Genomic DNA, 44052 nt, shown 5'->3' with positions numbered 1-44052 from the left:
ACCACCAACTTCCTGAAGGACGTGGACATCTCGACCTTCCAGGGCGCGCAGAAGGCGTTGAGCATCATCGACAACGCGCTGACCTCGGTGAACTCCTCGCGTGCGGACATGGGTGCGATCCAGAACCGCTTCACCTCCACCATCGCCAACCTGAGCTCCACCTCGGAGAACCTGTCGGCCTCGCGCAGCCGCATCCGCGACACCGACTACGCCAAGGAAACCGCCGAGCTGACCCGCACGCAGATCCTGCAGCAGGCCGGCACCGCGATGCTGGCCCAGGCCAAGCAGGCGCCGCAGAGCGTGCTGAGCCTGCTCCAGGGCTAAGCGCGGCGAGACGCAACGCACCACCAGGGCCCCTCCGCAAGGAGGGGCTTTTTTTTGACGCATGCGGAGCCGGCACAGGATTTGCATCACCACCGGAGCCGCACTGGCGCGCGGACGACGCTCAAGAAGCGTTCCCGCACGCCGATACTCCCCTCAGCCGCTGGCGCACTGCGTGCCGGCCACCTCAAGGACCGCCACCATGTCCACCACTGGAATCGGCTCAGGCCTGGACATTCCCAGCTTCGTCGCCAAACTGGTGGCGAAGGAACGCCAGCCGCAGGAAGACCGGATCAACCGCGACGGTACCGCCTCCAGCGCGCAACTGTCGTCCTTGAGCACGATCAAGAGCGCGCTGTCCAACCTGCAGACGGCGATGAGCACGGTGTCCGACAGCGCCGACAAGGGCGCCTACAAGGCGACCATCGACGACGGCGCCGGCTATACCGCCACCGTGACCTCCAGCGCCAACGCCGGCAGGTACGGCATCGAGGTGGTGAAACTGGCGCAGTCCCAGAAACTGACCTCGTCGGCCTATGCCAGCGGCGCCGTCGTCGGTGGCGGCACCCTGACCATCGCCTACGGCAGCACCACGCTCAACATCAACGTCGATGCCGGCAGCAAGCTCAGCGACGTGGCGGCCTTCATCAACAAGGCCGCCAACGGTGCCGGCGTGACCGCCAGCGTGGTCACCGCCGACGATGGCGACCATCTGGTGCTCAACGCGGTCGACACCGGCACCAAGGGCGCCCTGACCATCACCACGTCCGGCGGCGACGGCGGCCTGGCCAAGCTCACCTACCCGCCCGGCAACAACGGCGGGCTGACCCAGACCATCGCCGCCGCCGACGCGGTGGTGAAGGTGGACGGCTTCCAGCGCACCTCCAGCAGCAACACCATCGCCGATCTGGTACCCGGCGTGGCGATCAATCTCACCAAGGCGGTGGCCGGCACCAGCTTCAATCTCAACATCACCAACGACAACACCCCGCTTAAGGCCAATCTGACTGCCCTGGTCAGCGCCTACAACTCCGCCAACAGCGTGCTCAAGTCGTCCAGCGCCTACGACGCCACCAACAAGAAGGCCTCGCCGATGACCGGCGATGCGATGGTGCGCGGCCTGCAGCAGTCGCTGCGCCGGCTGGTCAGCGACAACGTGAGCGGCCTGATGGCGATGGGCGTGACCATCGACAAGGACGGGGTGATGAGCTTCGACAGCGCCAAGTTCGACACCGCGGCGGCCGCCGATCCGTCGGCGGCCAAGACCCTGCTCGGCAACAACGGCAGTTTCGGTACCGGCATGAGCACGCTGCTGAAGAGCAACCTGGACAGCACCAGCGGCACCCTGACCCAGCGCACCAACTCGCTCAACAAGCACATCTCCGACCTGACCGACCAGCTCAGCGATCTCGACAAGCGCATGCAGACCCTGACCGATCAGTACACCGCACGCTTCACCGCAATGAACCAGTTGGTCACCCAGATGCAGGGCGTGAGCGACAGCCTGACCAAGCAGTTCAGCTGACGCGCGCGCGGCCGCGCGACTCAAGTCGAGACGCGTGGCGGCCGATAGAAAGAGTATCGACAGTCATTACGGATTGGCCGCAGCAACCGCAGCGTCGCCGCTCACCGGCGCGGCGCGGAGGCCAGCCGATCCACCCGAGGAGTTTTCCATGTACGGTTCCAGCCGCCAGTACGCCGAGCAATATCGCAAGATGGGCATTTCCACCAGCGTCACCGATGCCGATCCGCACAAGCTGGTCGCCATGCTGTTCGCCGGCGCCTGCCAGCGCATCCGTCAGGCCCAGGCCTGTCTCGCGCAGGGCGACCAGGCACGCAAGGGCAAGGCGATCGGCGAGGCCTGCGCCATCGTCGGCCATCTCAACGGCTCGCTCGACCACGAGGCCGGCGGCGAGATCGCCGGCAATCTGTCGGCGCTCTACGACTACGTGATGCACCGGCTGACCGAAGCCAACCTGCACAACGACGACGCCGCGCTGACCGAAGCGCTGGAACTGCTCAGCGAGATCGACGCGGCCTGGGCCGCCATTCCCGCGCAGCAGCGCGAACTGGCCACGGCGAACGCGTCGTGAGCATCCAGCTCGCCGACCTGCACAACGACCTGCACGAGTTGCGCGAGGTCCTGCGTGGCGACGACTACGCGCTGGCCCAGGCCATGGTCGCCGACCACGCGCGGCACCTGCAGGCGTATCTGCAACAGGACGGCGCCGACCGCTCGCGCGAGGCGTTGAAGCCGTTGCTGGCCCTGCAGCAGGCGGTGACCGCGCAGATGCGCATGGAGCGCGACCATGCCGCGGCCTGGCTGCGCAGCAGCCGCCAGTCCAGCCACGCCGCGCGGCTCTACTCGCAGGCCGGACTGCTGGGATGAACACCGGCTCGGACGGCGCGGCGCAGCACCCGGCCGACGCCGAGCTGTTCCACGACACCCTCAGTTGCGAACTGGCGCTGCCGGCGGATTTCCGCCTGGGCAACGGCGCCGGCCGGCTCGCTGCCGGCGAAGCGCTGTTGCGCAGCCTGGCGCAGATCGAGGATCTGCGTGGCGAGGATGGCAGCGACGACCGCAGCGAGTCCACCGCGCAGACCCAGCGGATGGAGGCCAAGCTCGACCTGATGCTGGTGCTGCTGGGCCGGCTGGCCCGCCAGCACGAGGATGCCCTGCCGCTGCGGCCGCTGTGCTGGTCGCGCCGGGGCGTGCGGCTGGAGCTGGGCGCGCGCTCGGGCGCCGCGGCCGGCGCCGCCGGCCTGCTGCGCCTGCAGCCCTCGGACTGGCTCCCGGACCACCTGGAACTGCCGGTGCGGGTGCTGGCCGAGGCCGCCACCGCGGGCGTCGTGCAACTTTGGCTACGGTTCGAGACACAGCCGCCAGGCCTGCAAGAGGCCCTGGAACGCCACCTGTTCCGGCTGCACCGCCGGCAGATCGCCGACAGCCGGCGCGCGCGCTGAGCCAGCACACCGCCCCCCGGACCGCCGCGGCGAGGTTGGCGGCGGCGGGCGGCTCGGCTAATGTGCGGCTCTGAATAGAAGGACCTGCACCGTGCGAGTCATCATCGTCGACGATCACACCCTGGTACGCGCCGGCCTGAGCCGGCTGCTGCAGACATTTGCGGACGTCGACGTGGTCGCCGAGGCCAGCAACGCGCAACAGGCCGTGGACCTGGCCACCCTGCACCGCCCCGACCTGGTGCTGATGGATCTGTCCCTGCCGGGGCGCAGCGGCCTGGACGCGCTCACCGACGTGCTGCACAGCTCGCCCAAGACCCGGGTGGTGATGATGTCGATGCACGACGACCCGGTGCATGTGCGCGATGCGCTGGACCGCGGCGCCACCGGCTTCGTGGTCAAGGACGCCGCCCCGCTGGAGCTGGAGCTGGCGTTGCGCGCGGCCAGCGCCAACCAGGTGTTCCTGAGCCCGCAGATCTCCTCCAAGATGATCGCGCCGATGCTCGGCCGCGAGCGCCCGGTCGGCATCGCCGCACTGTCGCCGCGACAGCGCGAGATCCTGCGCCAGATCGGCCGCGGCCAGAGCAACAAGGAAATCGCCTCGGACCTGGGCATCAGCGTCAAGACCGTCGAGACCCACCGCGCGCGGATGATGGAATCGCTGGGCTGCCGCCGCGCCAACGATCTGGTTCTGCTGGCCGCACGCCATCAGGGCGAGCTGAGCTAAACTGGGGACGGCATCCCGACACGGGACATTGGCATGGCGCTTGCCTTAATCGGTCAGCAGGCGTGACGCTTCCGCCGGACCCCGTTGCATCAGGCATTTCGCCGTCGACTGTCCGGCGCCCACGCGCCGCATGTCGGGAAATCCCTGACACCCTGTCGGGAATTTGACTACCCTACTCAGGAACCCCCCGATTCTGTTACCGTCGGGCGACAAGCACTATGCGTTCCACGGGCGCCAGAGGGTTGGCGCCGAACCGAGGAAGTCCGCATGAAGCCGACCGTTTCCGCCCAACTGGGCCAGCAACTGCATCTGACCCCGCAACTGCTGCAGTCGATCCGGCTGCTGCAGCTCGATGGCATGCAACTGGAACTGGAAATCCGCCGCGCGCTGGAGACCAATCCGCTGCTCGAGCTGGAAGAGCCCGAGGGCGTGATCGAGCCGGTGGTCAAGCATGAGGACGCCGCGCTGGAAACCGCGGCATTCGACGAACTGCCCGAATCCTCGATGTGGGACATCCCGGCCGCCGGCTGGAACGACGGCGAAGACGACCGCATGCAGCGCATCGCCGCGGGCGAGTCCACCGATCCGCACCTGCGCGTGCTGCAGCGACTGGCCCTGGAACTGCCGGCGGCGGAACTGGCGGCGGCCGCGTTCTGGCTGGAACACTGCGACGATGCCGGCTACCTGGACGGCCCGCTCGACACCCTGCAGCAACTGGCCAGCGCCCGGCTGGGCCTGTCGGTGGCGCAGGCCGAAGCCGTCCGCCAGCGCCTGCTGCATGGCGACCCGGGTGGCCTCGGCGCCTGCGACCTGCGTGAGTGCCTGCAGGCGCAGCTGAGCGACCTGCCCGGCCGCGTGCCCGGCCGCCACCTGGCCGGGCGCATCCTCGCCGGCGACCTCGACCTGCTCGCCAGCCACGACTACGCCCTGCTCGGTCGCCAGCTCGACGCCGAGACCGACGACGTGCGCGAGGCGGTGCGGCTGATCCTGTCGCTGCAGCCGCGCCCCGGCGACAGCCTGCAGCCGCAGGATCTGGGCCATGTCCTGCCGGACGTGGTCGCCTGGCACGCCGACGGCACCTGGCGTGTCGCGCTGAACCCGGCCACCACCCACCGCGTCACCGTCAACCCGATGCACGAGCGCGCCCTGGCCGAGGCCGGCGACGCCGCGCAGCCGCTGCGCGAAATGCTGCAGGAAGCGCGCTGGCTGACCCGCGGCCTGTCGATGCGCTACGAGACCCTGCTGCGCACCACCCGCGCCATCGTCGAGCGCCAGTCGGCGTTCCTGGTCAAGGGCGAGGAAGCGATGGCGCCGCTGACCCTGAAGGAAGTGGCCGAGGCGATCGGCATGCACGAGTCGACCATTTCCCGCATCACCACCGGCAAGTACCTGCAGACCCCGCGCGGCACGTTCGAGCTGAAGCACTTCTTCGCCGTGCGCCTGGAAGGCGCGGCGGTGTCCGGCCAGGCGGTCCGCGCCATGGTCCGGCGCCTGATCGAATCCGAGCCGGCGGGGCGGCCGCTGGCCGACGAGGCCATCGCCGGGCTGCTGTCGCGACAGGGCGTGAACGTGGCAAGGCGCACTGTCGCCAAGTATCGTGAACAATTGGACATCGCTCCCGCACGCGAACGCCGCCGCGGCAGCAAACCGCTGCTGGCCCGTGCGGGCTAAGGAAAAACGACGCATATGAACAAACTGTCCGTGCTTCTGGTCGACGACCACGAAGGTTTCATCAACGCCGCCATGCGCCACTTCCGCAAGCTCGACTGGATGGAAGTGATCGGCAGCGCCGCCAATGGCCTGGAGGCCATCGAGCGGTCCGAGTCGTTGCGCCCGCAGGTGGTGCTGATGGACCTGGCCATGCCCGAGATGGGCGGTCTGCAGGCCACGCGCCTGATCAAGACCCAGGACCAGGCGCCCTACATCGTGATCGCCAGCCATTTCGACGATGCCGAGCACCGCGAGCACGCCATGCGCGCCGGTGCCGACAACTTCGTCAGCAAGCTGTCCTACATCCAGGAAGTGATGCCGATCCTGGAGGGACTTCGGACCGAAGGAGTGCCGGCATGAGCGAATCGCGGATCCTGGTGATCGATGACGACGCGGTGCGCGCCGAGCGGACCGTCAGCCTGCTCGAATTCATGGACCTCAACCCGCGTTGGGTCACCGACGTGGCCGACGTCCAACCCGGCCGGCATCGACAGACCGAGTGGATGGCGATCCTGGTCGGCGGGCTCGACGACCAGGACCAGGCCGATGCCTTCTTCGGCTGGGTGGCGCGCAGTTCGCTGCCGCCGCCGGTGCTGCTGCTCAACGGCGATGCGCAGGCCTTCGCGCAGCGCCATGGCCTGCACGAAGCCAACGTGTGGCAGCTGGAAGCGCCGCTGCGCCACGCGCAGTTGGAAACCCTGCTGCGCCGCGCCAGCCTCAAGCGCCTGGACGCCGAGCACCAGGCCGGTGCCGCGCAGGACAACGGCCCGACCGGTACCAGCGCGGCGGTGACCCGCCTGCGCCGGCTGATCGACCAGGTCGCCGCCTTCGACACCACCGTGCTGGTGCTGGGCGAGTCCGGCACCGGCAAGGAAGTGGTGGCGCGGGCGATCCACCAGCAGTCGCCGCGCCGCGACGGTCCGTTCGTGGCGATCAACTGCGGCGCAATCCCGCCGGATCTGCTGGAAAGCGAACTGTTCGGCCACGAAAAGGGTTCGTTCACCGGCGCGCTGAGCGCGCGCAAGGGCCGTTTCGAGATGGCCGAGGGTGGCACCCTGCTGCTCGACGAGATCGGCGACATGAGCCTGCCGATGCAGGTCAAGTTGTTGCGCGTCCTGCAGGAGCGCAGCTTCGAGCGGGTCGGCGGCAACGTGACCATCCGCTGCAACGTGCGGGTGATCGCCGCGACCCACCGCAACCTTGAAGAACGCATCGCCGGCAACCAGTTCCGCGAGGACCTGTTCTACCGGCTCAACGTGTTCCCGATCGAGATGCCGGCGCTGCGCGAACGCAGCGACGACCTGCCGGCGCTGGTGCACACCATCGCCGCGCAACTGGCGCGGACCGGGCGCGGCGAAGTGCGCTTCTCCGAAGAGGCCTTGCAGGCGCTGCGCAGCTACGAGTGGCCGGGCAACGTGCGCGAGCTGACCAATCTGGTCGAGCGCCTGGCGGTGCTGCACCCGGGCGGCCTGGTGCGGGTGCAGGACCTGCCGGCGCGCTATCGTGGCGACTTCGCCTCGTCCATCGACGTGTCGGCCCCGCCGGCGCCGATCGCAACGGATCCGCGGCGGGTGCCCAACGTGGTCGACCTGCACGTCGGCGGCAAGCCGGGGACGGACGCGGATGCGCCGGCCCAGGCCGCGGCGACGCTGCCGGAAAGCGGCCTGGACCTGCGCGGGCACATGGCCAACATTGAGCTGGCGCTGATCAACGAGGCGCTGGAGCGCACCCAGGGCGTGGTTGCGCATGCGGCGCAGCTGCTGGGCCTGCGGCGCACCACCCTGGTCGAGAAGCTGCGCAAGTACGGCATCGACCGCGACCAGACCGAACTGGCGAGCTGAGCCGGCGCACGGCGTCGGGTGCGGCCGCACCCGACGCGCCCCTTGTCCCTCGGAACGCCACGCCCTCTTCCCTCTCCTCGCCACCTACCGGCCCGACGCGGGCGCTGTCGCAGCGCGCGCTCGCGGCAAGCCAGGTTTCGCCTGCACCACATCCCGATCGGCACCGACGACAGTGGACAGGCACCTTTGGCATGTGGCTTGCTTCACGTTTCCACAGCACCGGGCGGCACGTTCCGCACCGGGGACTTCCACCCGTCGCCAGGCAGGTCCCATGTCCATCCCCGTCACCAGTCCGCTGCTGCCGCCCCTGGAGGCGTTCGTCCCCTACCTGGAGCAGATCTGGCGCAGCCGCATCCTGACCAACGGCGGCGACATGCACCGCGCACTGGAAAAGGCGCTGGCCGAGTATCTGGGGGTCAACCACCTGGCGCTGCTGACCAACGGCACCCTGGCGCTGCTGACCGCGCTGCAGGCGCTGCGCATCACCGGCGAGGTGATCACCACGCCATACTCGTTCGTCGCCACTGCGCATTCGCTGCTGTGGCGCGGCATCAAGCCGGTGTTCGTGGACATCGATCCGCAGACCATGAACCTGGATCCGCTCAAGATCGAGGCGGCGATCACCCCGCACACCACCGCGATCATGCCGGTGCACTGCTACGGCACGCCTTGCGACACCACCGCGATCGAGCGTATCGCCGATACCTACAACCTCAAGGTCATCTACGACGCCGCGCATGCGTTCGGGGTCAAGGACGCCGGCGGCTCGATCCTGCGCCACGGCGACCTCAGCGTGCTCAGCTTCCACGCCACCAAGGTGTTCAACACTTTCGAGGGCGGCGCCATCGTCTGCCCGGACGCCAAGACCTACCAGCGCATCAGCCGCCTGAAGAACTTCGGCTTCGTCGACGAGACCACGGTGGTGGCCACCGGCATCAACGGCAAGATGAGCGAGATCAACGCCGCCTTCGGGCTGCTGCAACTGCAGCACATCGACGACGCACTGGCGCAGCGCGGGGCGATCGACGCGCAGTACCGTCGGCGCCTGGCGCAGGTGCCGGGGATCCGCTGCCTGGCGCCGCGGGAACCGGGACTGTCCAACTACGCCTCGTTCCCGATCCTGGTCGAGGACGCCTTCCCGCTGGTGCGCGATGAACTGCACCGGCTGCTGCGCGGCCACGACATTCTGGTGCGCCGCTATTTCTATCCATTGATCAGCGACTTCCCGATGTACCGCGGCCTGCCCTCCTCCGCGCCGGCCGGCCTGCCGGTGGCCCGGCAGATGGCCGAGCGCGTGCTGTGCCTGCCGATCTTTCCCGGACTGGCGGTCGAGCAGGTGGACGCCATCGTCGACCTGATCGCCGCGGCGGGCGGCGTCATGCCCGCGTCCGATTCCCGTCGCACCCTGGTCCCTCCCTCCTTCGCCCAACCCGTGGAACCCGCAGCATGAGCCAAGAGACGTTTATCGAGAATTTCCTGTCGGCCACGGATTTCCAGAATCCGGTCGAGGTGACCATGGACACGGTGTTGCGCGAGCTGCCCGAATGGGATTCGCTGGCCGCGCTGGGCGTGATCGTGATGTTCGACATGGAGTACGGCAAGACCATCACCGGCGAGCACCTGGCCGCCGTGGTCACCCTGGGCGATCTCTATCAGCTGACCGAGGCATAGCATGCCGACCTCCACGTTGCACAACGTGCGCTTCGCCGGCATGGCGACCTGCGTGCCCAGGCGCGTCGTCTCCAACCTCACCGATTGCCGGCCGCAGATCCGCTCCGAGCGCGAGCGGCTGGTGCGCAACATCGGCATCCACACCCGGCGCATGGCCGCGGACTGGCAGTGCTTTTCCGATCTGGCCTTCGACGCGGCGCAGGTGCTGCTGGAGCGCCTGCAGTGGCAGCGCGAGGAGGTCGATGCGCTGATCGTGGTCACCCAGTCGCCGGACTATCCGATCCCGGCCACGGCGATCATCCTGCAGGACCGCCTGGGCCTGTCGCACGCCACGGTGGCGTTCGACGTCAACCTGGGCTGCTCGGCCTACCCGTTCGGCATCAACCTGCTCGGCTCGATGATCGCCGCCGGCGCGGTCAAGAAAGGCCTGCTGCTGGTGGGCGACCGCAGCGCCACCTTCGACGATCCGATCTTCTCCGATTCCGGCACCGCCACCGCGCTGGAGTTCAGTGCCGACGCGGCGCCGATGCATTTCGACCTCAACAGCGACGGCAGCGGCTATCGCGCGATCATCCTGCCGGTCGGCGGCCATCGCGAGCCGGTCGGGGTGCAGCACCTGATCCCGTATCGCGCCGACGAGAACGACCACTGGCACCGTGGCGTGGACCTGCAGCTGGACGGCGTGGCGGTGCTGAGCTTCTCCACCCAGCGGGTGCCGCCGGCGGTGCAGAAGCTGCTCGACTACAGCGGCGTGTCCAAGGACGAAATCGACTACTTCGTGTTCCACCAGGCCAACCGGATGATCAACGAGACCATCCGCAAGAAGCTCGGCCTGCCGCCGGAAAAGGTGCCCTCCACCCTGCACGATTTCGGCAACACCAGCGGCGCCTCGCTGCCGGTGACCATGACCGCGCGGATCAACAAGCAACTGGAAGAGAGCCGCAAGCGCGTGCTGCTGTGCGGCTTCGGCATCGGCCTGTCCTGGGGCACCTGTCTGGTCGATATCGACGGCGCGGTGTTCCCCGACCTGATCGAGTCCTGACGATGGCGCCTGTTGCAACGACCGATGCCTTCGGGCTGCAGGGCAAGACCATCCTGGTGACCGGTGCCTCTTCTGGCATCGGCGCCGCCGTGGCCGCGCTGTGCGCGCGCCTGGGCGCGACGCTGGTCCTCAACGGACGCGATGCGGAACGTCTGCAGGCGGTCGCCGCGGCGCTCCCTGGCGAGGGCCACCGCAGCGTCGTCGGCGACCTCACCGAGGACGCCACCCGCAGGGCCCTGCTGGAAGCGGCCGAGCGCTACCACGGCCTGGCCTCGTGCGCCGGCATCGCCGCGCTGGTGCCGTTCCGGATGGCCGCCGAGAAGCACCTGCAGCAGATGCTGTCGGTGAACTACCTGGCGCCGGTCATCCTGACCCAGCAGTTGCTGGCCAAGCGCCGGCTGCACGAGGGCGCCTCGCTGGTCTACGTCTCGGCGCTGACCGCGCGCGCGGCGCCGCAGGCCAGCGCCGGCTACGCCGGGTCCAAGGCCGCGCTGGAGGCCGCGGTACGCTCCTTCGCGCTGGAACAGGCCCGGCACCGCATCCGCGCCAACTGCATCGCTCCAGGCTACGTCGACACGCCGATGCTGAGCAGGCTCGGCAGCACCGCGGACATGGACGACAAGATCGCGCTGACCCCGCTGGGCCGCATCGACCCGGCCGACGTCGCCAATGGCGCGGTCTACCTGTTGTCCGACGCCAGCCGCTGGATCACCCGCAGCACCCTGACTATCGACGGCGGGCTGTCCCTGCCGATCCGCCTATGAGCCCGGAGACCCCCATGTCCGTTGCGGAAACGCCCGCCGCGCTGCTGCAGACGCTGTACGGCGTGCACGGCAAGCGCATCCTGGTGACTGGCGCCTCCAAAGGTATCGGCGAGGCGGTCGCCAAGGCCTGCGCCTGCGCCGGCGCACGCCTGCTCGTCGCCGGTCGCGACCTGCCGCGGCTGCAGGCCCTGCTCGACGCCTTGCCGGGCGACGACCACCGCCTGTTCTCCGGCGACCTGTGCGACGCCGCCACCGTGCAGCGCCTGGCCGCCGAGAGCGGGCCGCTGGACGGCGTGGTGCACAGCGCCGGCATCCGCGGCCTGTCGCCGATGAAGCTGGTCAGCGAGCGTTTCCTCACCGAGGTGATGACGATCAACTACGTGGCGCCGACGATGCTGACCCGCCACCTGCTCGCGCGGCAGGCGCTGCGCCCCGGCGGCTCCATCGTGTTCCTCGCCTCGATCGCCGCGCTGACCGGCACCGTCGGCGTCGGCCCCTACGCCGGCTCCAAGGCGGCGCTGATCGGCATGCTGCGGCCGTTGGCGCTGGAACTGGCGCGGCGCCAGATCCGCGCCAACGCACTGTGCCCCGGCCTGGTCGAGACCACCCTGATCAACGAGGACAAGGCCTGGTTCGAGGAGAGCCGCAAGCGCTATCCGCTGGGCATCGGCGACCCCGAGGACGTGGCCCTGGCCTGCCTGTATTTCCTCTCCGACGCCAGCAGCAAGGTCACCGGCCAGGCCTTCAGCATGGACGGCGGCGTGGAGTTCGCATGAGCGCTGCGCCACCGCAACATGTGCTGATCGTCGGGGCCGGCGGCTTCGGCCGCGGCATCGCGGCGATGGCCTGCAACGACGATCCCGGCTACGGCCAGGCCTGGGACATCAAGGGTTTCCTGGACAGCCGCAGCGCGCTCGGCGCCGGCCTGCGCTGGCCGCTGCTCGGCGACCCGGACACCTACCAGCCGGTGCCCGGCGACCTGTTCGTCTGCGCGCTCGGCGATCCGGCCGCGCGCCGCCGCTACAGCCAGCCGCTGCTGGCGCGCGGCGCCGACTTCATGGTGCTGCGCCCGCGCCTGCGCGAGGCCTCGGAGACCCCGATCGGGCGCGGCAGCCTGTTCGAGGTCGGCGTGTCGATCGGCGCCGACAGCCGCATCGGCGAGTTCGTCACCATCCTCGCCACCACCATCGTCGGCCACGACGTGGTGATCGGCGACTATGTGCAGATCGGCAACTTCGTGTTCGTCGGCGGCGGCGCGCGCATCGGCCACGATGTGGTCATCCACCCGCATGCCACCATCCTGCCCGGCATCGCGATCGGCGACGGCGCGGTGATCGGCGCCGGCAGCGTGGTGGTCAAGGACGTGCCGCCCAACGTCACCGTCGCCGGAAATCCGGCACGCACCATCTTCAGCCGTTGACCCCGCACCCAGGACGCCGTTCCGCATGACCCGCCACGCCCTCGACGCCGAGCACTACATCAGCCCGCACAGCCTGCGCCTGGAACAACAGCGCCTGTTCGGCACACTGTGGATCTTCGCCGGCTTCGCCTCGATGGTGCGCGAGCGCAATCAGTTCTTCGCCAGGCAGATTGCCGGGGTGCCGGTGCTGGTGCAGCGCACCGAGGCCGGCATCCGCGCCTTCCTCAACCAGTGTCCGCACCGGCAATCGGCGATCCAGACCGAATCGCACGGCAAGCGCCCGCTGGTGTGCCCGTACCACGCCTGGTCGTTCGGCGCCGAGGGCGAGCTGCGCGGGCTGCCCAACTCCGGTCTGTACCAGTTCACTGCCGAGGAGAAGGCCGGCATCTGCCTGACCAGGCTGCATGTGCAGCAGGTCGGCGAACTGCTGTTCGTGAACATGGCCGAGCACCCGCTGCCGCTGGAGGAGCAGTTCGAGACGGCCTTCCTGGAGGATCTGCGCGCGGCGGCATCGCACGTGGATTCGCAGCTGATCTACAGCTGCCACCGGGTGCGCTACAACTGGAAGCTCAATATGGAGAACGTGAAGGATTACAACCATATCCCGTTCATCCATCCCAAGACCTTCAACCCGTTGATGACCGCCGCGCCCAAGCCCTCGGCGCATGTCGAGCGCTCCGCCGAGGTGCCCTCGGTAGTGGAACAACTGCTGCAGGGCGGCGCGCCGGTCCCGCTGCAGGCGCTGAGCTTCCCCGCCAAGGCCGAGATCGCGGTGCAGGATCACTGGTATCGGCCACTGTGCGAGCGCTACGGCGAGGACTCGGCGTTCTACAACTGGTTCCTGTATCCGAACGTGAACTTCTACAGCGTGCGCGGCGACTCCTTCGTGCTGCAGCAATACGACCCGGTCTCGCCGCACGAGACCGATTACCACCTGTGGGTCGCCACCGCCCGGCGGAAAAGCGAGCGGACCGATTTCACCGCCCTGTTGAGCACGCTGATGCGCATCGAGCACCAGGTGATCGCCGAGGACACGGCGGTGCTGGAACGCCTGCAGGCTGGTTTCGGCCCCCATTCGCGCTCCTTCATGCATGGCGACTATGAGACCGAGCTGGTGCGCCAGCACCTGTGGTACCGCGCCAATGTGCTGGAGCAACCGGCATGAAGACGCTGGTGTTGATCGGCCAGGGCCATGCGCTGGAGCAGGCGCAACGCACCGCGCAGGCCTGCGGCCTGGCGCACGTGGGCATCGCCCTGGAGTCGCCTGACCGCTACAACTTCGACCTGGGCGCCCTGCACGCCAGCCATGCGCCCGCCGCGACCGACGTGTTTGTCGCGATGGACGAGCGCGCAGTCAACCAGTCGCGGCACAAGCTGCTCGCCGACGTGCGCCTGGCGGGCTACGGCAGCGTCGATCTGGTGTGGCCGCAGTCGCATGTCGACGACGGCGTGCGCCTGCTCGGCAACGTACACGTCGGACCCGGCTGCAACCTCGCGGCCGGCAGCAGCATCGGCGCCGGCAGCTGGCTGGAACGGCAGGTGATCGTCGAACAGGACGTCCGTGTCGGCGCCTGCGTCACCCTGCATGCCGGCGTCCACCTCGGCCGCGGCACCCAGATCGGCCAGGGCAGCACCCTGGGCGGCGGCAGCATGACCCGCAGCGACGCGAGGATCGGCCGGCACTGCGAATGGCTGCTGCCCGGCACCGTGCCGGACCTGCTACCGGACCGCTGCTTCTACGACGCGCTGATGCCTGGCGGCGCCCGCATCCTGCGTTGATGCAGGCGCGCGCCAACGCGCGAGTCGCGGTGCCGTTCAACGATACGTTCCGCCAGTGACGGAAGTGGCGTCACTGTGCCGACGTCTCCGACTCACTTTGCCAAAAACGGCGCCACGTGCGACAGAACGCCGGGCTGGGATGCATGCACGCTTCCGGCGCAACGGGCTTCGCTAGGATCGCTCGCGGGCGGCAATCGCCGCGCGGCCTGATCGCGTTACCACGCGACATGCCCCTCGTATCCGTCTTTCCAGCATTCGCGCGCCTCCTATGGCGTGCCCTTTCGAGTGGACCCATGACCGACCACCTGGCCGCGCGTCAGCGCGAAGCCGACTTGATCGATGCCTGCAAGCGCGCCGGCGGCGCAATCTTCCTGGCCCCCAGTTCCAGTCTCGGCGGTCTGTACGCGGCCCGCGCCGCCGCGCTGTTGGCCGAGCGCATCCCTGGCATCCGCATCGTCGCCCTGGACGATGTGTTTCACGAACGCCGCATCACCGATGCGGGCTTCGACGACGTGCGCCCGACAGCGACCTTCCTGCGCGACCCGGACCTGGCCGGGTTGCCCACGATCAACTGCGCCTACATGCCGACCGCATGGCTGCACTTCGACCAACTGCAGCGCCTGGGCAGCGGTCGCCGTGTCGATCTGCCGCAGTTGATGTACGCCCTGGACATTCCCCTGGTGTATCAGAGCGGACAGGTGACGCGGGAACAGACGCTCGCGCACGCCGCGCAGTTCGACGCCATGCGCGGTCGATTCGCCGACGCACTGAGCGTGCGTACGCTGGACGCGATCCTGCAGATGCGCATGGACGGCGAACGGCGGCCGCTGCTGGACGTCCTGTGCCCGATGGAGCAGGAGTACTACTCGGTGTATTCGGCGCTGGAGCATCCGCTGCGGATCGGCGCGGACGAACGCTATGTGGACATCGGCGCCTATCGCGGCGACACGGTCAAGAAGTTCCGCGCGGCATCGCGCCACCGCTACGCCGCCATCCATGCTTTCGAGCCGGATCCGGAGAACTTCGCCGCCCTGCAGCAAGGGCTGGCAGACGATGACGGCCGCACGACCCTGTACAACGCCGCCGTCAGCGATGTCGCCGGGCCGGTGGCGTTCGACGCACGGGGCACCATGGGCAGCCGGATCGACGGCAGCGGCGCCGCGCGCGTGGACGGCGTGCGCCTGGACGATCTGATCGAAGAGGTCAGTGTCCTGAAGATGGATGTGGAAGGCGCCGAGGCCAGGGTGCTGCGCGGCGGCGCGGCGCTGATCGGGCGCTGCCGGCCGCGCATGGCCATCACCTGCTACCACCATGCGCTCGACCTGCTGGACATCGTCGCCGAACTCGACCGCATCATGCCGGGGGCAACGCTACGGCTGCGGCACTACGCCATGTACTACTTCGACAGCGTGCTCTACGTGGAGTGAGGCGCAGCGGCATCTGCTGCGCCACCGTTCTGCTCGGGTCACGACGCAGTTGCGGCCCTTGGGGCGTCGCCTGCGTCCAGGCGATCCGGCACAGACCGGCATGCTTGTTGCATCTGCGATGGATCGGGCGCAGCGTGCGCTCCGCTCCCCTTCCGCAACGGTCCATCGTTCATGCCCCACCCGCCCCTGGTCAGCGTGGTCATGCCGGCCTACAAGCTGCGCTACTTCGAGCAGGCGCTCGACAGCGTGCTGGCCCAGACCTATCCGGCGCTGGAACTGGTCATCTGCGACGACAACCCCACCGAGGCGATCGCCGAGGTGGTGGAACGCCGCGCCGCGATGGCCCCGTTCCCGATCCGCTACCACCGCAATCCTGAGCGCTACGGCGAACTCGGCAGCACCGCGCGCGCCATCGCCCTGGCCCAGGGCGAGTACGTGAAGTTCCTGCACGACGACGACGTGCTGGCGCCGGACTGCGTCGCCGCGCTGGTCGCGGCGATGCAGAGTACACCGGACGTCCTGCTGGCGTCCTCACGCCGCCAGCGCATCGACAGCCACGGCGCGCCGCTGGAGGACATCCCGGCCACCGCCTTCCCGTTCGCCGGCGACGTGCTGCTGGACGGGCCGGAGCTGCTGTCGTTCCTGGCCGACCACACCATCAACTTCGTCGGCGAGCCCAGCTGCGTGCTGTGCCGGCGCAGCGACCTGCTGGAGATCGGCGACGAGCTGATGACGCTGGCCGGCAAGGTCATCAACTGGGTCGGCGACCTGGCGCTGTACGCCAAGCTGCTGCACCGCGGCCACCTGGCGCTGCTGGCAAAGCCCTTGACCCGGTTCCGGGTATCGGAAGAGCAATACAGCCAGGCAGGCCGCGACCAGCCTGGCATCGGCGACCAGGGGCATGCCAACTTCCGCCAGGGCGTGCGCGCCATGGGCTGGTACCGCGGCGATGGCGACGTCCGCCAGGTCACGGTGACGCCGCTGGGCGGCGGCCCCGGCACGCCGGTGGACCTGCTGCAGGCGATCCAGGACGCCTACGCGCGGGTCTGCGTACAGGCGACGCTGCGCGACTGGCAGGCGCGGCGGACGATGACGCCCGCGCAACGCGACCTCCTCGACGCGCGCCTGGACGCCCTCGGCGGCGCGCCGCGGCTCGCCGTGCTGGTCGACGCACGCGGCGCCGACCGTGCCGCGCTGGACGCCACGCTGGACAGCCTGCTGCTGGAGGGCACGCCGTTCGCGCAGGTGCAGGCGCTGGTGCTGGGCGACGCCTCCCTCCCCGCGTGGCCCGACCCGCGGGTCCGGATCCTGCCACCGCTGCCGGCCGCGGCCGATGCCGTGGCGCTGTCCGCCGCGCTGGATGCCTCGCCGGCAAGCGACTGGTGTCTGCGCGTGGTCGCGGGCACCCGGTTCTACGCCGGCGGCCTGCTGCGGCTGCTGCTGGAACTGGCGCAGCAACCGCAGTGCAACGCACTGTATGCGGACGAATGGCTGGCCGTGGACGCGGACACCCTGGCGCCGCTGCTGCGGCCCGACCCGGACCTGGACCTGCTGCTGGGCAATCCGCTGGCCACCGCCGGGCACTGGGTGTTCCGCCGCGCCGCGGTGCAGGCGCTGGGCGGCTTCGATCAGGCCTACGACGGCGCCAGCGAACTGGACCTGATCCTGCGCCTGTTCCTGCGCGACGGCGGCGACGGCATCGCACACCTGCCCGAGCCATTGCTGGTCGCCACGCCGGCCAGCGCCGAGGCCGACGGCCCGGCGCGCCAGCGCGCGATCGCCGCGCACCTGCAGGCCCGCGGCTATCCGCAGGCCACGGTCGAGCCGTTGCCGGGCGGCCTGTTCCGCATCGACTACGGCCACCCCGCGCAACCGCCGGTCTCGATCGTGCTGCTGGCACAGGACAATCTGCCGGCGTTGCAGCGCGCGGTGGTCAGCCTGCTCGAACAGACCGCCTACCCCGCCTATGAATTGCTGCTGGTGGACAACGCCAGCCAGGCGCCGGAGATCACCGCGTGGATGCAGGCCGTGGCCGAGCTGGGCAACGGCCGCATCCGCGTGTTCGCGCTGGAACAGCGGGTCTGCCAGGCCGAGGCGCACAACCTCGCCGCCACCCAGGCGCAGGGCGAGTACCTGCTGTTCCTGGATGCCGACAGCGCCGCGGTGCAGGACGGCTGGCTGCACGCGCTGATGAACCACGCGCAGCGGCCCGAAGTCGGCATCGTCGGCGCCAAGGGCGTGTCCGCCGACGGCCGCATCACCCATGCCGGCCTGCTGCCGGGCCTGCTGGCCGGCGCAGGCCACGCCTTCGCCGGCGAGGCGATGGCGCAGCCGGGCTACATGGGCCGGCTGCAGGTGGCACACCGCTACAGCGCGGTGTCGGCGCATTGCCTGCTGGTGCGGCGGGCGCTGTTCGAACACCTGTCCGGCTTCGACGCGGCCGGCTTCGCCGCCGGCGGCGCCGACGTGGACCTGTGCCTGCGCGCCGCGGCGACAGGCGCCTGGACCGTGTGGACGCCGCAGGCGCTGCTGCAACCAGCCTCGGCCACGCGCAGCGAGGCGGCCGACGAGGCGCTGCTGCAGCGCTGGCTGCCGGCGATGGCGCAGGATCCGGCGTATTCGCCGAGCCTGGGCCTGGACCAGCCCGGCGGTTTCCAGTTGACCGAGTCCGAATTCTCCTGGCAGCCGCTGGTCTGGAAACCGCTGCCGCGGGTACTGGCCCATCCCGGCGACACCTTCGGCAGCGGCCAGTACCGGGTGATCCAGCCATTCCAGGCGCTGGCCGCGGCCGCGCAGATCGACGGCCTGTACTACGCGCGCCTGCTCGATCCGGTGGAGCTGCAGCGCATCGGCGCCGACGTGGTGGTGCTGCAGCGCCGGGTCGGCGACGCGGAACTGGCGCGGATGGAGCGCATGCGCCGGTTCGGCACTGCCTTCATGGTCTACGAGCTGGACGACTACCTGCCGAACCTGCCGCTGAAGAGCGCGCATCGCGAGCACATGCCCAAGGACGTGCTGCGCTCGCTGCGGCGCGCCGCCACGCTGGTGGACCGGGTCACCGTCTCCACGCCGGACCTTGCCGAGGCGCTGGCCGGCCTGCACGGCGACATCCGCGTGGTGCGCAACCGGCTGGAGCCGCAGCTGTGGGGCGCGCTGGCGCCGCCGGCGGCATCCGCCTCGGCCAAGCCACGGGTCGGCTGGGCCGGCGGGCTCAGCCACACCGGCGACCTGGAACTGATCGCCGACGTGGTGCAGGCGCTGGCCGGCGAGGTGCACTGGGTGTTCATGGGCCTGTGCCCTGAGCGGCTGCGCCGGCATGTGCACGAGGTGCACGCGGGCGTGGACTTCGCCCGCTATCCGCAGGCGCTGGCCGCACTGGGCCTGGACCTGGCGCTGGCGCCGCTGGAAGACAACCTGTTCAACCGCTGCAAGAGCAACCTGCGCCTGCTCGAGTACGGCGCCTGCGGCTATCCGGTGGTGGCCAGCGACCTGCCGCCCTACCGCGACGGCGGGTTGCCGGTCAGCCTGGTCAAGAACCGCTTTCGCGACTGGGTCAATGCGATCCGCGCGCACCTGGCCGATGCCGACGCGCGGGCCGCGGCCGGCACTGCCCTGCGCGCGACGGTGCAGCGCGACTGGTTGCTGCACGGCGCCAATCTGCAGGAGTGGCGGGCGGCCTGGCTGCCGGACTGAGTCGGTCCCCTCGCCGGCCTTGAGGTCGCCGCGCGGCGCCCGCGTCCGACCGTGACGCGGCGCACGGCGTCAACCTGCCGACACCTTGTCGGCGCGCGGTCCGTGCCGGCCGTGCCGCCGGCGCCAGGAACCCGTCACCGGGTGCCGGCCTTCCCCGCGCACGCCTGTCCGGAGGCTGCGCAACACGTGAGTGCCGTTTCGGCACACCGCTTGCATTGCATACGGGCAAGCCGTCTCCCGGCAGGGACTTCACCGTATGAGCGACTCCATCAGCTCCATTCTTTCGCAGATCCGCAGCTACCAGGGCCAGGTCGGCCAGGCGGCGCAGACGCGGGTGGGCGATGTCGGCCGCAGCAATGCGATCGAAGGCCTGGGCGGCAGCCAGGGCGTGCAGGGCCCGAGCTTCACCGAGACCCTGCGCAACGCGATCGGCGGCGTGAACGAGGCCCAGCAGAAGTCCGGCGACCTCGCCAAGGCCTTCGAACTGGGCGACCCCAGCGCCGACCTGGCCAAGGTGATGCTGGCCGCGCAACAGTCCCAGGTGGCGTTTCGCGCTACCGTGGAAGTCCGCAACCGACTCGTCCAGGCGTACCAGGACGTGATGAACATGCCGCTGTAAGGGTAGAAGACGATGGCGCTTGCGATCAGCAAAGACACATTCAACAGCGAAAAGGCCGGGGCCTGGTTCGACCGCCTGCAGAGCCTGCAGCTCACCCGGCGCATCGGCCTGATGGCGATGATCGCGGTGGCCGTGGCCGCCGGCCTGTTCGTGTTCTTCTGGTCGCAGAAGCCGGCCTACACTCCCCTGTACACCGGCCTGGACGAGAAGGGCACGGCCGAGGCCACCGACCTGCTGCGCACCGCGCAGATCCCGTTCAAGCTCGACCAGGCCACCGGCGCGATCACCGTGCCGGAGGACAAGCTGTACGACGCGCGGCTGAAGCTGGCCGGCGCCGGCCTGACCGACAACGGCAACATGGGCTTCGAAGTGATGGAAAAGGATCCCGGCTTCGGGGTCAGCCAGTTCGTGGAGAACGCGCGCTACCAGCACGCCCTGGAAACCGAACTGGCGCGCACCATCGCCAGCCTGCGCCCGGTGCGCGAGGCGCGGGTGCATCTGGCCATCCCCAAGCCGAGCGCGTTCACCCGCCAGCGCGAGGCCGCCAGCGCCTCGGTGGTGCTGGAACTGCGCGGCGGCACCACCCTGGAACGCAACCAGGTCGATGCGATCGTCAACATGGTCGCCTCCAGCATCCCCGACCTGGCGCCGGACCGCGTCACCGTGGTCGACCAGAGCGGGCGCATGCTGACCATCGCCGACCCCAACAGCGATGCCGCGCTCAACGCCGCCCAGTTCGATCAGGTGCGCCGCCAGGAAAGCGCCTACAACCAGCGCATCCGCGAACTGCTGGAGCCGATGACCGGCCCGGGCCGGGTCAACCCGGAAGTGAACGTGGACATGGACTTCTCGGTGGTCGAGGAAGCGCGCGAGCTGTACAACGGCGACCCGCCGAAGCTGCGCAGCGAGCAGGTCAGCGACAGCAGCACCAGCACCAGCGGCCCGCAGGGCGCGCCCGGCGCGACCAGCAACTCGCCGGGCAGCGCGCCGGGCCAGCCGGGCGCCACCGGTGCCCCGCCCGTCGCCGGCACCGGCACCCAGCAGGCCGCCGCCGCGACCCCGACCGAAAGCTCCAAGAGCGCCACCCGCAACTACGAGCTGGACCGCACCCTGCAGCACACCCGGCAGCCGGCCGGACGGATCAAGCGCGTCTCGGTGGCGGTGCTGGTGGACCACGTGATGCGTCCGGGCGCCAAGGGCAAGATGACCGAGCAGGCGCTCAGCGCCGCCGAGCTGACCCGCATCGAAGGCCTGGTCAAGCAGGCGGTGGGCTTCAACGCCGAGCGCGGCGACACCGTCTCGGTGATGAACGCCCCGTTCGTCCGCCAGGCCCCGGAAGCGGCCGACAAGCCCGGTTGGTGGGAAGATCCGCGGGTGATGAACGTCGCGCGCCTGGTGCTGGGTGCGGCGGTGGTGCTGGCGCTGCTGTTCGGCGTGCTGCGCCCGGCCCTGCGCCAGATCGCCGGTCCCGCGCCGGCCGCGTCGGTGGGCCACGACCGCGACGGCAACGAGCCGCGCGACGCCAAGCTGTCGATGCTCGACGACGACAACCCGCTGCTGCCGTCGCTGGGCGAGGACACCGCCAGCCTCAGCGGCGGCGCTGGCGGCAACCCCGCCATCGCCCTGCCCGACGCCTACGAGGAACGGTTGCGTCAGGCCCGTGAAGCGGTCAAACAGGATTCCAAGCGCGTGGCGCAGGTCGTGAAGGGATGGGTCGCCAGTGAAGCCTGATGCGAACGCAATGAATGGCACCCAGCGCGCCGCCGTGCTGCTGCTGTCGCTCGGCGAGGCCGACGCGGCCGAGGTGCTCAAGCACATGGACCCCAAGGAGGTGCAGAAGATCGGCATCGCCATGGCGACGCTGAGCGGCATCTCGCGCGACCAGGTCGAGAAGGTCATGGAGGAGTTCAACGCCGAGCTGGGCAGCAAGACCTCGCTGGGCGTGGGCGCCGACGACTACATCCGCAACGTGCTGGTGCAGGCGCTGGGCGCCGACAAGGCCGGCAGCCTGATCGACCGCATCCTACTGGGCCGCAACACCACCGGCCTGGACACCCTGAAGTGGATGGACCCGCGCTCCATTGCCGACCTGGTGCGCAACGAGCATCCGCAGATCATCGCCATCGTGATGGCGCACCTGGACAGCGACCAGGCCGCCGAGGCGCTGAAGCTGCTGCCCGAGCGCACCCGCGCCGACGTGCTGATGCGCATCGCCACCCTCGACGGCATCCCCCCGCACGCGCTCAACGAGCTCAACGAGATCATGGAGCGGCAGTTCTCCGGTAACCAGAACCTGAAGTCGTCCAACGTGGGCGGGGTCAAGGTCGCGGCCAACATCCTCAACTTCCTGGACAGCGGCTCGGACCAGGGCGTGCTGTCGGCGATCAGCAAGATCGACGCCGACCTGGGCAGCCGCATCCAGGACCTGATGTTCGTGTTCGACAACCTGGTGGAGCTGGACGACCGCGGCCTGCAGACCATGCTGCGCGAAGTCAGCGGCGACCGTCTCGGCCTGGCCCTGCGCGGCGCCGACATCAAGGTGCGCGACAAGATCACCAAGAACATGTCCCAGCGCGCCGCCGAGATCCTGCTGGAAGACATGGAAGCGCGCGGCCCGGTGCGCCTGTCCGACGTGGAAGCCGCGCAGAAGGAGATCCTGGCGATCGTGCGGCGCCTGGCCGACGAAGGCGTGATCAGCCTGGGCGGTAGCGGTGCGGAGGCCATGGTATGAACGGCAACGTGGTGCGCTGGCTGGCGCCGGAACTCAATGCCCCGTCCGCGCTGGCGGCGCTGCCCTACGAAGACGCGCTGCCGGACGAGCCGGTGCTGCGTCCGCCGAGCCTGGAGGAGATCCAGGCGATCGAGGCCGCGGCCCAGCACGAAGGCTTCGAACGCGGCCACGCCGAGGGCCTGGCCCAGGGCCAGGCCGAGATCCGCCGCCTCACCGCGCAGATCGAAGGCATCCTGGACAACTTCTCGCGGCCGCTGGCGCGGCTGGAGAACGAGGTGGTCGGCGCGCTCGGCGAGCTGGCCGTGCGCATCGCCGGCAGCCTGGTCGGCCGCGCCTACCAGGCCGACCCGGTGCTGCTGTCGGAACTGGTCGCCGAGGCGCTGGACGCGGTCGGCGGCGCGCGCCGCGACGTCGAGGTGCGCCTGCACCCGGACGACATCGCCGCGCTGACCCCGCTGCTGACGCTGATGGATCAGGGCATCCGGCTGGTGCCGGACCTGAGCCTGAGCCGCGGCGACCTGCGCGTGCACGCCGAATCGGTGCGCATCGACGGCACCCTCGAGGCGCGCCTGCGCGCGGCCCTCGAAACGGTGATGCGCAAGTCCGGAGCGGGCCTGTGAGCGCGCTGTCCGGCACCCACCCCGCCGACTGGCTGGATGCGCGCAACCTGCGCCTGGCCGGCCGCCTCGGCAAGCTCGATCTGGACGTGGCCGCCGGCCGCGGCCTGATCCGCGAAGGCATCCTGCGCCGCGCGGTCGGCCTGACCCTGGAAGCGGTCGGTTGCGAGGCGCCGATGGGCGCCACCTGCAAGGTCGAGGTCGACGGCGGCTGGGTCGACGCGGAAGTGGTCGGCTTCTCCGGCGACCGCACCTCGCTGATGCCCAGCGCCGAAACCCATGGCCTGCTGCCCAACGCACGGGTGGTGCCGCTGCACCGCCGCGGCGGCGTCGAAGTGGGCGAAGGCCTGCTCGGCCGGGTGATCGACTCGGACGGCGTGCCACTGGACGGCAAGGGCCCGATCCGCGCCGAAGGCTCGGTGGGCATGGCCGGCGTGTCGATCAACCCGCTGGCGCGCGAACCGATCACCACCCCGCTGGACGTCGGCGTGCGCGCGATCAACGCGCTGCTGCCGATCGGCCGCGGCCAGCGCGTGGGCCTGTTCGCCGGCTCCGGCGTCGGCAAGTCCACCCTGCTGGGCATGATGACCCGCTACACCGCCGCCGACGTGATCGTGGTCGGGCTGATCGGCGAACGCGGCCGCGAAGTGCGCGATTTCGTCGAGACCACCCTGGGCGAGGAAGGCCTGCGCCGCGCCGTGGTGGTCGCCGCCCCGGCCGACCGCCCGCCGCTGGCGCGCCTGCACGGCGCCTACCGCGCCACCGCCATCGCCGAATGGTTCCGCGACCAGGGCCTGAACGTGCTGCTGCTGATGGACTCGCTGACCCGCTTCGCCCAGGCCCAGCGCGAGATCGGCCTGTCGGTGGGCGAGCCGCCGACCACCCGCGGCTATCCGCCGTCGGTGTTCGCCAAGCTGCCGGCGCTGGTCGAACGCGCCGGCAATGGCGCCAAGGGCCGCGGCTCGATCACCGCCTTCTACACCGTGCTCACCGAAGGCGACGATCCGCAGGACCCGATCGCCGATGCCGCGCGCGCCATCCTCGACGGCCACATCCTGCTGTCGCGGCGCGTCGCCGACAGCGGCCTGTACCCGGCCATCGACGTCGAGTCCTCGGTCAGCCGCGTGGTCCAGGACATCGCCGACGAGCCGTGGCGGATGCGCATCCGCTCGCTGAAGCGGCTGGTGGCCGCGTACTCGGCCAACCGCGACCTGATCACCATCGGCGCCTACCAGCGCGGCAACGATCCGGCCGTGGACGAAGCGCTGGAGCGCTGGCCGGAGATCATGGAATTCCTCGGACAGGACGTCGCCAAAGCCGCAGATCTGCCCCACAGCCAGGCCGCCCTCAAGCGCCTGGTCGACCGCGAGAACTAAGCCATGATGCAATCGCAACGTCTCGATCCCCTGCTCCGCCGCGCCCAGCAGCACGAAGACGAGGTCGCGCGCGATCTCGCCGAGCGCCAGCGCGCCCTGGCCACCCACGAGTCGCGGCTGGAGGAACTGCGCCGCTACGCCGAGGAGTACGCCAACAGCCAGATGGCCGCGACCAGCCTGGCGCAACTGGCCAACCGCCGCGCCTTCCTGGACCGGCTGGAGAGCGCGGTGCAGCAGCAGTGCCAGACCGTGGACCGCAACCGCGAAAAGGTGGAGATGGAGCGCAGCCGGCTGCTGCTGGCCAGCCGCGACAAGCAGGTGCTGGAACAGCTCGCGGCCAGCTACCGCGCGCAGGAACGCAAGGTCGACGACCGCCGCAGCCAGCGCGAGATGGACGACCTGGGCGCGCGCCGCGCGCGCCTGGCGGCCACCGCCGACGAACACGATGACGGAGACGGACGATGAACAACGCGCTTTCCGCGCTGGGCGGCAGTGGCCGCGCCAGCCAGATCGGCGGCGGCAACGACACGCAGGGCACCGACCGCGCCGGCGGCAAGGACAAGGACTTCGCCAAGCTGCTCGGCGGCGGCGGCTCGGCGCGTACCACCGCGCCCAAGCCCGCCGCCCGCGAGACGCCCAAGCCGGCGCAGAACGCCGGCAAGGACCAGGCGGACAAGCGTCCGGCCGCCGCGGACGACACCGCCAGCGACCCCGCGCGCACCGCGCAGGCCGGCGACAAGGTCGCCCAGGACGCCGAGAAGAGCAGCACCGAGACCAAGGCCTCGGGCAGCGACAAGGGCAAGGCCAAGACCGAAGACAAGCACGAGGACGCCAAGCCCGACGACAGCGCCTGGCCGCCGGCCGGGCTGGCCGGCATCGGCCTGGGCCTGCTGCCGGCGATCGGCGCGGCGGTGCTGCCGGCGGCCACCGCGACCCCGCTGGGCGCAGCGGCCGGGCTGGCGGTCGGCGTCGCCGGCGCCGTGGCCAACGGCGTGGGCGCCCTGCTCGGCGGCGACGCCGCGGCCCAGACCGCGGCCGGCGCCACCGATCCGACTGCCGCCACCGCCGGCACTGCCGCGACGGCCGGCACCGCCCCGGCCTCCGCGGCCGGCGGCTTCGGCGCGATGCTGTTGGCGCAGGCCGGGTCCGCCGACAAGGCGAGCGGCGCCGACACCGCGGCGCCGTTGGCGGCGCTGGCCGCCATCGCCGCCGCGGCCGGCGGCAAGAGTGGCGAGAGCGGCGACGCCGCGCCCGCCGCCGATCCCAGCGCGATCGTGCCGACCGCGGCGGCGGCCCCGCTGCACGCCACGGCGCGGCTGGCCGATCCGCAGCCGTTCACCGGCTCGCCCACGCCGACCCCGAACCTGCACGGCAACCAGTTCGACGAGGAACTGGGCGCGCGCATCAGCTGGCTGGCCGACCAGAAGATCGGCCACGCCCACATCAAGCTCAATCCGGCCGAGCTCGGCCCGGTCGAAGTGCGCCTGCACATGGCCGGCGACCAGGTCAACGCCAGCTTCAGCAGCAACCAGGCCGACGTGCGCCAGGCCCTCGAGAACAGCCTGCCGCGCCTGCGCGACATGCTCGGCCAGCACGGCTTCCAGCTCGGCCAGGCCGACGTCGGCCAGCAGCAGCCGCAGCAACAGCAGGCCAATGCGCAGGGCACGCCGCAGGGCGGCGGCCGCAGCGGCGGCGAGCTCGCCGACGACCTGTCCGGCAGCGTCGGGATTCCGGCAGTGGTGTTGCGCCAACGCGGTCTGCTCGACGCCTACGCCTGACGATCCGGGGCGCGCCGCCGCCCCTTCACGGCGATCGAGGGAGTGGAACGGGTCTCGGCCTCGACGTTCGTCGGAAGGATACGGCGGGGTTGAGGCCCCTCCGCCGGGTCCGATCCCCTCTCCCACAACGGTCTCGGCCCGCGCCGGCATGGCGCGCGGCGGCGCCGTCAAACACCCGGCGCGCCAGGCGCGCGGTTTCGGCACGGCGATTGCATCCTCAGGGGCAGACCCCCTTCAGGAGCCCGCTCAGTGTCAGCCGCCGACAAATCCAAGAAAGACGCCAAGGACGCCCCGGAAGGCGGCAAGTCGAAGAAGAAGCTGCTGATCATCGTCGTCGCGGCGGTGCTGGTGCTGGGCGGCGGCGGTGCCGGCGCGTTCTTCTTCCTGAAGAAGCCCGAGGGCGGCCACGCCAAGGCCGAGGAAAAGACCGCCGAGATCCCCAAGCCGGCGCAGTACTTCGCGATGGACCCGGCGTTCGTGGTCAATCTCAACGGCGGCGCGGAAGACGGCCCGCATTACCTGCAGCTGGAAGTGCAGTTGATGACCCGCGACCCGGAAGAACTGAAGCTGATCACCGAGAACGCCCCGGCGATCCGTGCGCACCTGCTGATGCTGTTCTCGCAGGTGCAGGCGCAGGACATCGCCAACATCGATGGGCGCAAGAAGCTGCAGGCCGCGGCGCTGGCCGACGCGCAGAAGCTGATGACCGCCGAGACCGGCAAGAAGTGCGTGGAAGAACTCCTGTTCACCAGCTTCGTCACCCAGTAAAGGCGCTGCCGCGATGACCGACCTGCTCTCCCAAGACGAGATCGATGCCCTGCTGCACGGCGTCGACGCGGGCGTAGTGGACACCGAGCCGGCGCCGGCCGAGCCGGGCGAGGCGCGCAACTACGACTTCTCCAGCCAGGACCGGATCATCCGTGGGCGCATGCCGACCCTGGAGATGGTCAACGAGCGCTTCGCGCGCCTGTGGCGGATCGGCCTGTTCAACCTGATCCGGCGCTCGGCCGACCTGTCGGTGCGCGGCATCGACCTGATCAAGTTCAACGACTACATGCACTCGCTGTACGTGCCGAGCAACCTGAACCTGATCAAGTTCAAGCCGCTGCGCGGCACCGGCCTGATCGTGTTCGAGCCGACCCTGGTGTTCACCGTGGTCGACAACTTCTTCGGCGGCGACGGCCGCTACCCCACCCGCATCGAGGGCCGCGAGTTCACCCCCACCGAGATGCGGGTGATCCAACTGATGCTCAAGCAGACCTTCGCCGACCTGGCCGAAGCCTGGGCGCCGGTGATGGAGGTGGAGTTCGAGTACCTCAATTCCGAGGTCAACCCGCACTTCGCCAACATCGTCACCCCGCGCGAGTACGTGGTGGTCAGCCGCTTCCACGTGGAGCTGGAAGGCGGCGGCGGCGAGATCCACGTGACCCTGCCGTATTCGATGCTGGAGCCGATCCGCGAACTGCTCGACGCCGGCATCCAGAGCGACCGCGTGGACCGCGACGAGAGCTGGAACATCATGCTGCGCGAGCAGCTGTTCGGCTCGGAGGTGACCATTTCCAGCGTGCTGGCGCAGAAGCAGATGAGCCTGCGCGAGCTGACCCGGCTGAAGATCGGCGACGTGCTGCCGATCGACCTGCCCAAGCAGGTGCCGCTGTGCGTGGAGAACATCCCGGTGTTCACCGGCGAGTTCGGCATCTCGCACGGCCAGAACGCGGTGAAGATCACCGCCACCCATCCCCCCGGCGCGCTGCGCCGCCGCCCCGCTCCCCAGGAAGACCTGCCATGACCCAAACCGATCCCACCCAGCCGGCGCCGGCCCAGTTCGACAGCCTGCAGCCGGACGCCATGGCCGAGTCCAACGACCTGAACCTGGACGTGATCCTGGACGTGCCGGTGACGCTGTCGCTGGAAGTCGGCCGCAGCCGCATTCCGATCCGCAACCTGCTGCAGCTCAATCAGGGTTCGGTGGTGGAACTGGAGCGCGGCGCCGGCGAACCGCTGGACGTCTACGTCAACGGCACCCTGATCGCGCACGGCGAGGTGGTGACCATCAACGACCGCTTCGGCGTGCGCCTGACCGACGTGGTCAGCCCCAGCGAGCGCATCCGGAGACTGCGGTGAGCCTGCTGCTCGCCGTCGCCACGCAGACCGCCAAGCACGGCTCGGGCGTCGGCAACGCGGCGCCGTCGGCGCCCAGCCTGCTCGGCGCGGTGTTCGCGCTGCTGCTGGTGCTGGGCCTGATCCTGGCCATGGCCTGGGTGCTCAAGCGCCTGCCCGGCAGCGGCTTCCGCCCGGCGCAAGGCCTGCGCGTGGTCGCCAGCCTGGCGGTCGGCGCCAAGGAGCGGGTGGTGGTGGTCGAGGTCAACGGCGAACAGCTGCTGCTCGGCGTCTCGCCCGGCGGGGTACGCACCTTGCATCAGCTGCCCGAGCCGCTGCCGCAGGCGCCTGCGCCGACCCTGCCCTCGATCAAGCCGTTCAAGCAGCTTCCCGATTTCGCCCAGCTTCTGGCGCAGAAGCTGCGCAAGGACAAATGATCATGCCGTTTTTCTGGAACCGCAACGCCCGCCGGCTGCGCCTGCTGCTGATCCTGTTGACGCTGAGCCTGCTGCCCGCCTTTGCCTGGGCGCAGGCCGCGCAGGCGCCCGCCGCCACGCCGACCGCGCAGAATCCGCAGAACGCCGCGCCCACCCTGCCCTCGCTGCCGGAGGTCAACGTCGGCAAGATCGGCGCGCAGCCGGTGAGCCTGCCGCTGCAGACGCTGCTGCTGATGACGGCCATCACCCTGCTGCCGTCGCTGCTGCTGGTGCTGACCGCCTTCACCCGCATCACCATCGTGCTCGGCCTGCTGCGGCAGGCGCTGGGCACCGGGCAGACGCCGTCCAACCAGGTGCTGATGGGCCTGGCGCTGTTCCTGACCGCGTTGGTGATGATGCCGGTCTGGGAAAAGGCCTGGGGCCAGGGCATGAGCCCGTATCTCAACGGCCAGATCGATTTCCAGACGGCGTGGACGCTGACCACGCAGCCGCTGCGCGCGTTCATGCTGGCGCAGGTGCGCGAGACCGACCTGATGACCTTCGCCGGCATGGCCGGCAACGGCACCTACAGCGGCCCGGATGCGGTGCCGTTCCAGGTGCTGGTGGCCTCGTTCGTGACCAGCGAGCTGAAGACGGCGTTCGAGATCGGCTTTCTGATCTTCATCCCGTTCGTGATCATCGATCTGGTGGTGGCCAGCGTGCTGATGTCGATGGGCATGATGATGATGTCGCCGATGCTGATCTCGGCGCCGTTCAAGATTCTGCTGTTCGTGCTGGTCGATGGCTGGGTGCTGACGGTCGGCACGCTGGCCGCCAGTTTCAACGGGGTCTGAGGCCATGAGTCCGGAACTGGCGCTGACGGAGTTGCGTGGCGGGTTGATCACGGTGTTGTGGGTGGCGGGGCCGTTGTTGCTGGCGATGTTGGCGGTGGGTGTGGTGATCGGTGTGTTCCAGGCGGCGACGCAGCTCAATGAGCCGACCATTGCGTTCATCGCGAAGGTGGTGGCGTTGACGGCGATGTTGTTTGCGACGGGGAGTATGTTGCTGGCGCATCTGGTGGAGTACACGACGATGCTGTTTCAGCGTATTCCGCATTTGATTGGGTAGCGGGGATGGCTGCGCTTCGCCTCCTTGCTGCTGGGAGTCTTTTCTCGGTTGAAGAGCAACAGCTTTCGCCTGGCGGCGAGTCACTTTTCTTTGCTTGTGCAAAGAAAAGTAACCAAAAGAAAGCACACCCCGCCTTCGCGCCCGCTGCGCGGGTCCGCTCCGCTAGCGGGATTTTCGGACGGGGCATCCTGCCCCGGCCGAAAACGGCGCACATCCTTGTGCGCCGCCCCCCTGCGGGGGGTTTTGCCCGCCAGCTCCGCCGCTGCGGAGGGGACCCGGTGGATCAAGAGCAAAGCAGCAGCAAAAACAACAGCAACGGCAACGGCAACGGCAAAAGCTATAGCTGTGGCCATGGGAGCGTTGTCTTGTGTGCCCGTACTGTTTCCGTTGTTGTTCGCGAATGCGCTCGTCCGTCTTTGGCTGCAGACCGCTCGCGTTGCGCGGTCGGGGCTGGCCGTTCCTTCCTGCTGTCTGCCGGGGTCTCGGGTTGATGGATGCCGCCACGCAAATGGTCGTCGATGGGTCGCGGGCGTTCGCGATGATCGGGGCGGTGCTGTGGACGATGCTGCGGATCGGGGCGATGTTGACGGTGATGCCGATGGTCGGGAGCAAGGCGGTGCCGGGGCGGGTGCGGGTGATCCTGGCCGGGACGCTGGCGATTGCGCTGGCGCCGATCCTGCCGCCGGTGCCGGACTGGGACGGGTTCAATGCCGCGGTGGTGCTCAGCGTGGCGCGGGAGCTGGCGGTGGGGGCCAGCATGGGCTTCATGCTGCGGATGATCTTCGAGGCCGGGGCGATGGCCGGGGAACTGGTCTCGCAGAGCACCGGCCTGGGCTTCGCGCAGATGGCCGATCCGCTGCGCGGGGTCAACTCGCCGGTGATCGGCCAGTGGTTCTACCTGGCCTTCGGCATGATGTTCTTCACCGCCAACGGGCATCTGGCGGTGGTGTCGCTGCTGGTGGACAGCTACAAGGCGCTGCCGATCGGCACCGCGCTGCCCGATGCGCAGGCCATGGCCTCGGTGGCGCCGAACTTCTTCATGAGCATCATGCGCGGGGCGGTGACCCTGGCGCTGCCGGTCATGGTGGCGATGATGGCGGTGAACCTGGCCTTCGGCGCGCTGGCCAAGGCGGCGCCGTCGCTGAACCCGATCCAGCTCGGCCTGCCGGTGGCGGTGGTGCTGGGCCTGGCGCTGCTGGCGGTGCTGGTCGGTGAGATGGGGGCGCCGGTGCAGCGGCTGTTCGATGCCGCCTTCAATGCCGCGCGCGCGCTGACCGCCTAGCCGGCGCTCAAGCTGCGCCGCGACGCGGCCGATACCGACGGCAGGCTACCGTTGGCGGGCCAGGATGGGCGGCGGCAGCGCCGACCGTCCCGGATCCCGTCGATCGCCGCGGTCCGTCCTTCCTTCCATCGCTCGCCGTACGCCATGCCCTATCGCCTGCCAGCGCCCGCTCGTGCCTGCCATCGCCGTGTCCCACGGCGGTGCGGCGGCGGCTGAGCGCGCATGCGCACGGTCATGGGTCGATGCCTGTGGGGGCCGCTGTGGCTGCTGCTGTCGGCACTGACCTGCACCGGGGCGACACAGGCCCAGGTGATCCCGTTGCGGCACTATGCGCAGGACCAGGGCCTGCTCGGCCTGGCCGGCACCTGTCTGCTGCAGCGTCGCGACGGCAGCCTGCTGGTCTGCAGCGAAAGCGGCCTGTATGCCTTCGACGGCGACCAGTTCCAGCAAGTGAAGCTGCAGGGCCACGGCGGCCATTACATCTCCGATGCCGCCGAGGACGCCCAGCGGCGGCTGTGGGTGGCCACCTTCGATGCGATCTACGTGGACGATGGCTCGCCGGCCGGCTGGATGCCGCTGGAGCACGGCAGCCTGCCCTCGCATCGCCCGCTCAACCGCCCGCGCCTGGCCGCGCCGGCCTGGGGCACGGTGGTGCTGGACGACCGCCGCCTGTTGCGCGCGGTGCGCAAGGCCGATGCGAAGGGATGGGAACTGCAGCCCCTGTTCGATGCGGCGACGCTGGCGCGGCAACCGGAGCTGGCCGACATCCACGACCTGTTCGTCGTCGACGACACACTGTGGCTGGGCTGCGCCAAGGCCTTGTGCCGGATCGATGCCGACGGTCGCGCCACCCGCTACGACCAGGCCCAGGGCCTGCCCCCCGAATTCTGGCGCAATGCGGTGCGCGACCGCGACGGGAACCTGTGGGTCGTCGGCAGTCGCAAGGTGATGCGGCTGCAGGCCGGCGCGACGCGCTTCCAGGAGCAGACACCCCCCGGGCTGGACGGACCGGCCCTGGTGACCTGGCGCACGCCGATCCTGCTGGACCCGCAGCACCGGGTGCTGGTGCGGACCAACCAGGGCCTGGCGCGCTGGGAACAGGGGCGCTGGCGCAGTTTCGACCGTCGCAACGGCCTGCCCGAGGGCAGCATCGTCGCCATGCACTTCGACCAGGCCGGCGACCTGTGGCTGAGCATGGATGGCGAAGGCGTGCTGCGCTGGAACGGCTACGGCTGGATCGAGAACTGGGATGTGTCGCAGGGCATCAGCCGCGCGCCGACCTGGAGCATCCAGCGCACCCAGCGCGGCGACCTGCTGGTCGGTAACGAGGGCGGCGTCGACCGCCTGCGCGAGGATGGCCGCTTCCAGCGCTGGCCCAGCGACCACGGCACGCAGATGATCGGCCTGCAACGCGCCGCGGACGGCACGCTGTGGAGCATCGGCTCGGTCGGCGCGCTGCGCCGATACGACGCGCAGGGCCGGCTGCTGCGCGCCTACCCGCCGCTGGACGGCATCGCCAAACAGCTGTTCGTGGATGCGAGCGGCCGGGTGTGGATCCTCAGCAACCACGGGGTGTATCTGCTGGCGGCGGCCGACGCCGACGCGGTGCCGCAGAAGGTGCAGGCGCTGCCCGGTGGCGAGTATTCGGACATCCAGCAGCGTAGCGACGGCAGCGTGATGGCGGTGGGCATGACCGGCGTGTTCCGACTGCGTGGCGAGACCTGGACACCGATCCGGCTGGTCGTGGATGGTGCGCCGGCGCAACCCGTGCTCAGCAAGCTGCTGGTCCTGGACGATGGCCAGGCCTGGGCCAGCCTGTATGGCCCCGGGGCCTGGCAAGGGCGGCTCGACGGCGACACCCTGTACCTGCAGCCGGCCGATGCGCAGTTGAGCGGCCTGCAACTGTACAGCCTGCGCCGCACCCGCAACGGATGGATCTGGATCAGCCACAACCAGGGCGTGGACGTCTACGACGGACGCGCCTGGTCGCGGCTGACGCAGGCGCAGGGGCTGCTCTGGAACGACATGTCCGAATCGGCCTTCCTGGAAGACCACGACGGCTCGGTATGGCTGGGCAGCAGCCGTGGCGTCACCCATCTGCTGGATCCGGCGCGGCTGTTCCCGGCGCAGGCGCCAAGGCTGGCGCTCAAGGAGTTCAGCCGTGCCGGCGCCGCCATCGCCGCGGGCGCGCGCCTGCGCTGGAGCGAAGATCCGCTGCATATCGCGGTCGGCTCGCCGGACCTGTACGACGAGCGCAACCGCATCAGCTTCCGCTATCGCTTCGAGGGCGCACACACCCGCTGGCTGCACACGCCCAACTTCGAGTTCGAGCAACCGCCGCTGGCGCCGGGCCACTACGTGCTGGAGGTGCAGTTGCTGGACGCCTACCGGCGCAGCGCCTCGGCGCCGCTGCGGGTGGCGTTCTCGGTGGCGCCGGTGTGGTGGCGCAGCCAGCCGATGATCGCGCTGTACCTGGTGCTCGGCGGCGGCCTGGCGGTGGCCCTGCTGCACTGGCGCGAACGCCGCCTGCACCAGCGCCAGCACGAACTGGCCGAGCTGGTGGCGCGGCGCACCGAGGAGCTGGAACACGACAAGCGCGAACTGGAGATCGCCCGCGCCGCACTGGCGGTGAAGGCCTCGCACGACGCCCTCACCGGCCTGCTCAACCGCGCCGGCATCCTCGAGGCGCTGGCGGCGCAGATGCGCCGCAGCGACGCCGAGCAGACCCCGCTGGCAGTGGCGATGATCGACCTCGACCACTTCAAGCGGATCAACGACGAACACGGCCACCTGGTGGGCGACGCGGTGCTGATCGAGGTGGCGCGGCGCCTGGGCGCCAACCTGCGCGACGCCGACCTGGTCGGCCGCTACGGCGGCGAGGAACTGCTGGCCGTGCTGCCCGGCTTGCCGCCGAGCTGCGGCGAGCGGCTGCAGGCCCTGCGCGCCACCATCGCCGGGCAGCCGCTGCGCATCGGCGAGCGGCAGTTGGCGATCACCGCCTCGATCGGCGTGGCCTGGTATCGACCGGGCGAACCGCTGCAGCACCTGCTGGCGCGCGCCGACGCGGCGCTGTACCAGGCCAAGCGGCTGGGCCGCGACCGGGTCGAGCTGCAACTCGCCTAGCCACCGCCGCGGCCGAGAGGCGCGGCGGCAGCGCCCGGAATCCGGGCCAGGGACCGGCACGGTCCTTGCAGTGCGCAGGGTCGATCCTGGCCGAGCGCACCCCCGATGTCCGAGAGCGAAGAAGGCGCAGAGCGCACAGAACAGCCAACAGACAAACGTCTGCGCGAAGCCCGCGAACAGGGCAACATCCCGCATTCGCGCGAACTGGCGACGGCCGCGGTGTTCAGCGCCGGCGTCTTCGCCCTGATGGGCCTGTCCACCTCCATGGCCGCCGGTGCGGTGGCCTGGCTGAAACAGGCGCTGCGCCCGGACCTGTCGCTGCGCGAGCATCCGCAGGCGATGTTCGGCCATTTCGGCGACCTGCTGCTGAACCTGCTCTGGGTGGTGCTGCCGCTGGTCGGCATCTGCCTGGCGGCCAGCTTCGCCGCGCCGGTGCTGATGGGCACCCTGCGCTTCTCCGGCCAGGCGCTGATGCCCAAGTTCGACCGGCTCAACCCGATGAATGGGCTCAGCCGCATGTACGGCGCCGAGACCATCGTCGAACTGCTCAAGTCGATCCTGCGCATGGGCTTCGTCGGCGGCGCCGCGATGCTGTGCCTGTGGGGCAGCACCGACTTCCTGCGCGGCCTGCTGCTGCAGCCGCTGGAGCAGGCCATCGGCCACGGCCTGGGCTTCACGCTGAAGCTGCTGCTGTACACCGCCGGCGCGCTGGCGCTGCTGGCGGCGATCGACGCGCCCTATCAGAAGTGGAATTACATCCGCAAACTGAAGATGACCCGCGAGGAAGTGCGCCGGGAAATGAAGGAAAGCGACGGCAGCCCCGAGGTCAAGGGCCGCATCCGCCAGATGCAGATGCAGATGTCGCAGCGGCGGATGATGGAAGCCGTGCCCAAGGCCGACGTGGTGGTGGTCAACCCGACCCACTATGCGGTGGCGCTGAAGTACGAGAGCGGGCGCATGCGCGCCCCCACCGTGGTCGCCAAGGGCGTGGACGAGATCGCCTTCCGCATCCGCGAGGTCGGCGAGCAGCACCGCGTGGCGGTGATCTCGGCGCCGCCTTTGGCACGCGCCTTGTATAGGGAAGGCCAACTCGGCAAGGAAATTCCCGTGAGACTGTATTCCGCGGTGGCGCAGGTCCTCTCGTACGTCTACACGCTGCGCGCCTGGCGCAGCGGGCCGATGCCGCCGTTGCCGCCGCTGGAAGTGGATGAATTCGCCCCGGGGAGCCAGCCATGAGTCAGCCTGCCGCGCAGATGAACACGCGCAAAGTCATGGACATGATCAAGCACGGGCTCGGCGCCCCGGTGATCGTGTTGCTGATGCTGGCGATGGTCGTGGTGCCGCTGGCCGCACCGGTGCTGGACGCCCTGTTCACCTTCAACATCGCCATCTCGCTGATGGTGCTGCTGGCGGTGGTGTACGTGAAGCGGCCGCTGGAGTTCAGCATCTTCCCGATCGTGCTGCTGATGACCACGATGCTGCGCCTGGCGCTGAACGTGGCCTCCACCCGCGTGATCCTGATCAACGGCCAGGGCGGCCACGGCGCCGCCGGCAAGGTGATCGAGGCCTTCGGCGAATTCGTGATCGGCGGCAACTATGCGGTCGGCATCGTGGTGTTCGCGATCCTGACCATCATCAACTTCGTGGTCATCACCAAGGGCGCCGGGCGCGTGTCGGAAGTGACCGCACGCTTCATCCTCGACGCCATGCCCGGCAAACAGATGGCGATCGACGCCGACCTCAACGCCGGCCTGCTGACCCGCGAGGAAGCCAAGGCCCGCCGCGAGGAAGTGCGCGAGGAAGCGGACTTCTACGGTTCGATGGACGGCGCCAGCAAGTTCATCCGTGGCGACGCCATCGCCGGCATCCTGATCCTGTTCATCAACCTGATCGGCGGCATGGCCGTCGGCGTCCTGCAGCACGGCATGCCAGTGGCGCAGGCCGCCTCCACCTACACCCTGCTGTCGATCGGCGACGGCCTGGTCGCGCAGCTGCCGGCGCTGCTGGTGTCCTCGGCGGTGGCGATGCTGGTCACCCGCGCCTCGCGCTCGCAGGACATGGGCGCCTCGATGATGGGCCAGGTGTTCGGCCAGCATAAGGCGCTGGCGGTGGCCGCGGCGATCCTGGGCCTGGTCGGCCTGATCCCGGGCATGCCCAACGTCGCTTTCTTGACGCTGGCGCTGATCCTGGGCCTGCTGGCCTGGAAGATGTGGAAGCGCAGCCTGCTGCCGCCGCCGGCCGCGGCCGAGGCGGCACCACAGGCCGCGGCCGCCGCTCAGGCCAATGCCGAACTGGGCTGGGACGAACTGCGCCCGATCGACCCATTGGGCCTGGAGGTCGGCTACCGGTTGATCCCGCTGGTGGACAAGACCCAGGGCGGCGAGCTGATGGCGCGGATCAAGGGCGTGCGCCGCAAGCTGACCCAGGACATCGGTTTCCTGGTGCCGCCGGTGCACATCCGCGACAACCTGGAACTGCCGGCCAACGCCTACCGCCTGCTGGTGCACGGCGTGCCGGTGGCCACCGCCGACATCCACCCGGACCGCGAACTGGCGCTGGACCCGGGCGGCGCGCTCGGCAAGATCGACGGCATCCCCGGCAAGGACCCCGCGTTCGGCCTGGATGCGATCTGGATCCAGCCGCATCTGCGCGCCCAGGCCGAGACCATGGGCTATACCGTGGTCGACCCGGCCACGGTGATCGCCACCCACCTCTCGCACCTGATCCGCGAGCACGCCCCGGAACTGCTCGGCCACGAGGAAGTGCAGCAGCTGCTGGCGACCCTGGCCAAGAGCGCGCCCAAGCTGGTCGAGGACCTCACCCCCAAGGCGCTGCCGCTGTCGGTGGTGGTGCGGGTGCTGCAGAACCTGCTCATCGAGAAGATCCCGGTGCGGCAGTTGCGCAAGATCGTCGAGGCCCTGGTCGAGCACGCCCCGCAGAGTCAGGAACCCGGCGCGCTCACCGCCGCGGTGCGCAACGCCCTGGGCCGGTTCATCGTCCAGGAGATCGCCGGCATGGCCCCGGAACTGCCGGTGTTCACCCTGGCCCCGCAATTGGAACGCGTCTTGCAGGACTCTACCCAGGGCAACGGCGCGGCGCTGGAACCCGGACTGGCCGAACGCTTGCACCAAAGTCTGGCGGACTGCGTGAGCAAGCAGGAGGCGCGCAACGAACCGGCGGTGGTGCTGGTGCCGGCGCAGGTCCGCGCCGCCCTCGCCCGCCTGGTCCGCCACAGCGTCCCCGCGCTGTCGGTCCTGTCCTACAGCGAAGTGCCGGAGGACAAGCGGCTGAAGCTGGTGGGCACGATCAGTTGAGATGACGGGAAACGGGAACAGGGAATGGGGAATCGCACCCTTGCCCCGGCAGCGGAGAGAGCAATGAACACGATCACGAAAAACCGGACACGACACCGCGGCCCGCCACGTATCGGCACCGATCACGCATCCATTCCCCATTCCCCATTCCCCATTCCCGGCTCCCACCCATGAAGATCAAACGCTTTGTCGCCCCCGACATGCGCACCGCCTTCCGGATGGTGCGCGACGAGCACGGGCCGGATGCGGTGATCCTGTCCAACCGGCGTACCGACGAGGGCATCGAGATCGTGGCCGCCAGCAACTACGACGAGGCCCTGGTGCAGCGGGCGCTGGATGCGGTGCGCCCGGACGAGGCGCCGCGCGCCGCCGCGGCGAGCCAGGCGCCGGCCGCTGCGGCCCCGCGTGCCGCACGCGGCGACGCCGCCGCCAGCCCGGCGATGGCGATGATGGCCGCGATCAGCGAGCGCCGCGGCAGTGCCGCGCCGGCCGCCCCGGCCGCTTCCCCGGCACGGCCGCTGACCCAGCCGGCGGCGCTGGCCGCCTCGGCGATGCCCGCCGCGGCCGCCCCTGCTGCCGCCGCACGCCAGGCCGCCCCGGCCAAGGCCGCAGCGCCGGTCACCGGCCGCGCCGAGTTCAGCATCCCCGAGGACGTGTTCCGCAACGCCCCGATCAGCGTGCCCATGCCCAGTCCGTTCGCCGCCGCCACCGCGGCGCCGGCCGCCGAGGCCGTGCCGGCCTGGCGCGACGACGTGCCCGCGGTGGCGCTGACCCCGGTGGCGAGCCCGGCCCCGGCCGCGCCCGTCGCGACCGCCGATGCGCCGGCCGCTGCCGGGATCCCGGCGGCCGCGGCGCTGGCGGCAGTGCCGACCTTCCCCGCCCCGCAGAACGACGAACAATTGACGCAGCTGCGCGACGAACTGTCGCTGATGCGGCAGATGATCGAGCGCGAGATGAACCGCCTCACCGACGAGCGCCTGCGCGGCTCGCCGGTCCGCGCCCAGGCGCTGGAGCTGATGGACGACTACGGCTTCGACAGCGGCATCACCCGCGACGTGGTCATGCAGATCCCCGCCGACCTGGAGCTGCACCGCGGCCGCGGGCTGATGCTGGGCCTGCTGTCCAAGCGCCTGCCGATCGCCGCGCTGGACCCGCTCGAGGAAGGCGGCGTGATCGCCCTGATCGGCCCGACCGGCGCCGGCAAGACCACCACCATCGCCAAGCTGGCCTCGCGCTTCCTGGAGCGCCATGCCGCCCGCGACGTGGCCCTGGTCACCACCGACACCATCCGCGTCGGCGGCCGCGAACAGCTGCACAGCTACGGCCGCCAGCTCGGCATCGCCGTGCACGAGGCCGACAGCGACGCCGCGCTGCAGCAGCTGCTGGAGCGCCTGGCCGACTACAAGCTGGTGCTGATCGACACCGCCGGCATGGGCCAGCGCGACCGCGCCCTGGCCGCCCAGCTGCACTGGCTGCGCGCCTCGCGGGTGGTCCGATCCTTGCTGGTCCTCCCCGCCAACGCCCATTTCTCCGACCTGGACGAGGTGGTGCGCCGGTTCGCCGGCGCCGACCCACAGGGGGTCATCCTGACCAAGTTGGACGAGACCGGGCGGTTCGGCAGTGCCTTGTCGGTGGTCGTGGACCACCGCCTCCCCATCACCTGGGTGACCGATGGACAGCGTGTGCCGGACGACCTGCACCGCGCCAACGCCGCCAGCCTGGTATTGCGCCTTGAAGATTTGCGGCGCGCTGCCGATAAGCCCTGTACTCCGGAGCAGACCCATGCCGTCGCGTGACTACGTCAATCTGACCAATGCCTTCCCCCTGTCGGCGACGCGCAGCGAACCGCTGGGTCCGGTGCGCACCATCGCCGTGACCGGCGGCAAGGGCGGCGTGGGCAAGACCAACATCTCGGTGAACCTGTCCATGGCGCTGGCCGACATGGGCAAGCGCACCCTGCTGCTGGACGCCGACCTGGGCCTGGCCAACGTCGACGTGCTGCTCGGGCTGACCCCCAAGTTCACCGTGGCCGACCTGGTCGCCGGGCGCTGCACCCTGGAAGAGGTGCTGATCGACATGCCCAACGGGCTCATGGTGGTGCCCGCCGCCTCCGGCCGCCGCTACATGGCCGAGCTGCCGCCGGCCCAGCACGTGGGCCTGGTCAACGTGTTCTCCGAGCTGCAGCGCGAGCTGGACGTGATGATCGTCGACACCGCCGCCGGCATCACCGACAGCGTGCTGACCTTCTGCCAGGCCGCGCAGGACGCGGTGGTGGTGGTCTGCGACGAGCCGGCCTCGATCACCGACGCCTACGCCCTGATCAAGGTCCTCTCGCGCGAGCGCGGCGTGGACCGGGTGCAGATCGTCGCCAACATGGTCCGCGACCTCAACGAAGGCCGCCTGCTGTACGACAAGCTCAGCCGGGTCTGCGAGAAGTTCCTCGGCGACGTGTCGCTGAACTACCTGGGCTGCGTGCCGCAGGACGACTGGCTGCGCCTGTCGGTGCAGCGCCAGCAGCCGGTGGTCAAGGCCTACCCGTCCAGCCCGTCGGCGCAGGCGATCAGCGAGATCGCCCGGCGCACCGCACGCTGGCAGGCGCCGACCGCCCCGCGCGGCAACGTCGAGTTCTTCGTCGAGCGCATCATCCAGCGCGGGGTGGCCGCATGAACGCCGCCGCCCACTACCGCGCCGTCCAGCGCAACAGCGCCAACGACTACATCACCCAGCACTCGGACCTGGTCCGGCGCATCGCCCACCACCTGGCGGCGCGGCTGCCGGCCAGCGTCGAGATCGACGACCTGATCCAGGCCGGCATGATCGGCCTGATCGAGGCCTCGCGCAGCTACGACGCCGAACAGGGCGCCTCGTTCGAGACCTACGCCTCGATCCGCATCCGCGGCGCGATGATCGACGAGATCCGCCGCGGCGACTGGGTGCCGCGCTCGGTGCACCGCCGCGCCCGCGACGCCGCCTCGGCGATCCGCAAGATCGAACAGAGCACCGGCCGCGCCGCCGCCGCCAACGAAGTGGCCGCGGCGATGGACATGCCGCTTCCCGAATACCTGCGTTTGATGGAAGATGCCGCCCGCGGCCAGGTGCTGAGCCTGGAGTCGCGCATCGAGGACCATGGCGAGCTGGATACCATCGCCAAGGGCGGACCCAATCCGCAGCAGATGCTCGAGCGCAGCGAATTCGGCCGCGAGCTGGGCAAGGCCATCGCGCAGTTGCCCGAACGCGAGCAGTTGGTGCTGTCGCTGTACTACGAGCAGGAATTGAACCTCAAGGAAATCGGCGCGGTGCTCGGGGTCAGCGAGTCGCGCGTGTGTCAGATCCATGGCCAGGCCACGGTACGGTTGCGCGGACGCCTGAAGGCGTTCGAGGTCGCCGATGCCGGTCTGGAAGACGAAGAATAGGAACCCTTAGGAGTCAGTGGTGAACAAGAACATGCGGATTTTGATCGTGGACGATTTCTCGACGATGCGACGCATCGTCAAGAATCTGCTCGGCGATCTGGGCTTCACCAATACCGCCGAGGCCGAAGACGGCAACAGCGCCCTGGCCGCGCTGCGCTCGGCGCCGTTCGAGTTCGTGGTCACCGACTGGAACATGCCGGGCATGACCGGCATCGATCTGCTGCGCAACATCCGCGCCGACGACAAGCTCAAGCACCTGCCGGTGCTGATGGTCACGGCAGAGGCCAAGCGCGAGCAGATCATCGAGGCCGCGCAGTGCGGCGTGAACGGCTACATCATCAAGCCGTTCACCGCGCAGACGCTGCAGGAGAAGCTGGGCAAGATCTTCGAACGCCTGGGAGCGACCGCCTAAATGGAAGCCACCGCCGAACGTACCGCCCTGATCGAACGCCTGCAAGGCGCGCTGGACGCGCTGGAAAACGGCGACGAGGCCGGCTGGCGCAGGGAGATCGACACCCTCGCCGCCTGGCGCACGCGGCCGATGATGCAGGGCCTGAGCCGGCTCGCACGCGACCTGGGGCAGGCGCTCGGCGAACTGCCGGTGGTGCCCAGCGAGGCCGGCGAGCTGGACGACGCCTGCTCGCGCCTGGACCACGTGGTGGAGATGACCGAACAGGCCAGCCACCGCACCCTGGACCTGGCCGAGGAATGCCGTGCGCTGGCCGACCAGCTCGCCGCCGGCGGCCTCAGCGGCGACCAGAGCGAGATCCTCGACAAGATCCGCCACAACCTCACCGAAATGGCCCTGGCGCAGAGCTTCCAGGACCTGACCGGGCAGATCATCCGCCGTGTCGCCGGCATCGTGCGCCGCGTGCACGAGGGCTTCGGCGCGCTGGGTCTGCCGCCGAAGGAAGAACGCAAGGCCGACGGCAGCCTGGCCGGTCCGGCCCTGCCCGGCCTGGACCGCCACGGCGTGTCGCAGAACGACGCCGACGACCTGCTCTCGGGCCTGGGACTCTAACTCTATGAGCGCCGTACCCGACGACATCGCTGCCGACTTCATCATCGAGGCCCAGGAGATCCTGGACCGGCTCGGCGAGCAGTTGGTGTCGCTGGAGCAGGCGCCCGAGGACAGCGGCCAGCTCAACGCCGTGTTCCGCGGCTTCCACACGCTCAAGGGCGGCGCCGGCTTCCTGGCGATCAACGCCATGGTCGAGCTGTGCCACGCCGCGGAGGAAACCCTGGGCATGGCCCGTGCCGGCCAGGCCACCCTGCAGGCGCGGCACTTCGACGCCGCGCAGCAGTCGCTGGACTACCTGCAGTCGATGCTCGATGCCTTCGGCAGCGGCCAGGAGCCGCCGCGCGCGCCGCCGGAGCTGATCGCGCAGTTCGACGCGCACGGCGACGACGCACCGGCGCCGGCACCCGCGAAGAGCGCCGCGCCCGCGCCCGCCGCCGTCCCGGCCACCGCCGCGGCCGCGGGAGACCTGATCAGCGACGACGAATTCGAAGCGCTGCTGGACCAGTTGCACGGCGATGCGCCGCCGACGGCCACGCCGCAGGCGCTGCAGCCGGCGCCGCGCGCGCCCAGCGCCGCGCCCAAGGCCGCGGCCGCCCCGGCCAAGGCCGCCGAGCCCGAACACACCGTGCGCGTGGACACCAAGCGCCTGGACGCGATCGTCAACCTGATCGGCGAACTGGTGCTCTCGCGCAACCGCCTCAAGACCCTACGCGTGCGCCTGCGCGACGAGGAACTGGACCGCGCGGTCAGCAGCCTGGACATCGCCACCGCGCGCCTGCAGTCGGCGGTGATGCGCACGCGCATGCAGCCGGTGGGCAAGGTGTTCTCGCGCTTCCCCAAAGTGGCGCGCGACGTCGCCCGCTCGCTCAACAAGGAAGTGGAACTGGAACTGATCGGCGCCGACACCGAGCTCGATCGCAACCTGGTCGAGGCGCTGGCCGATCCGCTGGTGCACCTGGTGCGCAACGCGATCGACCACGGCATCGAGGCCCCGGCGCTGCGCGAAGCCACCGGCAAGCCGCGCGGCGGCCATGTGCGCCTGTCGGCGCAGCAGGAAGGCGACTACGTCAGCATCGAGGTGCAGGACGACGGCGCCGGCATCGACCCGGAACGGCTGCGCGCCAAGGCCCGCGAGAAGGGCCTGATCGACCCCGAGGCCGCCGCCCGCCTGACCACCGAGGAATGCCTGCACCTGGTGTTCCTGCCTGGTTTCTCGACCAAATCCGAAGTCACCGACATCTCCGGCCGCGGCGTCGGCATGGACGTGGTGCAGTCGCGCATCCGCGAACTCAGCGGGCAGATCCAGATCCAGTCGGAACTGGGCCGCGGCAGCCGCTTCCTGATCCGCGTGCCGCTGACCCTGGCGATCCTGCCGACCCTGCTGGTGCAGGCCGGCGATACCGTCTACGCGCTGCCGCTGGCGCGCGTGGTGGAAGTGCTGCACGCCCCGCGCCGCTCGCTGGGCTGGTTCGACGGCCGCGCCGTGCTCGACCGGCAGTCGCACACCCTGCCGCTGGTGGACCTGCGCCAGTGGCTCAACATCGACGCCCCGCAACTGCCGCTGCTCACCGTGGTGGTGCTGCAGGCCGGCGAATCGCGCATGGGCCTGGTCGTGGACCAGGTCCGCGGCCGCGAAGAAGTGGTGATCAAGCCGCTGCCGCGCTCGCTGCGCGGCCTGCCCGGCTACGCCGGCGCCACCCTCATCGGCGATGGCCGCCTGGCGCTGATCCTGGATGTGGATGGCTTGAAGGCCTGAAGGCCGGGAATGGGGAATGGGG

The 44052-nt window shown here is 69.9% G+C and carries 42 protein-coding genes; all 42 read left to right on the top strand.

Translation table 11 applies throughout. The features are described from left to right. Positions 1-324, top strand: a 324-nt coding sequence (locus CEK66_RS11410) for a flagellin (RefSeq protein WP_255424696.1), incomplete at its 5' end; no start/stop codon positions are given. Between the two features lie 199 nt (positions 325-523). Continuing rightward, positions 524-1846: a flagellar filament capping protein FliD gene (gene fliD, locus CEK66_RS11405; protein WP_152236986.1), complete on the top strand. Its 1323-nt coding sequence runs from the start codon at positions 524-526 to the stop codon at positions 1844-1846. Positions 1847-1994: 148 nt separating this feature from the next. Further along, entirely contained in the window at positions 1995-2414 is a 420-nt protein-coding gene (gene fliS, locus CEK66_RS11400; protein WP_010341674.1) for a flagellar export chaperone FliS, read from the top strand. Next, positions 2411-2710 carry a hypothetical protein gene (locus tag CEK66_RS11395; RefSeq protein ID WP_150411152.1) on the top strand — a complete coding sequence of 100 codons (300 nt, stop codon included), beginning with the start codon at positions 2411-2413 and terminating at the stop codon, positions 2708-2710. The genes fliS and CEK66_RS11395 overlap by 4 nt, the downstream gene beginning before the upstream one ends. Beyond that, complete coding sequence (locus tag CEK66_RS11390) at positions 2707-3285, top strand: PilZ domain-containing protein (protein WP_152236985.1); 579 nt, start codon at positions 2707-2709, stop codon at positions 3283-3285. Before CEK66_RS11395 ends, CEK66_RS11390 begins: the two co-directional genes overlap by 4 nt. A 91-nt stretch (positions 3286-3376) precedes the next feature. Then, positions 3377-4009 carry a response regulator transcription factor gene (locus CEK66_RS11385; RefSeq protein WP_017908534.1) on the top strand — a complete coding sequence of 211 codons (633 nt, stop codon included), beginning with the start codon at positions 3377-3379 and terminating at the stop codon, positions 4007-4009. Positions 4010-4276: 267 nt separating this feature from the next. Further along, on the top strand, positions 4277-5680 hold the full coding sequence (rpoN, locus tag CEK66_RS11380) for an RNA polymerase factor sigma-54 (protein WP_017916431.1): 1404 nt from the start codon (positions 4277-4279) through the stop codon (positions 5678-5680). A gap of 15 nt (positions 5681-5695) precedes the next feature. Continuing rightward, positions 5696-6079 (top strand): response regulator transcription factor, encoded by a 384-nt coding sequence (locus CEK66_RS11375; RefSeq protein WP_010341669.1) that lies wholly within the window; start codon positions 5696-5698, stop codon positions 6077-6079. After that, positions 6076-7560: a sigma-54 dependent transcriptional regulator gene (locus CEK66_RS11370; protein ID WP_017908532.1), complete on the top strand. Its 1485-nt coding sequence runs from the start codon at positions 6076-6078 to the stop codon at positions 7558-7560. Before CEK66_RS11375 ends, CEK66_RS11370 begins: the two co-directional genes overlap by 4 nt. A gap of 271 nt (positions 7561-7831) precedes the next feature. After that, positions 7832-9010 carry a DegT/DnrJ/EryC1/StrS family aminotransferase gene (locus CEK66_RS11365; RefSeq protein WP_152236984.1) on the top strand — a complete coding sequence of 393 codons (1179 nt, stop codon included), beginning with the start codon at positions 7832-7834 and terminating at the stop codon, positions 9008-9010. After that, on the top strand, positions 9007-9231 hold the full coding sequence (locus CEK66_RS11360; protein WP_017908530.1) for an acyl carrier protein: 225 nt from the start codon (positions 9007-9009) through the stop codon (positions 9229-9231). The genes CEK66_RS11365 and CEK66_RS11360 overlap by 4 nt, the downstream gene beginning before the upstream one ends. A gap of 1 nt (position 9232) precedes the next feature. Next, positions 9233-10273 (top strand): ketoacyl-ACP synthase III, encoded by a 1041-nt coding sequence (locus CEK66_RS11355; RefSeq protein ID WP_152236983.1) that lies wholly within the window; start codon positions 9233-9235, stop codon positions 10271-10273. A 2-nt stretch (positions 10274-10275) separates the two neighbouring features. After that, positions 10276-11037 carry an SDR family oxidoreductase gene (locus CEK66_RS11350; protein ID WP_152236982.1) on the top strand — a complete coding sequence of 254 codons (762 nt, stop codon included), beginning with the start codon at positions 10276-10278 and terminating at the stop codon, positions 11035-11037. A 14-nt stretch (positions 11038-11051) separates the two neighbouring features. Beyond that, positions 11052-11813, top strand: a complete 762-nt coding sequence (locus CEK66_RS11345) for an SDR family oxidoreductase (protein WP_152236981.1) — start codon at positions 11052-11054, stop codon at positions 11811-11813. After that, positions 11810-12457 carry a NeuD/PglB/VioB family sugar acetyltransferase gene (locus CEK66_RS11340; protein ID WP_017912567.1) on the top strand — a complete coding sequence of 216 codons (648 nt, stop codon included), beginning with the start codon at positions 11810-11812 and terminating at the stop codon, positions 12455-12457. Before CEK66_RS11345 ends, CEK66_RS11340 begins: the two co-directional genes overlap by 4 nt. Before the next feature lie 25 nt (positions 12458-12482). Then, positions 12483-13622 (top strand): aromatic ring-hydroxylating dioxygenase subunit alpha, encoded by a 1140-nt coding sequence (locus tag CEK66_RS11335; RefSeq protein ID WP_152236980.1) that lies wholly within the window; start codon positions 12483-12485, stop codon positions 13620-13622. Continuing rightward, positions 13619-14236: an acetyltransferase gene (locus tag CEK66_RS11330; RefSeq protein ID WP_152236979.1), complete on the top strand. Its 618-nt coding sequence runs from the start codon at positions 13619-13621 to the stop codon at positions 14234-14236. The genes CEK66_RS11335 and CEK66_RS11330 overlap by 4 nt, the downstream gene beginning before the upstream one ends. A gap of 293 nt (positions 14237-14529) precedes the next feature. Then, positions 14530-15663 carry an FkbM family methyltransferase gene (locus CEK66_RS11325; protein ID WP_152236978.1) on the top strand — a complete coding sequence of 378 codons (1134 nt, stop codon included), beginning with the start codon at positions 14530-14532 and terminating at the stop codon, positions 15661-15663. A gap of 171 nt (positions 15664-15834) precedes the next feature. Further along, the gene (locus CEK66_RS11320; protein WP_152236977.1) at positions 15835-19356 is read left to right on the top strand and encodes a glycosyltransferase; all 3522 of its coding nucleotides are present in this window, start codon (positions 15835-15837) and stop codon (positions 19354-19356) included. Positions 19357-19612: 256 nt separating this feature from the next. Beyond that, positions 19613-19975: a flagellar hook-basal body complex protein FliE gene (fliE, locus tag CEK66_RS11315; RefSeq protein WP_010341655.1), complete on the top strand. Its 363-nt coding sequence runs from the start codon at positions 19613-19615 to the stop codon at positions 19973-19975. Between the two features lie 12 nt (positions 19976-19987). After that, positions 19988-21706, top strand: coding sequence for a flagellar basal-body MS-ring/collar protein FliF (gene fliF / locus CEK66_RS11310; RefSeq protein ID WP_148829007.1), 1719 nt, complete (start codon positions 19988-19990; stop codon positions 21704-21706). A 10-nt stretch (positions 21707-21716) separates the two neighbouring features. Then, positions 21717-22706, top strand: a complete 990-nt coding sequence (gene fliG / locus CEK66_RS11305) for a flagellar motor switch protein FliG (protein ID WP_017912588.1) — start codon at positions 21717-21719, stop codon at positions 22704-22706. Continuing rightward, positions 22703-23326, top strand: coding sequence for a FliH/SctL family protein (locus CEK66_RS11300; RefSeq protein WP_152236976.1), 624 nt, complete (start codon positions 22703-22705; stop codon positions 23324-23326). Before fliG ends, CEK66_RS11300 begins: the two co-directional genes overlap by 4 nt. Then, positions 23323-24699 carry a flagellar protein export ATPase FliI gene (fliI, locus tag CEK66_RS11295; RefSeq protein WP_017908679.1) on the top strand — a complete coding sequence of 459 codons (1377 nt, stop codon included), beginning with the start codon at positions 23323-23325 and terminating at the stop codon, positions 24697-24699. Before CEK66_RS11300 ends, fliI begins: the two co-directional genes overlap by 4 nt. 3 nt (positions 24700-24702) lie before the next feature. After that, the gene (gene fliJ, locus CEK66_RS11290) at positions 24703-25164 is read left to right on the top strand and encodes a flagellar export protein FliJ (protein WP_010341649.1); all 462 of its coding nucleotides are present in this window, start codon (positions 24703-24705) and stop codon (positions 25162-25164) included. Beyond that, entirely contained in the window at positions 25161-26477 is a 1317-nt protein-coding gene (locus CEK66_RS11285; protein ID WP_152236975.1) for a flagellar hook-length control protein FliK, read from the top strand. The genes fliJ and CEK66_RS11285 overlap by 4 nt, the downstream gene beginning before the upstream one ends. Before the next feature lie 249 nt (positions 26478-26726). Beyond that, positions 26727-27245 carry a flagellar basal body-associated FliL family protein gene (locus tag CEK66_RS11280; protein ID WP_017909004.1) on the top strand — a complete coding sequence of 173 codons (519 nt, stop codon included), beginning with the start codon at positions 26727-26729 and terminating at the stop codon, positions 27243-27245. A gap of 13 nt (positions 27246-27258) precedes the next feature. Next, entirely contained in the window at positions 27259-28266 is a 1008-nt protein-coding gene (gene fliM, locus CEK66_RS11275; RefSeq protein ID WP_017911180.1) for a flagellar motor switch protein FliM, read from the top strand. Positions 28267-28325: 59 nt separating this feature from the next. After that, positions 28326-28601 carry a flagellar motor switch protein FliN gene (fliN, locus tag CEK66_RS11270; RefSeq protein WP_223875781.1) on the top strand — a complete coding sequence of 92 codons (276 nt, stop codon included), beginning with the start codon at positions 28326-28328 and terminating at the stop codon, positions 28599-28601. Further along, positions 28598-29014, top strand: coding sequence for a flagellar biosynthetic protein FliO (fliO, locus tag CEK66_RS11265; RefSeq protein ID WP_017911181.1), 417 nt, complete (start codon positions 28598-28600; stop codon positions 29012-29014). The genes fliN and fliO overlap by 4 nt, the downstream gene beginning before the upstream one ends. 2 nt (positions 29015-29016) lie before the next feature. Next, positions 29017-29847 (top strand): flagellar type III secretion system pore protein FliP, encoded by an 831-nt coding sequence (gene fliP / locus CEK66_RS11260; RefSeq protein WP_026144375.1) that lies wholly within the window; start codon positions 29017-29019, stop codon positions 29845-29847. A gap of 4 nt (positions 29848-29851) precedes the next feature. Then, positions 29852-30121, top strand: a complete 270-nt coding sequence (locus CEK66_RS11255) for a flagellar biosynthetic protein FliQ (RefSeq protein WP_010343869.1) — start codon at positions 29852-29854, stop codon at positions 30119-30121. 490 nt (positions 30122-30611) lie between these two features. Continuing rightward, a complete protein-coding gene (fliR, locus tag CEK66_RS11245; RefSeq protein ID WP_017909008.1) occupies positions 30612-31403 on the top strand; it encodes a flagellar biosynthetic protein FliR in 792 nt (263 codons plus the stop codon). A 234-nt stretch (positions 31404-31637) separates the two neighbouring features. After that, complete coding sequence (locus CEK66_RS11240) at positions 31638-34526, top strand: ligand-binding sensor domain-containing diguanylate cyclase (RefSeq protein ID WP_152236973.1); 2889 nt, start codon at positions 31638-31640, stop codon at positions 34524-34526. A gap of 105 nt (positions 34527-34631) precedes the next feature. Further along, positions 34632-35762: a flagellar biosynthesis protein FlhB gene (flhB, locus tag CEK66_RS11235; protein WP_152236972.1), complete on the top strand. Its 1131-nt coding sequence runs from the start codon at positions 34632-34634 to the stop codon at positions 35760-35762. A 17-nt stretch (positions 35763-35779) separates the two neighbouring features. Then, positions 35780-37840, top strand: a complete 2061-nt coding sequence (gene flhA / locus CEK66_RS11230) for a flagellar biosynthesis protein FlhA (protein ID WP_026143395.1) — start codon at positions 35780-35782, stop codon at positions 37838-37840. Between the two features lie 170 nt (positions 37841-38010). Beyond that, positions 38011-39636, top strand: coding sequence for a flagellar biosynthesis protein FlhF (gene flhF / locus CEK66_RS11225; RefSeq protein ID WP_152236971.1), 1626 nt, complete (start codon positions 38011-38013; stop codon positions 39634-39636). Beyond that, positions 39623-40507, top strand: coding sequence for a P-loop NTPase (locus tag CEK66_RS11220; RefSeq protein ID WP_010341540.1), 885 nt, complete (start codon positions 39623-39625; stop codon positions 40505-40507). Before flhF ends, CEK66_RS11220 begins: the two co-directional genes overlap by 14 nt. Beyond that, the gene (locus tag CEK66_RS11215) at positions 40504-41253 is read left to right on the top strand and encodes an RNA polymerase sigma factor FliA (protein WP_010341541.1); all 750 of its coding nucleotides are present in this window, start codon (positions 40504-40506) and stop codon (positions 41251-41253) included. The genes CEK66_RS11220 and CEK66_RS11215 overlap by 4 nt, the downstream gene beginning before the upstream one ends. Positions 41254-41272: 19 nt before the next feature. Continuing rightward, positions 41273-41665 carry a chemotaxis response regulator CheY gene (gene cheY / locus CEK66_RS11210; RefSeq protein WP_010341542.1) on the top strand — a complete coding sequence of 131 codons (393 nt, stop codon included), beginning with the start codon at positions 41273-41275 and terminating at the stop codon, positions 41663-41665. Then, positions 41666-42274, top strand: coding sequence for a protein phosphatase CheZ (locus CEK66_RS11205; protein WP_152236970.1), 609 nt, complete (start codon positions 41666-41668; stop codon positions 42272-42274). A 4-nt stretch (positions 42275-42278) separates the two neighbouring features. Further along, entirely contained in the window at positions 42279-44030 is a 1752-nt protein-coding gene (locus CEK66_RS11200; protein WP_043091957.1) for a chemotaxis protein CheA, read from the top strand. The last annotated feature ends 22 nt before the right edge of the window (positions 44031-44052 follow it).

This window comes from Xanthomonas sp. LMG 12460, from assembly GCF_009192895.1.
Taxonomy (GTDB): domain Bacteria; phylum Pseudomonadota; class Gammaproteobacteria; order Xanthomonadales; family Xanthomonadaceae; genus Xanthomonas_A; species Xanthomonas_A sontii.
This window is presented reverse-complemented; position numbering and strand designations above follow the sequence as displayed.

Coding starts and splice junctions, on each gene's coding strand:
- fliD (WP_152236986.1), top strand. CDS start 524: ATGTCCACCACTGGAATCGGCTCAGGCCTGGACATTCCCAGCTTCGTC.
- fliS (WP_010341674.1), top strand. CDS start 1,995: ATGTACGGTTCCAGCCGCCAGTACGCCGAGCAATATCGCAAGATGGGC.
- CEK66_RS11390 (WP_152236985.1), top strand. CDS start 2,707: ATGAACACCGGCTCGGACGGCGCGGCGCAGCACCCGGCCGACGCCGAG.
- rpoN (WP_017916431.1), top strand. CDS start 4,277: ATGAAGCCGACCGTTTCCGCCCAACTGGGCCAGCAACTGCATCTGACC.
- CEK66_RS11375 (WP_010341669.1), top strand. CDS start 5,696: ATGAACAAACTGTCCGTGCTTCTGGTCGACGACCACGAAGGTTTCATC.
- CEK66_RS11370 (WP_017908532.1), top strand. CDS start 6,076: ATGAGCGAATCGCGGATCCTGGTGATCGATGACGACGCGGTGCGCGCC.
- CEK66_RS11365 (WP_152236984.1), top strand. CDS start 7,832: ATGTCCATCCCCGTCACCAGTCCGCTGCTGCCGCCCCTGGAGGCGTTC.
- CEK66_RS11360 (WP_017908530.1), top strand. CDS start 9,007: ATGAGCCAAGAGACGTTTATCGAGAATTTCCTGTCGGCCACGGATTTC.
- CEK66_RS11355 (WP_152236983.1), top strand. CDS start 9,233: ATGCCGACCTCCACGTTGCACAACGTGCGCTTCGCCGGCATGGCGACC.
- CEK66_RS11350 (WP_152236982.1), top strand. CDS start 10,276: ATGGCGCCTGTTGCAACGACCGATGCCTTCGGGCTGCAGGGCAAGACC.
- CEK66_RS11345 (WP_152236981.1), top strand. CDS start 11,052: ATGTCCGTTGCGGAAACGCCCGCCGCGCTGCTGCAGACGCTGTACGGC.
- CEK66_RS11340 (WP_017912567.1), top strand. CDS start 11,810: ATGAGCGCTGCGCCACCGCAACATGTGCTGATCGTCGGGGCCGGCGGC.
- CEK66_RS11335 (WP_152236980.1), top strand. CDS start 12,483: ATGACCCGCCACGCCCTCGACGCCGAGCACTACATCAGCCCGCACAGC.
- CEK66_RS11330 (WP_152236979.1), top strand. CDS start 13,619: ATGAAGACGCTGGTGTTGATCGGCCAGGGCCATGCGCTGGAGCAGGCG.
- CEK66_RS11325 (WP_152236978.1), top strand. CDS start 14,530: ATGACCGACCACCTGGCCGCGCGTCAGCGCGAAGCCGACTTGATCGAT.
- CEK66_RS11320 (WP_152236977.1), top strand. CDS start 15,835: ATGCCCCACCCGCCCCTGGTCAGCGTGGTCATGCCGGCCTACAAGCTG.
- fliE (WP_010341655.1), top strand. CDS start 19,613: ATGAGCGACTCCATCAGCTCCATTCTTTCGCAGATCCGCAGCTACCAG.
- fliF (WP_148829007.1), top strand. CDS start 19,988: ATGGCGCTTGCGATCAGCAAAGACACATTCAACAGCGAAAAGGCCGGG.
- fliG (WP_017912588.1), top strand. CDS start 21,717: ATGAATGGCACCCAGCGCGCCGCCGTGCTGCTGCTGTCGCTCGGCGAG.
- CEK66_RS11300 (WP_152236976.1), top strand. CDS start 22,703: ATGAACGGCAACGTGGTGCGCTGGCTGGCGCCGGAACTCAATGCCCCG.
- fliJ (WP_010341649.1), top strand. CDS start 24,703: ATGATGCAATCGCAACGTCTCGATCCCCTGCTCCGCCGCGCCCAGCAG.
- CEK66_RS11285 (WP_152236975.1), top strand. CDS start 25,161: ATGAACAACGCGCTTTCCGCGCTGGGCGGCAGTGGCCGCGCCAGCCAG.
- fliM (WP_017911180.1), top strand. CDS start 27,259: ATGACCGACCTGCTCTCCCAAGACGAGATCGATGCCCTGCTGCACGGC.
- fliN (WP_223875781.1), top strand. CDS start 28,326: ATGGCCGAGTCCAACGACCTGAACCTGGACGTGATCCTGGACGTGCCG.
- fliP (WP_026144375.1), top strand. CDS start 29,017: ATGCCGTTTTTCTGGAACCGCAACGCCCGCCGGCTGCGCCTGCTGCTG.
- CEK66_RS11255 (WP_010343869.1), top strand. CDS start 29,852: ATGAGTCCGGAACTGGCGCTGACGGAGTTGCGTGGCGGGTTGATCACG.
- fliR (WP_017909008.1), top strand. CDS start 30,612: ATGGATGCCGCCACGCAAATGGTCGTCGATGGGTCGCGGGCGTTCGCG.
- CEK66_RS11240 (WP_152236973.1), top strand. CDS start 31,638: ATGGGTCGATGCCTGTGGGGGCCGCTGTGGCTGCTGCTGTCGGCACTG.
- flhB (WP_152236972.1), top strand. CDS start 34,632: ATGTCCGAGAGCGAAGAAGGCGCAGAGCGCACAGAACAGCCAACAGAC.
- flhA (WP_026143395.1), top strand. CDS start 35,780: ATGAACACGCGCAAAGTCATGGACATGATCAAGCACGGGCTCGGCGCC.
- flhF (WP_152236971.1), top strand. CDS start 38,011: ATGAAGATCAAACGCTTTGTCGCCCCCGACATGCGCACCGCCTTCCGG.
- CEK66_RS11220 (WP_010341540.1), top strand. CDS start 39,623: ATGCCGTCGCGTGACTACGTCAATCTGACCAATGCCTTCCCCCTGTCG.
- CEK66_RS11215 (WP_010341541.1), top strand. CDS start 40,504: ATGAACGCCGCCGCCCACTACCGCGCCGTCCAGCGCAACAGCGCCAAC.
- CEK66_RS11205 (WP_152236970.1), top strand. CDS start 41,666: ATGGAAGCCACCGCCGAACGTACCGCCCTGATCGAACGCCTGCAAGGC.
- CEK66_RS11200 (WP_043091957.1), top strand. CDS start 42,279: ATGAGCGCCGTACCCGACGACATCGCTGCCGACTTCATCATCGAGGCC.